This is a genomic window from Proteus sp. G2674, from assembly GCF_009915195.1.
In the GTDB taxonomy this organism is placed as follows: Bacteria; Pseudomonadota; Gammaproteobacteria; order Enterobacterales; family Enterobacteriaceae; genus Proteus; species Proteus mirabilis.
Genome location: NZ_JAABLS010000017.1, coordinates 173,014 through 230,684 on the forward strand (window position 1 = coordinate 173,014; position 57,671 = coordinate 230,684).

46 protein-coding genes and 1 riboswitch (2 of these 47 only partly in view) are annotated in these 57,671 nt (G+C 38.0%); of the genes, 24 read left to right on the forward strand and 22 right to left on the reverse strand.

The window, feature by feature from the left end:
• From GWI58_RS08215 to GWI58_RS08235, 5 genes are all read right to left on the reverse strand, one after another.
• Positions 1–227, reverse strand: the beginning of a protein-coding gene (locus GWI58_RS08215; protein WP_004244192.1) for an OmpG porin family protein. The gene continues 658 nt to the left of window position 1, outside the view; the window shows 227 of its 885 coding nt (coding positions 1–227); it begins with the start codon at positions 225–227; its stop codon lies beyond the left edge, outside the window.
• A gap of 144 nt (positions 228–371) precedes the next feature.
• Positions 372–1,931 (reverse strand): sulfatase-like hydrolase/transferase, encoded by a 1,560-nt coding sequence (locus GWI58_RS08220; RefSeq protein ID WP_004244191.1) that lies wholly within the window; start codon positions 1,929–1,931, stop codon positions 372–374.
• Positions 1,932–2,262: 331 nt separating this feature from the next.
• Positions 2,263–2,751, reverse strand: a complete 489-nt coding sequence (locus GWI58_RS08225) for a GNAT family N-acetyltransferase (protein WP_161769074.1) — start codon at positions 2,749–2,751, stop codon at positions 2,263–2,265.
• A gap of 208 nt (positions 2,752–2,959) precedes the next feature.
• On the reverse strand, positions 2,960–3,715 hold the full coding sequence (gene aipA / locus GWI58_RS08230) for a trimeric autotransporter adhesin AipA (RefSeq protein WP_110229430.1): 756 nt from the start codon (positions 3,713–3,715) through the stop codon (positions 2,960–2,962).
• Positions 3,716–3,918: 203 nt separating this feature from the next.
• Positions 3,919–4,743 (reverse strand): MurR/RpiR family transcriptional regulator, encoded by an 825-nt coding sequence (locus tag GWI58_RS08235; RefSeq protein ID WP_110229429.1) that lies wholly within the window; start codon positions 4,741–4,743, stop codon positions 3,919–3,921.
• Between the two features lie 1,076 nt (positions 4,744–5,819).
• Here GWI58_RS08235 and GWI58_RS08245 point away from each other — a divergent pair.
• The 5 genes from GWI58_RS08245 (at position 5,820) to tehB (ending at position 10,457) form a co-directional block, all read left to right on the forward strand.
• Positions 5,820–6,374, forward strand: a complete 555-nt coding sequence (locus GWI58_RS08245; RefSeq protein ID WP_004244184.1) for a cytochrome b — start codon at positions 5,820–5,822, stop codon at positions 6,372–6,374.
• Between the two features lie 51 nt (positions 6,375–6,425).
• Positions 6,426–7,004, forward strand: coding sequence for a YceI family protein (locus GWI58_RS08250; protein WP_004248606.1), 579 nt, complete (start codon positions 6,426–6,428; stop codon positions 7,002–7,004).
• 244 nt (positions 7,005–7,248) lie between these two features.
• Positions 7,249–8,334, forward strand: a complete 1,086-nt coding sequence (locus GWI58_RS08255) for a linear amide C-N hydrolase (RefSeq protein WP_049197539.1) — start codon at positions 7,249–7,251, stop codon at positions 8,332–8,334.
• Positions 8,335–8,350: 16 nt separating this feature from the next.
• Positions 8,351–9,520, forward strand: a complete 1,170-nt coding sequence (locus GWI58_RS08260; RefSeq protein WP_017627913.1) for an NAD-binding protein — start codon at positions 8,351–8,353, stop codon at positions 9,518–9,520.
• Positions 9,521–9,602: 82 nt separating this feature from the next.
• A complete protein-coding gene (gene tehB / locus GWI58_RS08265; RefSeq protein ID WP_094959654.1) occupies positions 9,603–10,457 on the forward strand; it encodes an SAM-dependent methyltransferase TehB in 855 nt (284 codons plus the stop codon).
• Positions 10,458–10,520: 63 nt separating this feature from the next.
• Here the strand turns inward: tehB and clcA are convergent, their stop codons facing one another.
• Positions 10,521–11,921, reverse strand: a complete 1,401-nt coding sequence (clcA, locus tag GWI58_RS08270) for a H(+)/Cl(-) exchange transporter ClcA (RefSeq protein WP_161769075.1) — start codon at positions 11,919–11,921, stop codon at positions 10,521–10,523.
• A 196-nt stretch (positions 11,922–12,117) separates the two neighbouring features.
• On the opposite strand from clcA, the gene GWI58_RS08275 reads away from it, so the two are divergent.
• Positions 12,118–13,518 carry an alanine/glycine:cation symporter family protein gene (locus GWI58_RS08275; RefSeq protein WP_004244176.1) on the forward strand — a complete coding sequence of 467 codons (1,401 nt, stop codon included), beginning with the start codon at positions 12,118–12,120 and terminating at the stop codon, positions 13,516–13,518.
• A 190-nt stretch (positions 13,519–13,708) separates the two neighbouring features.
• On the opposite strand, the gene GWI58_RS08280 is transcribed toward GWI58_RS08275, so the two are convergent.
• Positions 13,709–15,190, reverse strand: a complete 1,482-nt coding sequence (locus GWI58_RS08280) for an aldehyde dehydrogenase family protein (protein WP_004244174.1) — start codon at positions 15,188–15,190, stop codon at positions 13,709–13,711.
• Between the two features lie 485 nt (positions 15,191–15,675).
• On the opposite strand from GWI58_RS08280, the gene hcp reads away from it, so the two are divergent.
• From hcp to GWI58_RS08300, 4 genes are all read left to right on the forward strand, one after another.
• Positions 15,676–17,328, forward strand: a complete 1,653-nt coding sequence (gene hcp / locus GWI58_RS08285; RefSeq protein ID WP_004244173.1) for a hydroxylamine reductase — start codon at positions 15,676–15,678, stop codon at positions 17,326–17,328.
• A 57-nt stretch (positions 17,329–17,385) separates the two neighbouring features.
• Positions 17,386–18,390, forward strand: coding sequence for an NADH oxidoreductase (gene hcr / locus GWI58_RS08290; protein WP_004248592.1), 1,005 nt, complete (start codon positions 17,386–17,388; stop codon positions 18,388–18,390).
• 220 nt (positions 18,391–18,610) lie between these two features.
• A complete protein-coding gene (locus GWI58_RS08295) occupies positions 18,611–18,943 on the forward strand; it encodes a DUF6694 family lipoprotein (protein ID WP_004244170.1) in 333 nt (110 codons plus the stop codon).
• Positions 18,944–19,123: 180 nt separating this feature from the next.
• Positions 19,124–19,295: riboswitch (M-box (ykoK) riboswitch) on the forward strand.
• Positions 19,296–19,371: 76 nt separating this feature from the next.
• Complete coding sequence (locus tag GWI58_RS08300) at positions 19,372–20,445, forward strand: magnesium transporter (protein WP_110229428.1); 1,074 nt, start codon at positions 19,372–19,374, stop codon at positions 20,443–20,445.
• A gap of 164 nt (positions 20,446–20,609) precedes the next feature.
• Here the strand turns inward: GWI58_RS08300 and GWI58_RS08305 are convergent, their stop codons facing one another.
• From GWI58_RS08305 to GWI58_RS08315, 3 genes are all read right to left on the reverse strand, one after another.
• Positions 20,610–21,020 carry a type II toxin-antitoxin system YafO family toxin gene (locus tag GWI58_RS08305; RefSeq protein WP_004248590.1) on the reverse strand — a complete coding sequence of 137 codons (411 nt, stop codon included), beginning with the start codon at positions 21,018–21,020 and terminating at the stop codon, positions 20,610–20,612.
• The gene (locus tag GWI58_RS08310; protein WP_161769076.1) at positions 21,011–21,607 is read right to left on the reverse strand and encodes a hypothetical protein; all 597 of its coding nucleotides are present in this window, start codon (positions 21,605–21,607) and stop codon (positions 21,011–21,013) included. The genes GWI58_RS08305 and GWI58_RS08310 overlap by 10 nt, the downstream gene beginning before the upstream one ends.
• Positions 21,608–22,095: 488 nt before the next feature.
• Positions 22,096–22,602, reverse strand: coding sequence for a SprT family zinc-dependent metalloprotease (locus GWI58_RS08315; protein ID WP_139218836.1), 507 nt, complete (start codon positions 22,600–22,602; stop codon positions 22,096–22,098).
• Positions 22,603–22,706: 104 nt separating this feature from the next.
• On the opposite strand from GWI58_RS08315, the gene GWI58_RS08320 reads away from it, so the two are divergent.
• Genes GWI58_RS08320 through GWI58_RS08330 form a run of 3 tightly spaced genes read left to right on the forward strand, consistent with a single transcriptional unit; the run spans position 22,707 to position 23,886 of the window.
• Positions 22,707–23,030 (forward strand): ArsR/SmtB family transcription factor, encoded by a 324-nt coding sequence (locus tag GWI58_RS08320; RefSeq protein ID WP_004248583.1) that lies wholly within the window; start codon positions 22,707–22,709, stop codon positions 23,028–23,030.
• A gap of 3 nt (positions 23,031–23,033) precedes the next feature.
• A complete protein-coding gene (locus GWI58_RS08325) occupies positions 23,034–23,468 on the forward strand; it encodes a YeeE/YedE family protein (protein WP_004248581.1) in 435 nt (144 codons plus the stop codon).
• 4 nt (positions 23,469–23,472) lie between these two features.
• Positions 23,473–23,886, forward strand: a complete 414-nt coding sequence (locus GWI58_RS08330; protein WP_004250328.1) for a DUF6691 family protein — start codon at positions 23,473–23,475, stop codon at positions 23,884–23,886.
• A gap of 84 nt (positions 23,887–23,970) precedes the next feature.
• On the opposite strand, the gene bcsC is transcribed toward GWI58_RS08330, so the two are convergent.
• The 5 genes from bcsC to bcsR form a co-directional block, all read right to left on the reverse strand.
• A complete protein-coding gene (gene bcsC, locus GWI58_RS08335; protein WP_161769077.1) occupies positions 23,971–27,246 on the reverse strand; it encodes a cellulose synthase complex outer membrane protein BcsC in 3,276 nt (1,091 codons plus the stop codon).
• Between the two features lie 3 nt (positions 27,247–27,249).
• Complete coding sequence (gene bcsB / locus GWI58_RS08340; protein ID WP_161769078.1) at positions 27,250–29,541, reverse strand: cellulose biosynthesis cyclic di-GMP-binding regulatory protein BcsB; 2,292 nt, start codon at positions 29,539–29,541, stop codon at positions 27,250–27,252.
• 66 nt (positions 29,542–29,607) lie between these two features.
• Complete coding sequence (gene bcsA, locus GWI58_RS08345; RefSeq protein ID WP_094959662.1) at positions 29,608–32,205, reverse strand: UDP-forming cellulose synthase catalytic subunit; 2,598 nt, start codon at positions 32,203–32,205, stop codon at positions 29,608–29,610.
• Between the two features lie 5 nt (positions 32,206–32,210).
• A complete protein-coding gene (locus tag GWI58_RS08350; protein WP_094959663.1) occupies positions 32,211–32,942 on the reverse strand; it encodes a cellulose synthase operon protein YhjQ/BcsQ in 732 nt (243 codons plus the stop codon).
• Between the two features lie 8 nt (positions 32,943–32,950).
• Positions 32,951–33,142, reverse strand: a complete 192-nt coding sequence (bcsR, locus tag GWI58_RS08355; protein WP_004244150.1) for a BcsR/BcsP family cellulose biosynthesis protein — start codon at positions 33,140–33,142, stop codon at positions 32,951–32,953.
• A gap of 826 nt (positions 33,143–33,968) precedes the next feature.
• On the opposite strand from bcsR, the gene bcsG reads away from it, so the two are divergent.
• Positions 33,969–35,678 carry a cellulose biosynthesis protein BcsG gene (bcsG, locus tag GWI58_RS08360; RefSeq protein WP_094959664.1) on the forward strand — a complete coding sequence of 570 codons (1,710 nt, stop codon included), beginning with the start codon at positions 33,969–33,971 and terminating at the stop codon, positions 35,676–35,678.
• 170 nt (positions 35,679–35,848) lie between these two features.
• On the opposite strand, the gene metK is transcribed toward bcsG, so the two are convergent.
• Positions 35,849–37,003 carry a methionine adenosyltransferase gene (gene metK / locus GWI58_RS08365; protein ID WP_004244148.1) on the reverse strand — a complete coding sequence of 385 codons (1,155 nt, stop codon included), beginning with the start codon at positions 37,001–37,003 and terminating at the stop codon, positions 35,849–35,851.
• A gap of 691 nt (positions 37,004–37,694) precedes the next feature.
• On the opposite strand from metK, the gene speA reads away from it, so the two are divergent.
• The 3 genes from speA (at position 37,695) to GWI58_RS08380 (ending at position 41,731) form a co-directional block, all read left to right on the forward strand.
• The gene (gene speA / locus GWI58_RS08370) at positions 37,695–39,602 is read left to right on the forward strand and encodes a biosynthetic arginine decarboxylase (RefSeq protein WP_004244147.1); all 1,908 of its coding nucleotides are present in this window, start codon (positions 37,695–37,697) and stop codon (positions 39,600–39,602) included.
• 98 nt (positions 39,603–39,700) lie between these two features.
• Positions 39,701–40,621, forward strand: a complete 921-nt coding sequence (speB, locus tag GWI58_RS08375; RefSeq protein WP_004248574.1) for an agmatinase — start codon at positions 39,701–39,703, stop codon at positions 40,619–40,621.
• Positions 40,622–40,951: 330 nt separating this feature from the next.
• A complete protein-coding gene (locus GWI58_RS08380) occupies positions 40,952–41,731 on the forward strand; it encodes an acetoin reductase (RefSeq protein WP_004244145.1) in 780 nt (259 codons plus the stop codon).
• An 84-nt stretch (positions 41,732–41,815) separates the two neighbouring features.
• Here the strand turns inward: GWI58_RS08380 and mutH are convergent, their stop codons facing one another.
• From mutH to leuA, 6 genes are all read right to left on the reverse strand, one after another.
• Positions 41,816–42,493, reverse strand: coding sequence for a DNA mismatch repair endonuclease MutH (mutH, locus tag GWI58_RS08385; protein ID WP_004248572.1), 678 nt, complete (start codon positions 42,491–42,493; stop codon positions 41,816–41,818).
• Between the two features lie 602 nt (positions 42,494–43,095).
• Complete coding sequence (gene sgrR, locus GWI58_RS08390) at positions 43,096–44,775, reverse strand: HTH-type transcriptional regulator SgrR (RefSeq protein ID WP_094959665.1); 1,680 nt, start codon at positions 44,773–44,775, stop codon at positions 43,096–43,098.
• A gap of 282 nt (positions 44,776–45,057) precedes the next feature.
• Complete coding sequence (leuD, locus tag GWI58_RS08395; protein ID WP_004244140.1) at positions 45,058–45,660, reverse strand: 3-isopropylmalate dehydratase small subunit; 603 nt, start codon at positions 45,658–45,660, stop codon at positions 45,058–45,060.
• Positions 45,661–45,671: 11 nt separating this feature from the next.
• Positions 45,672–47,081 carry a 3-isopropylmalate dehydratase large subunit gene (gene leuC / locus GWI58_RS08400; protein WP_094959666.1) on the reverse strand — a complete coding sequence of 470 codons (1,410 nt, stop codon included), beginning with the start codon at positions 47,079–47,081 and terminating at the stop codon, positions 45,672–45,674.
• 1 nt (position 47,082) lies between these two features.
• Positions 47,083–48,174, reverse strand: a complete 1,092-nt coding sequence (gene leuB, locus GWI58_RS08405; RefSeq protein WP_110229422.1) for a 3-isopropylmalate dehydrogenase — start codon at positions 48,172–48,174, stop codon at positions 47,083–47,085.
• A 5-nt stretch (positions 48,175–48,179) separates the two neighbouring features.
• Positions 48,180–49,739, reverse strand: coding sequence for a 2-isopropylmalate synthase (leuA, locus tag GWI58_RS08410; RefSeq protein WP_004244137.1), 1,560 nt, complete (start codon positions 49,737–49,739; stop codon positions 48,180–48,182).
• An 882-nt stretch (positions 49,740–50,621) separates the two neighbouring features.
• Between leuA and leuO the strand changes: the two genes are divergently transcribed.
• The 7 genes from leuO to ftsI form a co-directional block, all read left to right on the forward strand.
• Positions 50,622–51,566: a transcriptional regulator LeuO gene (gene leuO, locus GWI58_RS08420; protein WP_004244135.1), complete on the forward strand. Its 945-nt coding sequence runs from the start codon at positions 50,622–50,624 to the stop codon at positions 51,564–51,566.
• A gap of 529 nt (positions 51,567–52,095) precedes the next feature.
• Positions 52,096–53,904, forward strand: coding sequence for an AMP-dependent synthetase/ligase (locus GWI58_RS08425; protein WP_110229421.1), 1,809 nt, complete (start codon positions 52,096–52,098; stop codon positions 53,902–53,904).
• A gap of 221 nt (positions 53,905–54,125) precedes the next feature.
• Positions 54,126–55,133 carry a catabolite repressor/activator gene (cra, locus tag GWI58_RS08430; protein WP_004244128.1) on the forward strand — a complete coding sequence of 336 codons (1,008 nt, stop codon included), beginning with the start codon at positions 54,126–54,128 and terminating at the stop codon, positions 55,131–55,133.
• A gap of 687 nt (positions 55,134–55,820) precedes the next feature.
• Positions 55,821–56,279: a division/cell wall cluster transcriptional repressor MraZ gene (mraZ, locus tag GWI58_RS08435; protein WP_004248567.1), complete on the forward strand. Its 459-nt coding sequence runs from the start codon at positions 55,821–55,823 to the stop codon at positions 56,277–56,279.
• Between the two features lie 3 nt (positions 56,280–56,282).
• Positions 56,283–57,230 (forward strand): 16S rRNA (cytosine(1402)-N(4))-methyltransferase RsmH, encoded by a 948-nt coding sequence (gene rsmH / locus GWI58_RS08440; protein ID WP_004244125.1) that lies wholly within the window; start codon positions 56,283–56,285, stop codon positions 57,228–57,230.
• Positions 57,231–57,548 (forward strand): cell division protein FtsL, encoded by a 318-nt coding sequence (gene ftsL / locus GWI58_RS08445; protein ID WP_004244124.1) that lies wholly within the window; start codon positions 57,231–57,233, stop codon positions 57,546–57,548.
• Between the two features lie 11 nt (positions 57,549–57,559).
• Positions 57,560–57,671 carry the 5' portion of a peptidoglycan glycosyltransferase FtsI gene (gene ftsI, locus GWI58_RS08450; protein ID WP_004248565.1) on the forward strand. 1,685 nt of this gene lie beyond the right edge of the window, so 112 of the gene's 1,797 nt are visible here — the first part of the coding sequence; its start codon is at positions 57,560–57,562; the stop codon falls past the right edge of the window.

Sequence of the window (57,671 nt, forward strand, 5' to 3'; positions counted from 1 at the left end):
CGATTTTTATTGTCATGTTCACGCTGACGAAAACCGACGTCAAAATACCAGTTCGATTTGTCTGGATTAATATTAAAATCAACACGATAACCAGAATAGTTATTCGATGTATCATAATCAGCAGATTCCCACGAGAACATCGCATTAACTGTTGCTGCGTGAGAATGAAAAGAAGTTAAAGCTAAGCCAAAAAGAGGTAAGAAAAGCACAATACGAAGTTTGTTCATGGTCTATATCCAATTCTTTATTCGCTTTTATTTATATCTATTTTTAGATGTAGGACGTCTTCCTTTTATTTTATTAAAAGGATTTTTATATTAGCGAATTAGGTTTATATATAGCGCCATAAGGTTATGGCGCAGATATTTTTATTATTTTTCTTCACATATTGATATTTTTTTATTTAATTTATTCGTTGTCGCTGTAATAAACTCAGTCGCTCTCCAAGAATCTCCTGTTTTTTCTAACCAAGGGGTTAATTCTTCTTTAATTAATTTATCAATTAAAGGCATATTATCTTTGGCAATATTTTTCATTTGATATGGATCGTTCACATTGTCATATAAAGTATATTTTAATGGTTGTCCATCTTGCCTATCTATCACCAAAGTATGAGTTTTGGTTCTTACACCTCGTTTACCGAATGAAGGTTCACCATAAGGAATAAAAAGATAAAGCTGAGAGTTTGCTGTGTCGCCTTTGCCTGTGATGACTCTATCCGCAAGATCTGTGCCTTCTACTGAATCAGGGATCCATTCTGATAAACCAAGTAACCCTAAAATAGTTGGGTAAATATCAGGTGCTGACATTAATGCATCATCAAAACCTGGTTTGATTTTACCCGGTAAGCGAAACATCATAGGGACACGCATCGATTCTTCATATGGATTATTTTTTGTTGCTTGTCCATTTGATCCTAAGCAACTGCCATGATCAGAGAAGAAAACGACGAGAGTATTATCTGCAAGGCCCTGTTTTTCTAATTCATCGACAATGCGACCAAATTGCTCATCAACACCGTTGACCATTGCCATATATTCTTTGAAATATTGAGGCCCATAACCTTCTTGATATTCACTGTCCCACTGTACATTAGGGCGTGTATTTAACTCTTTTGATGTCTTACCTTGATAAGCATCGAGGTATTTTTTCGGTACTTGATCATAAGGAGAGTGAGGTGGGTTCATTGAAACCACTAATGCAAATGGTTTTGAATTATCTCTAAATTGATTATTTTCATTTTTGAGGAACTTGATTGCCATATCGGCTTCATGTTCAGGCCCCCATTGATCGATATAAATCGGTTTATCACGAGGTGTATCGTTTGCCCAATACATCGGTTTCAAGTGTAAGTCATAAGTACCATAAGAGTACCAAAAATCAAAACCATGACGCCTATCTGGAGCAGCCCATTCATTCCAATAACGACCTTCCATTGGATTATTGTAACTTTCAATAAAAGGCTCATAGGGGGCATCAAGGTGCCATTTGCCAATATACCCAGTGCTATAATCTAAGGATTTAAGTACGTCAGACCAGCATTTTGCGTAAGGAGACAAGTCAATACCTACTTTTCCACCGTAATCATGGGCATTACCTGTGATACCATTACGCACAGGGTACTGACCTGTCATAAACATGCCTCGAAAAGGGGAGCATAGAGGGTAATTTGATGCCATTTGTGTCATTACTTTGGCTTGTTTGGCAAATTTATTAAGATTTGGTGTAATCGATGGATCTTCCCCCATAAACTGTAGAGCATGGGCTCGCATTTCATCAGGAAAAACAATTAATAAGTTAGGTGCATTTTCTGGTCGAGTGCGTTTGCTTGCTGTAAAGTCACCTGAAGTAGCAAGAGCAGGTGTAGAAACAGAGATTGCAGCCCCACTGGCGGCAAGACCTTTGATAAAAGTTCTACGGGAAACAGTCATTGCTTCCTCCTATTTTACGTTTGCTTTCGAATTGGTGGTATTTATCTTATTTATACTTTTATGTAAGATCAAAAAGTAAGTTAACGAAAGATCTAGAATTGAAGGAGAGATCACAGAATGGTGTCAAATTGTAAGCAATTTGATAGAGAAAAGTCGGGTTCAAATATTGTTAATAATTATGAGTTAATTTATGAAATACCAATAAGCTATTGATTTTTAATTAATTTTATATATAAATTGATTTTTGTTATAAATAATACTCATTATCACTGTTCGATATCGTAACTCATTGAAGAATACATATGCGTACTTTTTCTTTCATTTGTTTTCATTATCCACTAATTACCCACCATGCTTTTCCTTGAAATTGAAAATTTTCAACAATATTCATACCCAATTTTTGATGTGCTTTTAGCGAACGGATGTTTTCACTATTAATAAATGCAATCGGGCGACCACCTTGTAACGCACAAATATATTGGTCAAGCTCGGTTAATAGCGATTTTCCGCGGTATGATTTATCAATACATACAGGACCGTAAAACCAATTATGGTATGTAAGGCTAGGAAAACGTCGATTAATTTCTTGAGCAATAGGTGGAAGAGAAAAAGAACTGATCGGAAAGCTGAAAACAACCGCTATAATCTGTTCTTGGTCAGTTGCGACTATGGCATTGGTACTACTTTGGTACATAGCTTCAACTTTATCGTGTGGATAATCACCATATAATCCACCTTGCTGTGACTGTGAGTTTTCTTGTAGTAATGAAGTCACTGCTTTGATATCAGCGAAGGTCATTTTTCGTAATGGATAACTCATGTTGTGTCTCTTTCAGTTATGGAGAATTATGTCATTATAGGAAAAATGTCACTATCACAAAAGGGAATAAAAACAGAAGATAATCTTATCTTTTTAATAAGTGTTATGCATTTATTTTATTTAGAAAAATATTGTTAAGCAGCAATAAGAATACTACTGCTTAAATAATAAAAACTTTCTTATTAAGTGGTGAGGCTAATTAATAAGATCACCAGCCATAAGCTAATCCGCCGCCAAAAATAAGCTCTTGTTCACTATTAATTGATGAGTTAAATCGAAATGCTATATCATTATTTGGCTGATATTGGATACCTCCAGCAAGTGCTATGCCAGTACGATAATTACTAATACCGAGGCCACCACTAAAAGTATGATGAGTAAGATAAGGAATATTGGTCATAGCAATTGAGGAAGCAATACCTGCATAGACTTTTTTTTCTAATGAAATAACTTTTTTATCCAGTGCTTCAATTGCATCGGTAATTGATGCTTGGCGTCTTCGATAATAATCATCAAATTCATGGATGGTTTTTTTGATGGTGTTTAAGTTATTATTAGTTTGATTTCTAAAAACATTTATTTGGCTATCAGTTAACCTTTTATTTTTACTAAGTAGTGCTTTTGTTTGTGCCAGATTGACTGCATCAGTATTATTTTTACCTTCACTGACATTGGTGAGTCGTGCTGTTTGTTTCTCTTCACTATTACCAAATGAAACCGTATTTTCCTCATTGGCTAATGCACCATAACCAATAGCAACCGAACGAGTATTGGTGGCTTGGCTATTGATACCTATAGCAGTGGCACCGCTGCCGGATGCTTGACTATTGTCACCGAGTGAAAAACGGGCAAGATTATCATGGTTGGGAGTTAGTGAATTATCTATATTTGATGTTGGTAAGGTATTAGCGTAAGAGAGAGTAGGGAATAAAAAAGACACTAAAAATATTTTTTTTAATAGCATGTTATTCGTCCTGTAATGGATAACAGAGTTGCCAATAAATGCTAAATGATTCTTTTTCTCATCACAATCTAGAATAAATGAAATCACTCTTAAAATTAATTTTGTTTAATATAGCATGCTATTTAATTTATTTTTATTAATTATTATTTATTCTATTTTTAATAAAACCGCACCTTATATAAGATGCAGTTTTAAATAATATGTTAATGGCTCTTTTTTCTAAAAGCGAATGCAACTGAAAGTGCTTGTAGTAAACATAATGTTGAGGTTTGAGAACGAAACATTTTTATTTGTGCTTCTTTTACAGTTAAACAAACATCACTTAGACTTGCTAATGGGCTTATGGGGCTATCTGTTACAATAATTTGTTTAGCCTCTTTATAAGCTGCAATCTCACACATTTTTTGCATTTCTTCTGAGTAAGGGTGGAAATGGATGCCAAACAGCACATCTCTATGTGTAATATTCCTAAGTTGTTCTTTATACATTCCCCCTAGGCAATTAACAAAGACGGTTTCACAAGAGATATGAGAAAGCGCGTGAAAAAAATAGCTCGCAGCACTAAAAGAATGGTGAAAACCACCTATATAGATAGTTTCTGCATACTCAAGTAGTTGTATAGTTTTATTTAACATATCCTTATGGGTTTGATGAGCTAACTGTTGCAAAGCGTGGCTATTGGCTTGTGCAAACTCTTGCAGAATATAATCTGGCTCATTTAAGTTTGGTGGTTCCTTTTTGTATTGCTGCTTATAGGTTAATTTTTCATTGTCCATTTCACCCATTAAATGACGTTGAAATAAAAGTTTCATTTCATTAAATCCTTTGAAATGAAATGCATTGGCAAAACGGATTAATGTTGATGGAGGAACATTTGCTTTATCTGCAAGGATCGCGATTGTATCAAATGCTACACTGTTTTTATTATCCAAAAGATAATGTGCAACCTGCTGTAGCCTTTTACTTAATCCATTATAGCGGGAGCGAACTTGTTCCTGTAGTTCATTCAGATTTGTTGCAGTAGACATAGTGCCCTCAATAAAAATACGGCTACAATTGTAGTGTTTTTTCAAGTCAAATTGAATGTTTTTAGTTAATAACTATTAAAATGAAATCATGAGTTAATTTTAATTAAATAAATAACCTAAAGGTAATTATTCAATGTTAAAATCTCTATTCGTGTTAAAAGTAAGATGGTTTATTATCATAATGTGAAACTATTTTTTTGAGTTTAACTTTGGGTGAAATAATTATTTCAAGTCTAAAGTAAAACCCATTATATTATTTTAAGTCTTATGGTGGGCTATTTTTTATTTGTGATTGTGTTTTTTAATTTATTTTAAATTTAATTTATTGCCATATTTTAAGTCGTTTTGTTGGTGTTTATTACTAATTTAAAATAGATTAGTGTTTTTGTGCGCAATAGCTAATATTTATAATAGGTTACTTGCCTTATTAGATAATAATAGTAATTTATTGCTATCTTTATTTTAAATTATCTTGAAGGCTTAGATTGTTGTATGGATAGTGAGGATGTTTGGTTTTATTTCTTGATGTGTTATTTTCATGAACACTATTCTGAACTTATTTCAGTTATTTTTATTATTAGCTTTATTGGAATTATTTGGGGTATTATTCATGAAATGCGCTGGCTATCTGTTTTTTTTACGCTACCACTGTTAATTTTTGTGGTTGGCCTCATTTTTTCTAATTCTTGAGTTTAGGCGATGTTAAGTAAATCATATATAGCTTTATAAATTTTTTCGATATTAAAATTAACTGACTCGCCTATTTATTCTCATTTCATTTCGCTACTTTTCTTTTATCGTAACAATATTAATACAGTAATAATATTAAGTTAATTTTTTGTTACACCTTCGACTTTACTGTTACATAAATCGCCTATATACTGTTTTTTGTATATATTATAATCAATAATTATATTGATAAATTAATCAATAAGGCAACTAATAAGCGATAATGACTCATTGATTATTATTGAAAAAGATAAACAAATAATTTGTTGAATTTTAGACTAACATTTTATATTTAATCTACTAATATAGTTAACAGCTTGTTAATAAAATATCGATTGAGGATCATTATGCAGTGGCGGAATACATCTACTCGCTATGGGCACTTGTCGCTTCTTTTACATTGGGGGACAGCATTAACCGTCTATGGCATGTTTGCCCTAGGATTGTGGATGGTAAATTTAGGCTATTACGATAGCTGGTATCATTCAGCCCCTGAAATACATAAAAGTATAGGGATAATTCTATTTATTGTTCTTCTTTTTCGAGCAATTTGGCGTTGGATTTCTCCTCCACCAACAGCATTATCCAGCTATAGCCGACTTACTCGCATTAGTGCCCATGTGGCTCATATGCTGTTATATCTAATTTTATTTGCCATCATTATAAGTGGCTATTTAATTTCTACTGCTGATGGGCAGCCAATATCTGTATTCGATTGGTTCTCAGTACCTGCTGTTTTCACAGGGGAAGGGGAGCAAGCTGATTTAGCCGGTGATGTACATCTTTATTTAGCCTGGGCGGTTGTTGTGTTATCGCTACTACATGCCGCGGGTGCATTAAAACATCACTTTATAGATAAAGATATTACATTGAAACGTATGCTTGGCATAAAAACACAATAATTAAATTTATATTACCCTGTTAATAACAATATTATGATTATGGAGAGAACAATGTTTAAGAAGGCGTTATTGAGTTTAACTGCAGGTGCATTATTATTTAATGCTAGTTCAGCATTAGCGGCTGATTATCAAATTGATAAACAAGGGCAGCATGCTTTTGTGCAATTTCGTATCCAACACTTAGGTTATAGCTGGTTATACGGCACATTTAAAGATTTTGATGGAAGCTTTACTTACGATAAAGAAGATCCTTCAAAAGATAAAGTCGATGTTGTGATTAAAACGGGTAGTTTAGATACTAATCACGCTGAACGTGACAAACACTTACGTAGTGCTGATTTCTTTAACGTCAGTAAATATCCTGAAGCTAAGTTTGTCTCAACCAAAGTGACTCGTGATGGTGAAAATTATACGGTGACGGGTGATTTAACACTTAATGGCGTTACAAAACCAATTTCACTAAATGCAAAATTAATTGGTGAAGGTACTGATCCGTGGAAAGGGTATCGCGCTGGTTTTGAAGCAACAGGTAAAGTTAATCTGAAAGAGTTTAACTTTAAATCAGATTTAGGACCAAAATCGCAAGAAGCAGAATTAATCATTTCTGTTGAAGGTGTGAAAAAAAATTAAACGTAGCGAATATTGATAAGCAATAATTTGCGATATCACCTAATAGATTAAAAACTGATGCTTTTAGCATCAGTTTTTTTTACTTAAGATACGTAACTTGTCTTATACTTACTTAAGAAAATTTCTGTAAGATAGATAAATCGTTATTAATTATTAGAGAGTTTATTTTTTATAAGTGATAAAAAAGTGGTCAAAATGAGGAAAATAAGATTAAGCTTATCTAATAATTTAAAGGTGAAAAATTATGCTAAAAAAATTACGACATACTTTATTAAGTACATTAATTATTTCAGGTACCTTTTTAAGTAGTATAACTACGGCGCAAGCTTGTACCCGAGTTGTTTATTTAGGTGAAAATAACCAAATAATTACTGCTCGTTCTATGGACTGGAAATACGAAATTGGTACTAATTTATGGATATTCCCTCAAGGAATGCAACGTTCTGGTGAGGCTGGTGATAATTCAATTCAATGGCAATCAAAATATGGTAGTGTGATTGCATCAGGTTATGATATTTCTACTACTGATGGTATTAATGAAAAAGGATTAGTGGCTAATTTATTATGGCTTGCTGAATCAGATTACCCAAGTTATTCCAAAGATAAGCCTGCAATGGCTATTTCTGCATGGGCACAATATGTATTAGATAATTTTGCTACTGTTGAAGAGGCGGTAACTGCTTTAAAAGATGAGCCTTTTATTGTCTTAACAGACAAAGTACCCGGACAGGATAGAGTCGCAACGTTACATTTATCATTGTCTGACAGTTCTGGTGATAGCGCAATTATTGAATATATTGATGGTAAACAGGTGATCCACCATAGCCGAAAATATCAAGTGATGACTAACTCCCCTATATTTTCTGAACAGTTAGCATTAAATAGCTATTGGCAGCAGATTGGTGGTACGGTAATGTTACCGGGTACTAATAGAGCATCGGATCGTTTTGCAAGAGCCTCTTTTTATATTAATGCTATTCCTAAATCGCAATCGAGCAAAAAATCACTTGCCAGTGTATTTGGGGTGATCCGCAATGTTTCGGTGCCTTATGGATTAAGTACCGTAGAATCTCCAGAAATATCATCGACTCGTTGGAGAACTGTCGCTGATCATAAAAATCAGCTCTACTTTTTTGAATCTGCATTATCACCAAATACTTTTTGGGTTGATTTGAAACAAATTGATTTTTCAAAAGAAACAGGAAAAGTGATGATGTTAGCGTTAGGCCAAGAGCAGTCAACGATTTATTCAGGAGATGCAAGCTCTCAGTTTAAGCCAGCGAAACCTTTTAAATTTAAAGGGTTAGAAAATATACCAATACAAAATTAATAGAAATTAGATAAAAATGAAGTTATCGGCAGTCGTTAATTTTATGGAGACATCGTCTTTTAGCAGAAAGATGATGTCTTTCTTATTGATCTTGAATAGTCTTTTTATTATTTACTCGATATTACTTTCTCGTGGTGTTTATCTTGATTGGGAAATACACGGTTTTGCTGACTGGCTAAAATCGTTAGGTATATTGAAATTACTTGATATTCCTAAAGTGATGTTAGCGAGTGCACTTATTTTGCTCTCTTTCTTTATGTATATGGGGGCGCGGATTGCGTGGTGCGTTTCATTAATATTATTAGTGACGATCGTTTTTTTAGATGTCGCGGTTTATCACCAAGCTGGTACTCAAGCCTATACTTCATTAGCATTAGCCATTGTATTGGTTATCAGCCGGCGTGCTTTTCCTCATCATAGCTTAACCAGTGCCGGTTTTGTTGCTTTTATCTGTACGATTTCGCTACTGTGTTTCTCTATGTTAGGCAGCCTCTATATTGGTGATGAATTTAAACCACATATCACAACGTTAATGGATGCTTTCTACTTTTCCATTGTCTGTATGACAACACTTGGTTTTGGCGATATCGTTCCTATCTCAAGTAATGCGAGAATGTTTACCCTAACAGTGGTTATTTTGGGGATCACTGTTTTTACGACTTCTATTGTTTATGTGATGGGATTTTTGGCTCGTGGTACTCGCGATATTGTGAAGAAAAGGATCGCTAAAATGCATGATCATTTTATTATTATTGGCTCTTCAATGCTGGCAGCACAATTAGAGAAAGGGCTTAGAGAGCAAGGTAAACCGGTTATTGCGATTTGTTCGGATAAAAAGCAAGCCATGTATGATAAAGAAGCCAATATTATTGAAGGTGATCCAACCAATGTAAAAACATTACAAACGGCAAATATTCGCCAAGCGAGTTGGGTGGCGACGTTATCTGAAAGTGATGCGGAAAATACCTTTATTTTATTAACTATTCAAGAGTGTCCAGACCTTCAAGCAAAATTAATCACTATCATTAATAAAGATGAGAATAGAGAAAAAATAAGTCGATTACGTCCAGATATGCTGTTGTCTTTAGCTTCGTTAGGCAAAGAAATTATGATGAAAGTCCTTTGTGGTGAATCTATTAATTCGTCTGATGTTACTGATTTATTAATCAATAAATATTTAAAATAAGCTATGTCAAAAAATCACCCTTTACCTAAGAGAGTGATTACAATAAGATGTATTTAAAATGCATCTTAAGAGAGGTTGAATTATGGAACTTGTTACGTATAAAACGCTACCTGAATGGCACTTAACAGCGATCCCTTTAGCATTATTAGAGCGTCATAACACAAAAGAAGGCACTTATGCGCAAATGCGGATATTACAAGGGAGTATGACATTTGTGCTATTTAAGGATGATGGAGAACAAGTGTTCTTAGAGTGTGATAGCGAAAATCAGCCTCCGCTTATTCAACCTCAGCAATGGCATAAAATCGATAAAGCGAGTGATGATGTACTTTGCCAGCTCTCTTTTTTATGCACTCCCGAAGATAAATTTTTTAAAGAAAATGATTTGTCATTACCTCATTCAGAAGTGCGTTATATGGCAACGTTGACTACCCCATGTAAAGTGCTTGATTTAGGCGCAGGACGTGGTCGTAATAGCTTCTATTTAGCATTACAAGGTTATGATGTGACCGCATTAGATATTAATGCCGCTCATATTGATGCGATTGAAGCCGTCAAAGCTAAAACCGGTTTAGCGATCAAAAGCGGCTTATATGATATTAATGAAGCAGCCTTAAATGAGAAATACGATATTATTATTTCTACTGTGGTTTTGATGTTTTGCCAGCGTCAACGTATCGCAGATATTATTAAAAATATGCAGGAGTGTACAAATCCAGAGGGGATTAATGTCATTGTTTGCCCTGTTGAAGCAGCAAATAGTGGATCTGCTGAAGTTCCTTTCAAAACCTTCTTGCGCCAAGGTGAGTTAGCGGATTATTACCAAGGCTGGGATATTATTAAATATAATGAAAATCCAGGGCATCTACATAAAACTGATGCTAATGGTAATCGTATTCAACTTAATTTTGCGACATTAATTGCGCGTAAAAAATAATAAATAGATGGTGAGAAAAATACCCTCGTTAGATCACAGCGAGGGTATTTTAGTATTTGAAAACTATAGGGGCTCTTTGGGAGCCTCTGTTTTTTCTTTGGCTTCTGAGCGTTGTAGTATTCTTTCGAGTAGAACCGTATAAATAGGTCGCCCGCCTAATAATTGCGCCAGCATTGTTGCGCCAAGACAGGTAATTATCATCGGCAAAATAAGTTGATAGTTATCGGTCATTTCTAAAACGAGTACAATCCCAGTTAGTGGTGCTCTTACCGTTGCGGCAAATAAAGCACCCATTCCAGCAATAGCAAAAGTGCCAATTTGAATTTGATAATCGGGGAAAAGATAGGTTGCCATTAATCCAAAAGCGCTACCAAAGAGTGTGCCTAAGGCTAATGTGGGGGCAAAAATTCCTCCTGGTGCACCGGAGGAGAAGCTGATAATGGTGGTGATGGTGCGTAACACAAAAAATAGTAGCAGTGCAGTTAACGAATATCCTCCGGTACTTAATGCAGGAATAATACTAAAACCGCCTCCGGTTATTTCAGGAATAATCAACGCAAGTAAACCACATGCACCACCAATCACGCCACCGGCTAAAACAAAACGTGAGGTTTTATCTTGATAAAAATGTTGGAATTGTGTTTGAACATAAAACAGTAATTTACTAAAAATAACCCCAACAACACCAAATAACATTCCTAACACTAAATAGAGCCACAGTGTATTCATCGGCGCTGAAGAAAATTTACCTATCTGTATGACGCCTCCTTCACCATTAATTAGGCGAAATACAATACAAGACATGATCACGCCAATGAAGACGGATTTAATAGAGATAAGATTATATTTAAATTGTGGTCTCATCTCTTCAATAATAAATAGAATGCCTGCCAAGGGAGCATTAAAGGCAGCCGTTAAACCGGCAGCAGCCCCTGTGGCTAATAGTGTTTGGCGCGTTCCTTTATCTTTAACGCGAGAGACATCATTAACGAGTTGACCAATATTAGCCCCTAGTTGCACTGTGGGGCCTTCACGACCAAGTACCATACCTGAGCCTAAGGTACCGATACTGGCTATAAATTTTACTGGTAATACCCGCCACCAACGAACTGGCCGAATATCTATCATTGCCCCTTCGATTTCCGGTATACCTGAACCACCAGATTCCGGTGAAAACTTTTTCACTAAGTAGTAGCCACTCATGGCTAAAAGAGAGGAAACAAGTAACGTGCCAATAGCCAAAAGATAAGGGTTGGTTAATACCTCGGCTAATTTATCTTGTCTTAAATGAATGACCCAGCCAACGGCTTTTTCAAATAGTACCCCAATTAATCCGGCTAACGTACCGATAATGGCGGAAAGAATAAGCGTTTTCACCGGGGCAAGGTTAGTTTCTTTCGCTTTTCTAAACCAATTAAAGCGTTGTTGATTTTGCGATTTTTTGATCGTGTTTCGCTGATACATAATTTATGTTTTATATATAAATAACAATGTATCTAATAATAGCGTAATTTAATCATCAAGTGATATTTCTCACATAATGTAATCAATTTCATAATTAGTCGGTTTTTTTTCTAGCATATTTCCTTTTTTTCATCTTTAGTGTATCTGATAACAAAAAATATATATTTACATAACATTTGGATAAAAAGGGTAACGTATGGATTTCATCACAAATATATTAAGCGCTATTAATGGCGTGGTGTGGGGAGTACCGATGTTAGTCGGTATTCTAGGCATCGGTCTATTTATGCAGTTTAGACTCTCTTTTCTGCCAATTAGAAAATTAGGTACAGGATTTAAACTTTTATTTGAGAAAAATGATAAAAGAGGTGAGGGGCAAATCTCACCTTTTAATGCATTAATGACGGCGCTTTCTGCCACTATCGGTACGGGCAATATTGCTGGAGTCGCTACAGCGGTTGTATTAGGTGGACCGGGAGCGCTATTTTGGATGTGGATGACTGCTTTAGTAGGTATGGCGACTAAATATTCAGAAGCTGTGTTAGCGGTACGTTTTCGTGAGGTTGATAAATACGGCAACTACGTTGGCGGACCGATGTATTATATTAAAAACGGTTTAGGTAAAAAATGGCTTTGGTTAGGAACGCTATTTGCTATTTTTGGTAGTTTTGCCGGCTTCGGTATAGGTAATACGGTACAGGCAAACTCAGTGGCGGATGTTTTGCAAAGTAATTTTGGTATTTCTACCACAGTGACAGCAATTGCATTAGTTATTTTAGTCGGTGCTGTATTAATTGGTGGAATTAAGCGTATTGCTGATGTTGCCGGTAAATTAGTGCCCATTATGACAGTAGGGTATTTTGGGGCAGGGATTGTCGTACTCGCACTGAATATTACTGCTATTCCTGATGCATTTATGTTGATTGTAAAATCTGCTTTCACACCGGTTGCTGCGCAAGGTGGGTTTGCAGGTGCGGCTGTTTGGGCGGCAATACGTTTTGGTGTTGCACGAGGCGTATTCTCCAATGAAGCAGGATTAGGTAGTGCACCCATTGCTCATGCGACAGCCAAAACACAAAACCCGATCCGTCAAGGCTTAATTGCTATGTTGGGGACTTTCATTGATACCATTATTGTCTGTTCTGTCACCGGATTAACAATTGTGATCACTGGACAGTGGCTGACAGGGCAAAGTGGGGCAACACTTACTGCAAGTTCGTTCTCTATGGCTATCCCTGGAGGTAACTATATTGTTGCGATCGCACTGGCTGTTTTTGCTTTTACCACTATTTTAGGTTGGAGCTATTACGGTGAGAAATGTGTGCAATATCTATTTGGACCGAAAGCCATTATGCCTTTTCGTATTGCATGGTTAATTGCCTTGCCAATTGGCGCGACTCAATCCTTAGAATTTGTTTGGTTACTTGCTGATACATTAAATGCGATGATGGCTATTCCTAACTTAATTGCATTAGCACTGCTGAGTCCCATCGTTTATCGTCTAACAAAAGACTATATAAAAGATGTTAATGCGGTTGATATTGATCTAAATGAACAAGTGAATTCTGTAAGCAAAAAAGAAGCAGAAGCGGAATAAACGCGTTTGTTTATCTAAGGCTAAATGACCATCTAAACGAATAACCGTATGTGAGCAGTTAATATTAGATATTAAGAAAAGCGCATACGGTTTTTTGTTGCTTACAGCAAATAAAAAGCCTTCTGGGGAGAAGGCTAAGAGATGAGTATAGATAATTATATTTATAAGAATATGCTTAACTAGAGGTTAATTATTCTTTGGTACTAATGAAGATGTTTTTCACTTGGCTATAGGCATCTAACATCATTTTATGCGTTTCACGACCTAAGCCTGATTTTTTATAACCGCCAAATGGTGCATGGGCAGGAAGTTCATGATAAGTATTTACCCACATACGGCCAGTTCTAACGGCTTTTGCAACTCGTAGTGCGCGGTTAATATCTTGAGTCCAGACACCACCACCAAGGCCATATTCAGAGTCATTAGCCATTTCAATAACATCTTCTTCATTATCAAATGGGATCACACATAATACAGGGCCAAAAATTTCTTCACGTGCGACACGCATTTGGTTTGTGGCATTGATAATAATGGTTGGGCGAACAAAAAAGCCATCATCAAACCCTTCACCCGTAATACGCTCACCTCCTGTGAGTATGGTTGCACCTTCTTTTTTGGCCAGCTCAACATAACCTAAAATGGTATCCATTTGCGCTTGGCTGACTTGGGTACCCATTTGTGTATTAGGATCAAGTGGATCACCAACACGGATACGCTCAAATTCTGCTTTTAACTCTTTTAAGAATGCGTCATGAATATCTCTATGTAAGAATAAACGGGAGCCAGATTCACAGGCCTGTCCTTGGTTCATTAATATCGCTAATGCGGAATATTTAACGGCTTTTTTCATATTCGCATCAGGGAAGACGATATTGGCTGACTTACCCCCCAATTCTAAAGTGGCTGGTACCATTTTTTTCGCCGCCGCAGCTGCAACGGTATAACCTACATTGGTTGAACCGGTAAATGCTAGTTTATCAATGTCTTGGTGTTCTAGAATAGCTTGTCCAGCAACAGATCCACGACCAGTAACAATATTTATAACACCGGCTGGTAATATTTCATTTAAAATACGACCTAGCTCTAATAATGAAAGTGAGGTGAGTGTGGCTGGATTAATAACAACGGTATCTCCAGCGGCGATGGCAGGGGCTAATTTCCAAGCAGCCATTAATAATGGAAAATTCCATGGAATAATTTGTCCAACGACACCAATGGGCTCACGAATAACAAGACTCAGGGTATTTTCGTCTAAGACAGCACTTTCATCGGTATGAGAGCGTATCACGCCTGCAAAATATCGAAAATGGTCAATAGAGGCGGGTAAATCGATGTTTTTCGATTCATTGAGTGGTTTACCGTTATCAAGAGACTCAATCCAAGCAAAACGTTCTTGCTCTTGTTCTAAACGATCAGCAATTTTTAATAATAGCGCTTGGCGTTGAGCAGGAGAGGTTTTACGCCAATGATCAAAAGCTTTACGAGCCGCTTTTACAGCGAGATCAACGTCTTCAGCTGTACCTGATGGATATTCACTTAATAATTCACCGGTTGCGGGACTATAGGTTTTGGTCGTTTGTTGCGATGTACTGGATACCCATTCGCCGCCGATTAACATTTTGTAGCTTTCTAAGGGACGAAATTCGGATGGAACATTATTTAATTTAATCATTTTTAATCTCCAGTGTAGGGGGAGTATCGTCAAATTCTATAGTTTCATTTCGTAATACTCGTACTATTAAAATATATCAATTGTAGTAATTTTATTAGCTATTGATGCAATAGGTAATATTAACTATCAAAAATAATAAATAGATATTATATATACAATGAGAACTAATTAATTTAATCGATTCATCTCACTCTTTTTTAGCTGAGATATAACAAGATCATCCCGTGCGACACTGCAACATTTCTTCTCAATTTCCCTGATAAGAAAAGCCCTTTACTTTGTTTACTTACCCTCTTACGAGGTGTGAAGCCAAATCAACAGAAAAAAAAGCAAGCTCTTAAGCACAGCAATAAATTGCGTTAGATCAAACATGGCGCAGATTATTTCATCTGACACTTTTCCTACTATAAAAATGGCGTATTCTTATGTTGCATATTTAATGCAACTTATAAAAATAAAGCGTCATCTTATAGAAGGAATTCGATATGTATTGTGTGCAATGTGAACAAACAATGAGAACACCTGTTGGTAATGGTTGTGCCTATGCACAAGGTATGTGTGGTAAAACAGCAGAAACCTCTGATCTACAAGACTTATTGGTGGCAGTATTAGAAGGGCTGTCAGCATGGGCATTAGCTGCGCGTAGTGTTGATATTATTGATCACGATATAGACAGCTTTGCGCCACGGGCTTTCTTCTCGACGTTAACCAATGTTAATTTTGATTCTGAACGTATTGTTGGATATGCCAAAGAGGCTATTTATTTACGTGAAAGCTTAAAATCACGTACGTTAGCCAAAAATGCAGCCATCCAAGTCGCTCATCCTAAAGCCGAAATTCAATTAGAAGGCAACGACTTAGCCAGTCTACAGAAACAAGCCCAACGCTTTGCATTAAATAATGATAAAGCGCAAGTGGGGGATGATTTACATGGTTTACGTATGCTTTGCTTGTATGGCTTAAAAGGTGCTGCTGCTTATATGGAGCATGCTCATGTTTTAGGCCAGTACGATGATGAAATTTATGCTGAATATCATCGTTACATGGCATGGTTAGGTACCGATCCTGCGGATATGAATGAGTTGCTAGACAATGCAATGGGCATTGGTCAAATGAACTTTCGTATTATGGCGTTATTGGATAAAGGTGAAACTCAAGCTTATGGTGATCCAACTCCTGTTTCCGTTAATGTACGCCCAGTAGCAGGTAAAGCTATTTTAATTTCAGGCCATGATCTGAAAGATTTACAGATGCTACTTGAACAGACCGAAGGTAAAGGCATTAATGTTTATACGCACGGTGAAATGTTACCCGCCCATGGTTATCCAGAGCTGAAAAAATATAAACACTTAGTCGGTAACTACGGAAGTGGTTGGCAGAATCAACAAAGTGAATTTGCAAAATTTCCTGGCCCTGTGTTAATGACATCTAACTGTATTATTGATCCTAATGTGGGGAACTATGGCGATCGTATTTGGACGCGTAGTATTGTTGGTTGGCCGGGTGTGAAACACATTAAAGGTGATGATTTCTCTGAAATGATTGAGCAAGCGCTCTCTTTAGAGGGATTTCCGTACAGTGAAATTGAACACTTAATTACCGTTGGATTTGGTCGTCAAACACTATTAAATGCGGCTGATACAGTGATTGATTTAGTTTCACAGAAAAAACTTCGTCATGTCTTCTTAGTTGGGGGGTGTGATGGTAGTCGTGGTGAACGTAGCTACTATACCGATCTTGCTCGTGCCATTCCCCAAGATTGCTTAATTATGACATTAGCTTGTGGTAAATATCGCTTTAATAAACTTGATTTTGGCACATTAGAGGGCTTACCGCGCTTACTTGATGTGGGTCAGTGTAACGATGCCTACTCTGCGATTATGCTAGCGGTTAATCTTGCAGAAAAATTAGGTTGTGGTGTAAATGATTTACCCCTGTCCTTGATTTTGTCGTGGTTTGAACAAAAAGCGATTGTTATTTTATTAACCCTACTCTCATTAGGGGTAAAAAATATTTATACTGGGCCGACTGCGCCTGCATTTTTAACCGATAATTTGCTCGCAATACTTAATGAAAAATTTGGTATGCGTGCGATCACCACGCCAGAACAAGATCTTCAAGAAATTCTTTCTGCTTAATTTATTTATTCATCATCATTGCCGAAGCCTAAAGGCTTCGGTAAGGAAGCAATATCCATGACGATGCCAACAGCTCTTTGTCCTAATCGTATGCAAGTTCACTCTATCCATCAGGAAACCCCGGAAGTGTGGACACTGAATTTAATTAACCATGATTTTTATCGTTATAAACCCGGCCAATTTGCACTAGTCAGTATTAATAATAGCGATGAAACAATGCGAGCTTATACGCTCTCGTCTTCTCCGGGATTAAGTCCTTTTGTCTCTTTAACGGTTCGTCGTATCGACAATGGGGTGGGGTCAACGTGGTTAACATCTCAAGTTAAGCCGGGTGATTATCTCTGGTTATCAGATGCACAAGGGGAGTTCACCTGTGCAGATAGAGAAGGAACGCGTTATTTAATGCTCGCTGCGGGGTGCGGTGTGACTCCCATTATGTCGATGACGCGTTGGTTGTTAAATAATCAACCTAAAGCGGATATCACGGTCATCTTTAATATTCGCGAACAGAGCCAATTTATTTTTGAAAAAGAGTGGTTAGAGTTAGCTAATGCTTATCCCTATAATCTCAATTTTATTATGATGCCTAAGTTGCCGGATGATAAGGGAATTTTTAGTGGACGTATTTCTCAAGAAAAACTAGCCGCTTTAGTGCCGGATATTGCCAGTCGTACTGTTATGTGTTGTGGGCCTAATAGTTATATGGAAGATACTGCGCGTTTTGCCAAAAATCTTGGTGTTTGTGCAGAGAATATTTTTATGGAACGTTTTGGTGATGAGCCAATGTGTGTTGATGAAGCACAACAACTTACTATGACTATTCGTCATCCGTTAAAGCAAATTAACGTACCGGTGGGGATGACATTATTAACAGCGATGGAAGAAAACAGTGTTCCTGTTTTGGCTGCTTGTCGTGCTGGAGTGTGTGGTAGCTGTAAAACACGCATTGTGAAAGGTGATTATGAGGTCACCAGCACCAGTACTTTAACTGCTGATGAGATAGCACAAGGTTATGTTTTAGCCTGTAGTTGTCGATTAACAGGTGATGTTGAACTAGCCTAATCATTCATTTTATTATCTATTCTTTATCTATCCTTCTATTTTACCCTGCTAATTTATTAGCGGGGTTTTTTGTTATTATTTTTAAAAAGAGAGTTTATTTATTCAATATAATATATAACACGTAACGCTATAATGAATTAAATATTTATTTTACTTAATTAGCAGTTTACTGATACACATTCTGCTATTATTTAATTTATGATAGGGGAAGGGGGGATATATGAGAAAATTGTTATTTATTTGTTTATTTACTGTCATACTTTCTGGTTGCGAAAAAAATCAAACCCTAGATGGCTCTAATGTTGAGTCATTACGAATATCGATTGTAGAAATGCGCAATTCATTACCGCTTGAAGAGCAGCAACGCTTTGATGAAGCAATAGAATTAGCCATGCTAAATGATATTAATTTTAATGATTTAGTCATTGCTGGGCGCAATAAAAATGCTGATATGATCACGCGAAAAATGTGTCAATCGTTAGATGGTAAAACAGTCAATGAGATCTTCTCACAAGCTGAAGAAATAAAAGTACAAAAATTAGCATTAAAATAATCAATTAATAACCAATTTATTTAAAACTATTTTATTCATCTCTATTTGAGGTGAGTATTTAATTAATGATGTAAAAAATAAGCGATTTAAGATTTATCAATAGAACTTAAACAAAACTACGATGAGACTTTTCATTATAATGTGAGTGGTTATAATGCGCGCCGCATTCGCAAGAAAAGTGCAGTATCTCGTTAGGCGAGGCTCCTATACAAACACAGGTTACTGATCTGACGACGTCGAGAGACGCCCAAGATTAGGACAAGATATATCGACCGAAGGTATATCTCCATGTAACTTCCAGTATTCATCGGATACGTTGTATAGTGCTAAAACCGAGACGTGTAGATAGCTTTTGCATTCTCGCATCTGGTTTCGCCCCTATTGAGAACTGATTTGCTAAACACAAACAGTCATAGGGAACCAAAAAAATGAAATTTACTCCTCAACATAAAATGGATGCTGCATTAATGGCAAGCGCATCCTTAAACACACCCAATAATCATTCAATACAAGAGCAACATCATCGTTTAAAAGATGATGCTACCGTTAGTGCTTATATGAGCCAGAATTATATTTCTGTTTCTGTCGCAGATTCGGTTGAACATGTAAAAGCACAGCTGGTTAATGATTTAAAAGATGAATTAATTCCGACTTATCTGTATGTCGTAGATAAAGATAATTATCTTAACGGTATTTTGCCGGTTAAATCATTACTACTTGCTGATAATGGGCTTTTTGTTTCGGATATTATGCGCCAAACATTTTTCTCAGTTTCACCGGAGCAAAGCCGACATGATGTTTATCAGTTAATTAGCCAAAGTGGTTTAGACAGTGTACCTGTGATGCATTTTGGTAAGTTAGTTGGTGTATTACGGCCTCAAGATATTGCTGATTTAATTGAAGATGAAAATACGCTAGATGCACAAATGCAGGGGGCAACGTCGCCATTAGAACAACCTTATTTAGAGACAAGTCCGGTCACTTTGTGGCGTAAACGTGTTGTCTGGCTATTAATGCTGTTTATTGCTGAAGCTTATACCAGTACGGTGTTACATGCTTTTGAAGACAGACTTGAAGCTGCTATCTCTTTAGCTTTCTTTATTCCATTATTAATTGGTACTGGTGGCAATAGCGGTACACAAATTACCTCAACATTAGTACGTGCCATGGCATTAGGTGAGGTGAGCTTGCGTAATGTATGGTCAGTATTAAGAAAAGAGATCACGACCTCGATAATGGTGGCTTTAACCATGGGAATAGCAGGATTTATTCGTGCTTGGACCTTAGGGGTTGGCATGGAAGTGATGATAGTGGTGGGATTAACGCTAATTTCAATTACGGTTTGGAGTGCTATTGTCTCTTCTATTATTCCAATGGTATTAAAGCGTATTGGTGTTGATCCTGCGGTGGTGTCTGCACCTTTTATTGCAACATTTATTGATGGTACTGGGCTTATTATCTACTTTGAAATAGCATCTCATACCATGAGTGTGTTTGCTTAATATATCAATCCTCCCTTATTTATACCGAATAAAGCCGATAAACTAACAAGTTATCGGCTTTATTTTTTGTTATGGGCTTTAGCCTGTTTAAGTCGCGTCAGCGTCTTAAATATAAAACCACCCGCTATGTGATCTCAAGCAAGTCGTCCTTGAGCTATGTGTGGCTAGAACTGATCTAATCCAGCTAACTCTTTAAGCGATAAAGAATGAAAATAAGTTTCTGCCATATCTGCCAATATTGGAAGCAACGCATCTGAACGAGCATGTGCATCAGGAGTTATGATTGCCAGAATTTGGTAATAATCATCGTACATACAGTGCTTACAAAACACTAAAAAGTTATCGCTCACTCTAACAGCCTGTCGAGTTTCGCCATCCCAAGGTTTTTCATTTGGCGTTCTTATATGAACCTTTTCAATGAATGACTGACGCGCTATGGCGCTATTCCTAAAATCAGCAAATTTACCTACATACCCAGAGAGGGATGAGCCATTAAGAGCTGCTGATAGCTTAGCCGCATACTTCCGATAAACACCGTTATCTTTATATCTGGGCGTGATTGTGACTATCGGCATTGCAAGTTACCTGCAAGCAGATCTTGATTAAATTCAGCTATTGAGGAATTAAACAATGCTATATCCTCTTCACCGAATTCATCTTCAACCTCCATTGCGCGTAACGGGTTAATATGCTGATTAAATTGTCTATAAAGTGCTTGTGTATGGTTTCTTAGTGCAGCCATTTTAAGAATAACTTCTTTGAAGTAACCATCAGCTATGCTTTCAAATGGATGAAAAGCCTTGGTAGTTTTAGCAATGCTATACATTGCCTCAATCATCATAATTACATTATTACCATGGTTAATCACTCGTTCCAATTCACGCATAACCTCATCAGGGTTATTACCTGCATATTTTTTTATGTCATCTTTTGTTGGGTCATCAAGTAAAGCCACTATTTCATCGATTGATGTAACAAGGGTCGTTAGCACGGTCTTACCACCAACAATTAAATCCATAATTTCATCTGGTGATACATCACCTTTTGCCTTTTTATCAACAATGGTAGCTATCGACATGGCTAAATTAGCCAAGCCTGAATCCACATCTTTTTTATCCATTGGATTTGATAGCATTGCCATCATAATAGCCTCAGAAATCATAGTTTATTACCTTCGCTGAAATAGATACGCATACAAAGTATACATCATTTAAAGCTAAAGGATATATACCATCACCCATCCCAAGGATGGGCTAGATGATTTGATCTTGGCTATATGACTCAGTGAGAAATTACTCTTGATCTTTTTTAGGAGGAATATTTTTCTTTGGCTCTTCAGGCTTTACTTGAATTACATGCGATATTGCATTTGCCTTTCTATTTTCATCATAAACTTCCTTACTTGCAATGATGCAACGCTTGATAAATTCACTGTAATTTTGTGAAGTATTTGAATATAGTTTGCATAAAATTCAATAAGTTTCTCTATCTTTTTGCCTGATATACTTTTACTTAATTGATCATTTGAATTCATCAAAATTTGAAATGACTTCCCGCAGTTTTATTGCCAGTGTTTATACTAACATCCCTGATCAGTGTCACTCAGAACCTCGGCTGACGTTTAGTCTTAAAGACCAAGCTTACTTTTTTTTACTCTTTAATTAATTGTAAAATCGCCTGACAATGACGACAACGATACTGGGTTTCTCCTCGTTGTACTTTATTGTGTCGGCGAAGAGTTAACTGGTGTATTTCTTGGCAGCGACAAGCATAGCTAAACGTTTTTGCTGTTACATTGCTGATATCAAAATGATGGGTCCGTTTCGCATTAACCTGTAACACAGTTTCCATCATCCATTTCCACTCCTTGCCATGAGGTGCCACACGACCAAAATGGCGACTAACTAGCAGATGTGCTAATTCATGAGGAATAACTTCTTCAATAAAATTCTGTTTATTTTCAATCAATAATGTAGGATTAAGACGGATTTCCCAATTTGCATAATAGGCACTGCCTGCAATAGTTCCTCTCTGGTTATATTGTAGAGTGGGTTCTGGGTAATCTGTATTAAGATATTTATTGGCCTGTTGCAGTTTTTCACGCAGTGTACGCATAACACTTTGCACTAAGGCGATAGGGACTCTTACTGTTTTCATATTACAGAGCATATAGCGCCTTATTAAAACACGCAATAAAAGAAAACTTGCACAATATATAAATTAACATATTATTAAAAAGTATATTGATTATGGAGTTTACCATGACACAACGAGTTCAACCTGATTTATTGGAAGCCATGAAATTAGCGGCTAATGAAGCCTCTAGTATGCTGAAAACGCTAGGTAATGGTGATCGACTACTCTTATTGTGCCAATTAAGTCAGGGCGAAAAAAGTGTCAGTGAATTGGAAGAAAGTTTAGGGATCCGCCAGCCTACGCTTTCTCAACAACTTACTGTGTTAAGAAATGAAGGGCTTGTGAATACTCGTCGTGATGGAAAACGTATTTTTTATTCTATTGCTGATGAAAAAGTATTGGTGCTATTAAATACACTTTATCAGCTATATTGTCCTATAGCAGGTTAACTTATGAATATAGATTGGGTTCACTTTACGCCTTGGAGCTCGGCATTGGGTGGGCTATTAATAGGTTTAGCAGCGGCTATTTTGTTACTGTTTAATGGTCGTATTGCGGGTATTAGTGGGATTTTAGGAGGGGTATTAACCACTAACCAACAAGGTAATGGGTGGCGATGGGCATTTTTACTCGGTATGTTGATTACACCGACACTGTTTTATCTATTTGATAAACCGTTAACACCTATTATCGACGTTTCATCTTGGCAGTTGATCATTGCCGGTGTACTGGTGGGAGCAGGTACACGTCTGGGGAATGGCTGTACCAGTGGGCATGGAATTTGCGGATTAGCACGATTATCGCGTCGTTCTATTGTTGCAGTTCTTGTCTTTATGGTGACGGCATTTGTGACTGTGTATATTCAACGCCATGTCATCGGAGGCTAAGATAATGACCAAATTAATTGCTTTTATTAGTGGCCTATTATTTAGTGCTGGATTGATCATCGGTGGTATGAGCAACCCACAAAAGATCTTGGCATTTTTAGATATTCGTGGGGATTGGGATCCGTCATTGTTATTTATTATGGGGGCGGGTCTTATCGTCAGTGCTATTAGTTATCAAATTGCACGTCATCGTCAACAAAGTTTATTAGCCTGTCCTCTGGCCATTCCAACTAAAACTGTGATTGATAAGCCTCTCGTCTTTGGCAGTATCTTATTTGGTTTAGGATGGGGGCTTGCGGGTATTTGCCCTGGACCGGGTTTGGTATTAGCGGGTGGTGGTTTTACCCAAGGTGTATTATTTGTGTCAGCTATGATTGTTGGGTGGCTATTTATTGGGTTAATTCGCAAACCACAATAATCATCACTATTTTAATCACGCGCGATAAAAAACAACAAACGGACCGCATTAGCTGTCTGTTTGTTGTTTAATCTTGTTACGGGATTATTTAAAATCTGCGTAAGGAATAAGCGGGTTAGGCGGAAGATCTAAATCACCATTCCATCCATCAAATGAATAGCGTAAATACATTAGTGCATGGCTTGGCGTATAGTTTTTCGCTTGCTGAATATCGATAGCGGCACCTATAAACCAATGTGGTGTTATTCGATGTTCAATTAATGCTCTTGCTGTATAACCAAAACCATGACCCGAATCCCCCTTATCAATGATATTTCTCTCATGCTTAAATATTTCTTCTATGGGATCAGAATTAAATTTATCGCTTGAAACGAGGTTTTGTAATGGATAACGTCTGCTATCATCGGTTTTTGAATAAGACCAAGAGAGAGAGCCAGATACTTCCCATGACCAATTTTCAGTACGTTGACGGTAATTAACGGGCAGTGAGAATGAGAGATATTGTTGTGGGCTATAATAACCCCCTTGCCCCAAGGTATAGCCACTAAGATCTTTATTGTAATGCCAAAGCATGCTATTTAAGCCAACAGAAATGCGGCGATCATTTTCATTGATTAACTTATAGTAATAACCTCCCATGGCTTTCACACTGCTGTTATTTTTAACATTTTTTCCTGTTAATCTATCAAACGATATTTCTCCCCAATACCCATCCTTGCCTCCCAGATCATAACTGCCACTTAAACGAATCCCCGTTTTTCTTACTCCCCCCCAAACTTGATTGGTCCAACTATCACGTTGGCCAGCAAAGGCAAGTAATGAGCTATTTACCGGGCGACGGTGAAGATCTACACTCCAACCGAGATGATAAAAACTATCGTTATAAGCAATTTTACCTACCCAATCAGTCACATTAAAACCGAGTGGCGTGGTACCTAAATCCCATTGCCATTGCTCATTTTCCCAACCGATAGCAGGACTAACACCAAAGGCTTTTTGCTTTAGAGGGAAACAACCTGTGCGATAACAACTACCAAATTTAGCATCGTATGGCGCTGTACCTAATGTGCCACTATTTAAGTGCACAAAATCAGTACGCCAAAAGAAACGGCCATGATAAATAGGATGATCCAGTTGTAACATGGTGGTATGAGCGCGTAATTTAGAGTATCCCTCACTGCCATTTGATCCCCAATAATCATGCTCTAGGGTAAAACGCCACTCTTGTTGACGATAAAGGGTACTTGCATCATCACGTACACTACGTGATAGCCAATTATCATTTGGGTTGTTACGCATAAGTGTGGTGTATTCAATATTGTTTTTTGGCAGTGTATGCGTGATACCCTCTTTTAGCATCGCTTGTTGATAATAGTGATGAGCGGATTGAACTTGTTGGCTATCACGATAAAAACGACCAATATCACGTAAAATTAATCCATCAGCACTATCTGGCTCCTTGTCAATTTGGCGAGCTAAATAGACAAAATAGTGTTTGGCTTTATCAATATTTCCCGCCGTTTTTTCAGCGTTTGCTAAACGTCTTAGTGAATAGTGATTAAATTTTTCAGGGGACAATTGTTCTATCTGAGCTAAGTAATAACGAGCTTGCTCTATTTGATGTTGTGCTAAAGATATCTCTGTTGCACCTAATAGTGCTGTTTCATTATTAGGCGCTAAATTTAATACTGTATGATAATAATTTAATGCTTGATTGAGTTGGTCATCTTCTTCGGCCCATTGTGCTAATAACAGATAGCTTTCTATTTTTTGCTCAGGAGGAATATGGGTGAAAAGATATTCGACAGCTTGCTGTTGTTGGTTATGTTCTCTTAGTGATTGCGCATGTGCCATAATTTGACCAAAACGTAATTGGCTATCTAAGGCGTTCATACTTTCACTGCGCTGCGATAAAGGGATCGTCTTTAAGGTGTTAAGTGCTTGTTGTTCTCGCCCTGTTTTATTGAGATATAACGCATAGGCATATCGTCGAGAGGGATCATTAGGTCGTCGTTGATTAAGTTGATTAAAGTAATCCTCAGCAAGTTGGGGTTGTTGAGTGATAAGTAAATCATCCGCCAGACGATAAATATTCCAGACTTCATCGGGATACGCTTTAGCGATAGCCTTACGTTTCTCAATCGCACTGAGATAGTGTTGTTGCTGTTCATCATCAGCAGCTAAGTCTTGTTGTATACCTGAAATGATATACCCATAGTCTTGGGCTAAATTTTTGTATTGCTGTGATGTTAAGTTAGCCATAAATTGGGCGGCTTTTTGATGCGATTGTTGACGATAGAGCTTGGTCAGGCTATGCAAAGTCGCCGCGTCATTAGGCTGATATTGTAGCGCTTGTTGATAATAACGTTCAGCTTGCTCTAATTGATGTTGCGCTAACTCGGTATCCCCTAAACCAATATAAGCTTCACTTTTATAGGGGCTGAGTTGACGTACTTGGGTAAAATAGCGCTTAGCGGCAGGGTACTCTTGATTTAATAACGCTTCATCAGCCTTGGCAAGTAAATGCCAATATTGATTTGATTGCAACAGCGTACGCCACAAATCACTATCGTTGTGTTTGGGAGCCAATGTGAGTGCTTGAGAAAGATAATAAATCGCGAGTGCCCGTTGATTTGCGCGCGAATAGCGCACGCCTAATGTTCCTATTATGTCTGCATTATCAGGCTGCTGGCGTAACTGCTGTTTTAATGCGCGAATAGATAGTGTGTTATTGGGAGCAGAGGCTGCTGAGGGAGTAGATAATGCAGGGGTAAGATGATATTGCTGATAGATATTAGCTATCTGTTGGTTATTGGGATAAGTGTGATAAATCTGCTTAATACGTGCCATTTTGTTGGCATGGTTTGCAGCAATTAATACATTGAGATACTCAAGGGCTAACCCTTCATCGGGGGGCGTGCCTTGGTAAATATCATCATATAATTGCAAGGCTTCATCATAACGACCCGCAGTCTGATAAAGGTAGGCTTTTTGTAGGATTTGGCGGTTATCTTCATTAGTTAATGATAGTAGCTTAATCGCACGTTGATATTGTTCAGTATTTTCGCCATGTATACGTAATTGCTCAACCAGTTGTTGTGCTTTTGCTGTTTCTTTTTGTTTTACAGCAAATTGGATACGCATTAACAACACACTAGGATCGTTCGGTTTTATAAGTGATAAACGATACAGTGATTGAGAAACTAAAACATCGTTACTTTTCGAGTTGCCTAGTCTAACTTGCTCATATAAAAAAGTTTCAGTCGGATCATCTGCGGCTTGCGTGACAGGCAATATGCCTGCCAGCAAACCAAGAGCAAGGAGATATTGGCGATATTGATAACAAATGCGCCACATCATAACTTACTCCTTATCCGCAAGACGACGTTGGCTTCTTATTTTCATTGCTCGCCAAATAAGAAGAGAAATAAGCACAATACCGACAATGGCAGCTAACCCTAGCCAAATAGGATGCGAAGCAAAAACATACCAAACTTCTTCCCACCAAGGTAAATAACCGACGAAATAGGTATCACCAACACGTAAACTATGGACACCAGACTCTCTGACTAATACTACAGAGCCATGCATTGCATCACGTTTACCACTATCACTTATCGCTTCATTTAATAATCGATAACCTTGGGGACTATCGGCTAATAGCGCCACGACACTACGCTGTGAAAAGAACGGAGATTGAAAACCAATAATAGTGCCGAGTGATCCGGTTGATGTTAAAGATGTTCTGCTATCTGGGCGCTTATCTAGATCTTGATAATTGGTATGACTAAAAATGGTGATTTCACGTGATGGCAGTGTAATTTCGCTACGTGCTTTATCAATCAAGACATTCATCTGTTTATCATTATTGAGTGCTGGGGGAATTGTCCCGATTAATAATAAATCAGCTTCTTGTTTTGATAATTCCTCTAATGATGCAGTTAAAGAGACATTTAACGCGGGATAGCCAGTTTGTGCACCAATGTTACCTAATGATATCAATAACGTTGTTAATTGCTCAGGTGAAGGGGATTGGTTGACATAAATAAGAGTTTCTGACAAATCTGCATAACGGCTAAATGGGAACCCAGCATGACTATAAACACGCAAATCAGGTAGAGCAATATAGTGGCGATAGTTACCAGTAAAATTAAAGCTTGATAATTCATCTAATGCTACCGTGTTAGGGACTGGGTGATAAGTAATACATTGATCAACGGAGCCTCCGGGGATCGGATTTGTATAGTCAAAAGAGAAACGGATCTGATTACGTTCACCTAATTTTACCGCGGGGATATTGAGGAGATTTTTGTTTTCGATCCAACCTTGAATTAACGGTAGATAAGCCACAATAAAGTTCTCTTTTTTATCTCTCTCTAAAGGGTAGGCTTTGATAAAGTGATCGTTGACTGAAATCGACATACGAGAATCATCTTGAAATGCCGGAGCGGTATAACGATAACGCAATTGCATCTGTAGTCCTGTATTATTAAACATAAATAAATCAGGAGGTAAGGTCATATTGAGTGTGATGGGAGCAGGCTCTAGTCCACGAGATTGCAACTGACCTTGATAATCTTGCAAGGTATTAAAGTAGATTGGTTTATTTAATTGTACCCACTTAGGTGCATCATAAGGCTCACGTGGTGCCAATAGATTGACATCATTAATGGTGACGGTATCCCCTCTAAAAATAACTTGTCCCCGGGCAATACCATTGACGGCGGTAATTAAGTCATTGTCATCGCGACCCATTACTAACAGCAGTTTTACATAAGGATCCGTTGGGTGTGAGACTAATTCAATGGTGGGAGCATTGACATTGGCATGTGTATTAAGAAAGTCGGGGCGCTGTTTATTAGTGGCAAATACAATGCTGTGTTGATTGGGCAACTGATTGTAATACACAGGATAGTGTTGCTGGCGCCAATCGACTTGTGTACCAAACCAAGAAGCGAGTATTCCCGCCGCTTTTTGTTGGGTAAGATTAGGGGATTGGCTAAACACCATAGGTAAGGTAAAAGTACCAAAATCGCGACTATCAAAGAAAGGCTCGGGGAAATTGGCTAATTCGTTACTCAATTTCAATGATTGATAGGTGAGATGCAGTTGGCTATTTTTGCTGATATCAAGCCATAAGGTGGTATTGGCTTGGTTTTCACAAATTTCTCGGTAATGGCCGATAAAAGTAAATTTTAAATGATTAAAATCTTGAATAAACCGTGGATCGAGCGGTAATGTAATGTGGTTTTTATGGCCGAGATCTTCTTTTTTCAGGGGGATCACGCCCATGATTTCATCATTTAAATAGATATTAAGATGTGATTCTATAGGCAGTAATGAAGGCGAGGGGGTAAACTCTAGATCTAATATTGCCTGTGAAACATATTCATCACTACGAACACCAAATTCTAGATAACCATCAGGGCTAGAGCCTTGCAATTTCAGCGCGCCATAAGAGGGCGCTGTTGTTGCAAATAGTAGCGTTTCTTGGCGAGATGGGACTATAGGATCTGGTGATGCTAAAGTGACATCCTCTTGTTCAACTGTTACCGAGGGTTGTTCTGTTACAACCGTGGGCGTTTCTTTTTCGTCATCACTATAAGCTAAACCGGAAAGCATAAGTAAGGCGAATAGTAGAAAATATTTTTTCATTATTATTACCCATAGATCTTATTGTTCATTAATAAATTCCCAAAAAGCTGAGTTTTACCGTTAAGATTAATGAAATATTTGTGAAACATTGACACGTCGTGGAAGTAGCGATAATAGCCACAATAAACACTGCCCTAATAAACGAAATAAGAGGTAAACAAGATACGGGGCGCGTTTAAGTAAGGTGTTATAGCCCCGCATACTGATATAAATGATATTTCTTAAACTATTCAGTGGATTATCGGCAGGGAGAGCGTGTTGCCAATTAGCCCAAGTGTCGGCTCGTTCAAAAGTACAGGCGGTAAAATCAATGGATTTTTGTGTATCCATATTAAGCAGTTGTAAGCCAATAATGCGATTATCAATCCGTAAAATACGTGCTTCAAAAGCATATTCACGCTGATTTTGTTTGAGAATAACGGTGATCTCTTGGTGACAAGATAAGGGAACTGTAAAATTATCTGGTAATACAATGGCACAGCCATTATCAGAGAAGTCATTGAGCTGACAAGAATAAAGCGAACCGTCTTGGAGTAATAGCATTGCGGGTACTCTTAGACGTACCCGTGGGAACTGTCGCTCTTGCTTTGCTTCTACAGAAACAGCAATGGCAACACCTAGTAATACTAAGTTATAGCATACCCAAACTAAGCACATGAGTACGGCTAACCTTTCATCGGGATCGCCTGTTGCGATACGCCAGAAAGCAAATAGAATTCCTAACAAATTAAGATTAAGAAACAGAATATAGGGGCGATTAATTTGCCAATCGACAAAACTTTTCTTCATAATTGCCCCTTTCTCTGTGACATTAAATTTACCTTTATAAGGTGAGAATAGGGTGCTTAATACGGGGCGAGTGGTGTACCAAGCTAAAATCGTTTCATAAATCTCTCCCCAAAATGAGTGGCGATAAGGACCTTGTAATTTGGTCGCGGCTAACCAAATGTGTAATAAATAAGGCACGACATACAAAGCGATAGCGATGGCGGGGGCGTAAATAATATAGGCATGAAAGATAAGGAACGTTAGTGGTGCTAATAAGAAGATCATCCTTGGTATGCCTGATAAAAAGTGCAACATGGCATTGAGGTAACAAAAGCGCTGTGGCAGTGTCAGCCCTTTGCCAAAGAGCGGGTTATCTAAACGAAATATTTGTATCATTCCTTTTGCCCAACGTATGCGTTGGCCAATATGTGCTGAAAGTGATCCTGTTGCTAATCCTGCGGCAAGAGGTATACGAATATAAGCAGAAGTCCAACCATGACGATGTAAGCGTAATGAGGTATGTGCGTCTTCGGTCACAGTTTCAACTGCCAGCCCGCCAATTTCATCCAAAGCACAACGACGTAATACAGCACAAGAGCCACAGAAAAAAGCCGCATTCCAAGTATCATTACCATCTTGCACTAATCCATAAAAAAGCGTGCCTTCATTCGGTGTTTCGCGGAAATTGCCTAAATTACGTTCAAAGGGATCAGGAGAGAAAAAGTGGTGTGGTGTTTGTACCAATGCCATTTTTTCGTCTTTTAGGAACCAGCCCATAGTAAATTGTAAGAATGAACGTGTCGGAATATGGTCACAGTCAAAAATAGCCACATATTCTCCGCAGGCTTTGCTCAATGCATGGTTGATATTACCGGCTTTGGCAAAATCATGTTTTTCACGAGTGATATATTGAATACCAATTTCTTTAGCAAAAGCCGCAAACTCAGGGCGAGAGCCATCATCTAATAAATAGATAGTTAATTTATCTTTAGGCCAATCAATGTTTAAACAGGCATAAAGTGTTGGTTTTACAACTTGTAGCGCTTCGTTATATGTGGGAATAAAAATATCGACAGTAGGCCATTGTGTTGTATCTTGAGGCATTGAAATAGGTTGTCGATGGAGTGGCCAAATACATTGCATAAAACTAAGAAATAACACAATCCATGCATAGGTTTCAGCCAGTAATAGTAAGATCCCAAAGAAAAGGCTCAGATTATCCACCCAGTAGAGTGTGTATTGATAGCGCCACCAAATATATCGGCAAGCAATAGTCAGCGATAAAATAATAATGGTAATAGAAGACAGTCGTCCAGGGATATCGCGGATAGCTAAGGCTATCAGCCAAATCACGAGAACAAAAACAAATTGTAGTTTTAAATCAAAAGGTTGAGTAATACTTAATAAGATAATAAAAATGGCAAAAACAGCAACGAGCGATAATAGAGCGTATTGCCATAGTGGCGTGTTTGTTTTCTTATGATGGATCATATCTCGCGCAACAGGAGATAAGCGAGCAAAGAGATTTTGATAATACTGTCTAATATAGACAATAAATTGAATTGGTTTTTTCACCAAGGTGAGCATCAAATAATGGCAAATAAGCCAAATACTTTGTAATAAGTATCGGATCGGATCACATAATTTAGGGCGACGCGGATTAATATGAGGAAATAACTGTTGCTGTTTTCGTGCTATTTTTTGCCAAAAAGGGGATTCCATACGCAAAAAGAGCCACATTAATACCCAGAAAAACTCATTCACGATAGCCGCACTGAATGATGCCCCATTATGACGGTAAAATTTATAATAACGGGTTAATATATGCGACTGCGCAGTAGGTTGTTGCCTTATCGTGCGGGGTGCTTTTTTCTCTGGATAATCGATGGCTGACATTGTGGCTATCCTTTTTTGTTTAACAATAAAGGCAAACACCATTGCAGAAGTTGATTTATTTCTTCAACTAACATGCAATTAGCGCGGTAATCATATAAAGGTAAGCGTGAAGCACAGGCTTCTAATAATGCTTCATCGCGATGAAGTTTTATTGGACAGAAAGGAAACTGGCTGTCTTGCCAAAATTGATAAAAATCTTGATGAATTTTGCTGGTAGCACAAAATTGATTCACCAGAATATACTCATTGGCAGCAAAGGCATGTTGGTTAAGCCGAATATGGCAGTTACTTTCAGGTGTGGTAACAGTTAACACGATATTGGCTTTCGCAACCCATGATTTAAAAAGGGTATCGTGCTCTGGTTGTAAATCGAGAAAAATTAAAGTGTCTGGGTATTGTTGAGTAAAAGCGGTAAAAAAATGCTGTAGATGTTGGTTGGCAGTGGCAGATGCTTGCAAGTGCAATTTATCTTCTGAATTAACGACTCCAAAAGGTAAAATTTGATAACCGTTTTGATAATCACAAATCGCTTGTTCTATTGGGGTATGCGCGAGTAGTGCTTGTCCTAATGTGGTGCCTTGTGGTTTTTCTGGAAAATAAAAATGTAAGATATTATTCACACAGTTATCGATAACAATGACATTGTATTTATGGTGATGAAATTGGCGAGCCAGTGCAACGGTTATTGAGGTGGTTCCTACTCCACCTCTGAGCCCTTTTAATACAATTAGTGGCATAGTTTTTCTCATTTAGTTATTGAATTAAATGTGTTGAGTAATGGCCAACGATAAATAAGGCTATGTTGATTTTCTTCGTTATTAATATCTCTATAGTGATAGTTGTTTATTGAAAATAATTTCTTTAATTTATTTATATCTTGGTTTGTACTCTCTTTTTCTCTTTTTATCTCCGAGCGAATAAATTTTTTATTTTCCATTTTTTAACCCTCATGTAAAAATAAGTTCTTAACCTATAATTTTATTTTTCTTAGCTAGAGAAGGGGTAAGTGTTAAATAAAATATTAATATTCTTTATTTAAGGATATGCCTTAAAAATAGTTATTTCAATTACGTATAAATACATAAATTAAATATGCGAATTTAAATTCCATTGGGAATAAATAATAACCCTCTTTGACAATGATAATATTCTCAATAAATTCATTTAAATAATAAATAAACCATTATTAGTCAAAAAAACGAAATATAAGATAATTGTAAATTACCTATTTATAACAAATTCTAAGATAGTCTTTTTTAGATGATCAAAAAAGATTTGATTTTTATCAAGTAAAATACCGTTAAATTAGTTAAATCATCTGTTTGTTGTTGTTTTTATTTTGTTTTTTAGCTTTATGTTCTTATGGTGTTTGTTTTGTAATGCACGTGTTAATTTAACCGATCTATTTGTGATTATTTTGTTTGGTTTTGGATATAAGAAAATAAGATAACTCTGTGTTGCTATTTATTTTTTAAAATAACAACACAACTATAAAATTTATGTCTATTATATAAATATAAAGTGGCGTTTTGTTTATTAATCAACTTAATTATTTTTAAGTTGATCGCTTATATTTATTTGTCAGTAATTTATTTTATGTACTTTTTCTTTTACATATAAGTAGTTTTACTAATTGATGGGGGAATATTCTATTAAGAGTTAACTTTATAGTTATTTATAAAAATAAGAAGTATAAAAAGGCAAATATGAATATTCATATCAATGTCGGATATTATATAGATACGAATAAGTAGGTAATTAAAATGAACAAGACTAAAACAACTCGGTTCAGTTTTTTACATTACTGGCATGGGTTGGGCGCCTGGAATTTCTATTTTTTACTCAAGTTTGTTTTACTTTGGTATGGTTATTTAAAATTTGATGCATTTAGCAATTTGTTGTTTCTGGCATTTCTATTATTCCCATTACCAAAAACGTTTTGGTATAGATTACGTAATTGGATAGCAATCCCTATTGGTATTATGCTGTTCTACCATGATACTTGGTTACCCAGCTTTGCTACGGTACTAGAGCAAGGAGGGCAGTTAAAAAATTTCTCATTTGAGTACCTTGTTGAATTAGCTGTCAACTTTATTAACTTAAAGATGATCGGGGTGGCCTTTATCTTACTCGTAGGGTATCTCTTTATTGAACAGTGGGTAAGGGTGTCGGTGTTTATTATCGCGGGTGTATTGTGGCTTAATATTAACGGATTTACTCACTTTTCAGGTGCAATGGTTTCTTCCGTCTCTGCGAATAGTTTTACTGAGCAAAGCAGTACATCGATAGATAAGTTGCAGCCACAAAACACAGAGAGAGTATCGTCTGAACAGGTGATAGCGCAAAATAATAACGTACTGAGCTCACCTTATCCGCCACAAAAACAGCCAGCTAATAATAAAGTGCTAGATGAATGGCTCGCTCAGTTTTATCGTTATGAAAATAAACGGGTCACACCGGCTCCAGCCCAACTTTCTTCTAATGCACAACCCTTTGATATTTTAATTATTAATATTTGTTCACTCTCTACTGCTGATGCAGCAGCCGTCGGATTGCAGCAACATCCTATTTGGGGCAACTTTGATGTGTTATTTAATCGCTTTAATAGTGTCGCTTCTTATAGTGGTCCCGCGTCATTACGTTTATTAAGAGCCAGTTGTGGTCAAACGCAACACGCTGATTTGTATGATCCTGCCGATATGCAATGCCTATTGATGGATAATCTGGCTGCTTTAGGTTTTGAGAAGAAATTGGTGCTCGATCATAATGGCGAGTTTGGTCATTATCTTCAAGAAATTAGAGAGTTAGGTAATCTTAATGTGCCGTTGCAAGATCAACGCGGGCTCTCTCATCAAATTACCGCTTTTGATGGCTCTAAAATCTATAACGACAAAGAGACCTTAGAGCGTTGGTTAAAGGCGCGTGAAAAATCAGATGAAAAACGGACGGTGAGTTTTGTCAATTTAGTATCGCTTCATGATGGTAATAGGTTCGTTGGTGAAAATACAACAGCCGATTATGGTAAAAGAGCCTCAGCGCTACTCGATAACTTAAATGCTTTTATTAATACCCTTGATAAACGTGGCAGAAGAGTGATGGTAGTGATTGTTCCTGAACATGGAGCTGCACTACAAGGTGATAAGACCCAGATGTCCGGGCTGCGGGATATTCCAAGCCAAAGTATTACTACAGTTCCTGTCGGTATTCGTTTTACTGGACTTAAAAATCAAAGTTTATCTCATACGCCTATGATGATCGATAAACCAAGTAGTTATTTAGCGTTATCCGATTTTATTCTCCGTAATGTGAATGGCGATATCTTTAATCAATCTACCATTGATTGGAATGACTTAACCCGTGAATTACCACAAACCGCGACGGTATCAGAAAATCAAAATACTATTGTGGTTGATTACCAAGGAAAATCTTATATCAAACTGAATGGAGGAGAGTGGATACACTATCCTGATTGAGATTGATTTACTTGTTTCATCATAACTCCCTGTTCTCGCTTACTCACTTTGAGTTCCCCGTTATTATAGCGGGGTTTTTTTTATGGTTAACAAAGAGATAAATTTCAGGAATAAAAAAAACCACACCTAAAAGATGTGGTTTAATGAGTTTGCTATGAAACAAGGGAAATTTATTTTAAACCCGCAGCTTCACGTAAAATCTCAGCTTTATCTGTTGCTTCCCAAGGGAATTCAGCACGACCAAAATGACCGTATGCTGCTGTTTTTTGGTAGATCGGATGCAGTAAATCCAGCATTTGAATTAAGCCATAAGGGCGTAAATCAAAGAACTCACGTACTAATAAGATCAGTTGTGAGGTAGGGATTTTTTCAGTACCAAATGTTTCGACCATAATAGATGTTGGCTCTGCAACACCGATAGCGTAAGACACTTGAATTTCACAGCGATCAGCTAAGCCCGCAGCAACAATATTTTTTGCAACATAACGTGCAGCATAAGCCGCAGAACGGTCAACTTTGGAAGGATCTTTACCAGAGAATGCCCCACCGCCGTGGCGTGCCATACCACCATAAGTATCAACAATGATCTTACGACCTGTTAATCCACAGTCGCCCATTGGGCCACCGATAACAAAACGACCTGTTGGGTTAATGAAATATTTGGTTTGTTCATTTAACCATTCTGTTGGCAGAATAGGTTTAATGATCTCTTCCATTACCGCTTCATGTAAGTCTTTTTGTGAAATATCTTCAGCATGCTGAGTTGATAAAACCACGGCATCAATACCAACAATGTTGTTATTGTCGTATTGGAAAGTGATCTGACTTTTGGCATCTGGACGTAACCATGGTAGTGTGCCATTTTTACGTACTTGAGCTTGGCGCTGGACTAAGCGGTGAGCATAAGTAATAGGCGCTGGCATCAGAACGTCAGTTTCATTAGTGGCATAACCAAACATTAAGCCTTGGTCGCCGGCACCTTGTTCAAGGGGATCTGCGCGGTCAACACCTTGGTTGATATCTGGGGATTGTTTACCAATCGCACTGATAACGGCGCAGGAATTAGCATCAAAGCCCATATCTGAACTGGTATAACCGATCTCACGTACTGTTTTACGTGTGATTTCTTCGATATCAACCCAAGCTTTGGTGGTAATTTCTCCGCCTACCATCACCATGCCTGTTTTAACGTAAGTTTCACAGGCAACACGTGCTTTTGGATCTTGTTCTAAAATTGCATCCAATACGGCATCAGAAATTTGATCCGCAATTTTGTCTGGATGACCTTCTGATACTGATTCAGAAGTAAAAAGGTGTGTAGTCATTATATCTCGTTACCTTAATACAGATGGTCTAAGGATGGATGTTTTAACATCTAGACGTCCATTTTAGGACTGTTTTCTCTTTAATTCCAGCTTTTTTTAATCAAATATAGGGATAAACTCGCATCCAATAGTTGATATCATTTTTTGTGTGACACAATTTTTCAAGTGAGCAAAAAGAAAAATAATAAAAAAAAGCGATTTATCTATTTTGTTTTTGCATTTTGATTCAACTACAGGTATAACCTCGCCGTTACTGTGAAAACTGAATCACAGTGTAAACCGCAGGATTGCTGATCCTGTTTCTCTGTTAGGGAAATGGCTTATAAGGTTAAGCCATGTGTGGAGTGAATGGGTAATGATCCATTGTCTACTGGTTATTCTTTTCAAAAACCAAAACAGTACTCGCCAATACTATACCCGTAGTATGTCTAGAGTGATTTCCTCTTTGAGCTCTTTTTCTTTAGAGCGAAGTTGTCTGTTACTTGCCAATAGGTGATTGTGTTAACTATTAGTCGGTTAACTTCATCGCTTTCTACTACTATATCCTGCGTTAGGCTGGATAATCATACAAAAATATATAGTGAGTCATTACTTCTAACTGTTATTTATCGGTCATTTCAGCTAGCCATGAAATTATTGACTACTATAGTGACAGGCAAGGTATAAACTCATACTCCCTAAGGAGAATGTCATGAATGATAACATCGCTCGTAAGATGCAACAGACTTATAACATCACATATTGGGGGGGAGGATACTACTGCGCGAATAATCGCGGCAATATTAGTGTTTGCCCAAATCCTGATGTGCCTGAAGCAACGCTGGATTTAACAGAATTAGTTAAGCAAGTACAAGAAGAGCATTCACATTTACGCCTTCCTGCGCTGTTTTGTTTTCCACAAATTTTACAGCACCGTTTGCGCTCAATTAATGCTGCTTTTCATCGTGCACGTGAGTCTTATGGCTACAAAGGGGATTACTTTTTAGTTTATCCAATTAAAGTCAATCAACAGCGTCGTGTGATTGAATCGCTAATTAATGCTGGAGAGCCATTAGGATTAGAAGCTGGCTCTAAAGCTGAATTAATGGCAGTGCTTGCTCATGCCAACATGACCAGTTCGGTGATTGTTTGTAATGGTTACAAAGATCGCGAATATATTCGTTTAGCCCTTACAGGGGAAAAGCTCGGTCATAAAGTGTTCTTGGTCATTGAAAAAATGTCTGAGATAAAAATGGTACTTGAAGAAGCCGAACGTTTAGAAGTGATCCCCCGCTTAGGGGTTCGTGCTCGCCTTGCTTCTCAAGGCTCAGGTAAATGGCAAGCCAGTGGGGGGGAAAAATCTAAATTTGGCCTTGCTGCAACACAAGTACTACAACTTATTGATACGCTACGCCAAGCTGGTCGTTTAGATAGTTTGCAGTTATTGCATTTTCACCTTGGATCACAGATGGCTAATATCCGTGATATTGCGACAGGTGTGCGTGAATCAGCCCGTTTTTATGTTGAGTTACATAAATTAGGGGTCAATATTCAGTATTTTGATGTTGGTGGTGGCTTGGGCGTTGATTATGAAGGTACGCGCTCACAATCTGATTGCTCGGTTAACTATGGCCTTAATGAATACGCTAATAACGTGATTTGGGCAATTGGTGATGCTTGTGATGAAAATGAATTACCTCATCCAACCGTTATTACAGAATCAGGTCGAGCATTAACTGCGCATCATACGGTGCTTATTTCCAATGTTATTGGTGTTGAACGTAACGAATTTACTGCAATCACACCACCGGCCGAAGATGCACCAAGACCTATCGCAAGCCTTTGGGAAACATGGGAAGAGATGCAAACCAAAGGGAATAGCCGTTCATTGCGTGAATGGCTGCATGATAGTCAACTAGATTTACATGATGTCCATACTCAATATGTACACGGTATGTTAAGTCTGACAGAGCGTGCATGGGCGGAAGAGTTATATCTGAATATCTGTCGTCATATTCAATATGATTTAGATCCAAGTAATCGAGCCCATCGCCCGATTATTGATGAACTGCAAGAGCGTATGTCAGATAAGTTCTATGTCAACTTTTCACTGTTCCAGTCATTGCCTGATGCTTGGGGAATTGATCAATTATTCCCTGTATTGCCAATTGAAGGTTTAGATAAACCGCTCGATCGCCGTGCTGTATTGCTAGATATCACTTGTGATTCAGATGGTATTATCGATCATTATGTCGATGGTGATGGGGTCGAAACCACGATGCCAATGCCAGCTTATGATCCTGAATATCCACCAATGATTGGCTTCTTTATGGTGGGGGCGTATCAGGAAATTCTTGGTAATATGCATAACTTATTTGGTGATACAGCAGCCGTTGATGTTTATCTTGATGAGAAAGGTAATCTTACTTATCAGTTGAGTGAAGAGGGTGATACCGTTGCGGATATGCTTCAATATGTAAAACTTAATCCTGCGGTATTGTTGGAGCGCTTCCGTACTCAAGTGAAAAATGCACAGTTAGATAAAGCACTCCAAGAGCAGTTCCTAACTGAATTTGAAAGTGGCTTATACGGTTATACCTATCTGGAAGAAGAGGAGTAATGCTTACTTCCTAATGCAGAGTGGTGTTGATACATCACTCTTTATCTATCATATTGATTTATATGTTGCTTGTTAAAATAAGTAACAGAGGTAATGGCATGAAAAATTGTACGTTAGGTAATGAGACTGATAATTCTTTGATCTCAAATGCATTTGGTTTTTTACGTTTTCCACTGAATTTTCAACCTTATAGCAGTGATGCTGATTGGGTGATCACTGGGGTGCCTTTTGATATGGCAACTTCAGGTCGTGCAGGTACTCGCCATGGACCCGGCGCTATTCGCCAGATTTCGACTAACTTAGCGTGGGAAGGACATCGCTGGCCTTGGCACTTCGATATGCGTGAACGCCTCAAAGTTGTTGATTGTGGTGATTTAGTATTTAACTTCGGTGATGCACAAGATATGAGTGATAAGCTACAAGCTCATACGGAAAAATTGCTAGCAGCAGGTAAAAGATGTTTAACCTTTGGTGGTGATCACTTTGTGACATTACCGCTATTACGTGCTCACGCTAAACACTTTGGCAAAATGGCCTTGGTGCATTTTGATGCTCATACCGATACTTATGCTAATGGCAGTAAGTTTGATCACGGTACGATGTTCTATCATGCTCCTAATGAAGGTTTGATTGATCCACAGCATTCAGTGCAAATTGGTATTCGTACCGAGCATGACACTAATAACGGCTTTACTGTCTTGGATGCTGCACAAGTTAATGATCGTGGCGTTGATGATTTAGTCGCGCAAATTAAAGAGATTGTGGGTTCACTTCCTGTTTATTTGACTTTTGATATTGATTGCCTTGATCCTGCATTTGCACCGGGTACAGGAACACCGGTTGTGGGTGGATTAACCACGGATAAGGCGCTGAAAATGCTACGTGCTCTACAGCCGTTAAATATTGTAGGCATGGACTTAGTTGAAGTATCGCCAGCGTATGATCAATCAGATATTACCGCCCTTGCCGGAGCAACCATTGCACTTGATATGCTATATCTGCAAGCGGCTAAAAAATAATTACTTTTTTTGTCATAAATAACGTCAAGGCAATATCTATTTAGATATTGCCTTATTTTTATCCATTAAATGAATGAGTTAAGCATTTTTTGCTAACTATAAAGCTAATGAGTAAAAAAGATCATCTGCTCTTTTGCAACAGATGATGGCCTTTTGGTAACTTGTTATTCTAAATGATAATTATTTTCACTATATTCTATTCTACTTATTGTGTTTATTAGTGAATAATCATTTCTTTGTCACATCGCACTTTAATTGCTACTGTTAAATTATTAATGAAGTTCTTTTTTGGAAGAGCTTTTTCATCTGTAAATATTCAGGAGAAAGACAATGGCTTTGAATGGTAAAGTAATTTTAGTTACAGGTGCTGCTCAGGGAATTGGTCGTGGTATCGCATTACGTCTTGCTAAAGAGGGTGCCGATATTGCTCTGGTTGACTTAAAAGCAGATAAATTATCCGATGTAGCAAAAGAAATTGAAGCTTTAGGGCGTAAAGTAACGACCTTTGCTGCAGATATTAGCAACCGTGATGAAGTCTTTGCGGCAGTTGAACATGCTGAAAAAACCTTAGGCGGTTTTGATGTTATGATCAATAACGCAGGTATTGCACAGGTGAAACCTCTTGCAGATGTGACCCCGGAAGATATGGATCGGATCTTCAAAATTAACGTTAATGGTGTGATGTGGGGTATTCAGGCCGCTTCTGAGAAATTTAAAGCATTAGGCCATAAAGGGAAGATTATTAATGCATCTTCTATTGCTGGGCACGATGGTTTTGCCATGTTAGGGGTTTATTCTGCCACTAAATTTGCAGTACGTGCATTAACACAAGCGGCAGCTAAAGAGTATGCAAGCGCAGGCATCACTGTTAATGCTTATTGCCCGGGCATTGTTGGCACTGATATGTGGGTTGAGATTGACGAGCGTTTTGCTGAAATTACTGGAGCACCAAAAGGTGAGACCTATAAAAAATATGTGGACGGTATTGCTCTAGGTCGTGCTCAAACTCCTGATGACGTAGCTGCGTTAGTTTCCTTCTTGGCAAGTGATGATTCCGACTATATTACGGGCCAAGCTATCTTAACCGATGGCGGTATTGTCTATCGTTAATTATTGATTAATTAATCATAATTGTTATTTGTGCCCCGAGTTATTCACTAAGATAACTCGGGGCATTTTGTTTACTGTAACGCATTAAAGTTGGAAATAACGAGCAATCAGTGGCGCTGTAAAGTTCTTTTTTAAATAAAAACCACGGGGAAGTGTCATGATGCGTTGTCCATTTTCACCAATGGCTTCGGTTAATGCCTTACTGTTAGCAGCCTTAGGGCGAATTTGTAATACTTGTCCGTGACGCGCAGTAATGCTTTCTACTTTTCCTAAGACAATCATATCCATTAACTCTTCCCAATCGTGACGCAGTAGCTCTTCTTCAAGATGATTGGGGCTCCAAAGTAGCGGGGAAGCGACTCTACGCTGTGCTAATGGGATCTCCCGTTCTCCCTCTACAGGTACCCATAATACTTTTGACAGCTTGCGTTTTACATGGCTATTCTCCCATGTGATCCCACTGTTTCCTGTAAGTGCGGCTACACAAACAAAGGTGGTTTCTAATGGCATACCAAAACGGTCGATAGGGATGGTTTTTAGCTCAACACCGATATGAGAAAAATCTTGTTCAGGTTTACTGCCGGCACTGGCACCTAAATAGTATTCCAATAGCATACCAACCCAACCTTTATCACGCTTTAAATTTTCAGGAATAGGAAGCTGTGCAAAAGCAGCGAGTTCACCGAAGGTATAACCAGCCAGCGCTTGTGCTCGTGCGAGTAAAACGGATTCATTTTCAGGTGCTGCTGGTGGCGTAAACATAAATAACTGTCTTCCTGTACAATAAATAAACAGAAAAAAAGGATGATGGAAAATGTTTTTTCACTGATTTAAGTTAAAACATAATAGCATGATATATCATCATTTTTTTATGTGAATCGAGGTTTTAATAATAAATGATATAAGTTGTTCAGGGTTATCCTTAGATCATAAACAGGCTTTTGCACTAGGTTATCCACAGCTTTGTGGGATAACTCCGCAAAAGTGAGATCACTGTTCTGATTTACAGCCTTGACTTTTGCCGATATTCCCCAAAATCTGCCTATTTCGATTAACTAATCGGCACAACCTGTGGATAAAACCGACTATGGTTGTTTTTCGTACAATTTAACCATTGGACTTTATTCATTGGTTTATCCAATCGTTGAAATAGGGATAAAAACTTATCTACTAATTTGAATTATAAGTGATATTTTAAAAAATGCTTCAACAGCCTGTACGCTAATATAAAAACTATACCCTGATTATCTCACTCTTTTTCACATAGATATCCACAGAAAAAGTGAATAAATCCCCTAGACCTTACTGTTGGTGTTTATAACTTTGCGTGTTTCTGTGAATTAACATAATTATAAGTGAAAACGCTATTTTAATGGGGGCGTTTCTAAATCAGGTATAAACCATGCCGATTTAAAATCAAACCAACCAAAGGTATTCATTTTTACACCGCGTATCGTACGTTGCCCTTGTAATTCAAGTAAATGGTGAAATAACGGGAAAAGCCAATTATTTTGTGTTAATTGGCGACACCACTCTTCAAGCGGTAATACTTTTTGACGCCATAAGGCTAGGGCATCTTCATAACGTTTACCCATGCACTGGTGAAATAGAGGCAGTTCATAAAGTGCTGCAAAAATAGAAAACTCGAGCGGTTTATAGAAATTGACGGTAGCTAACCAGATATCACTCTTTGCATCACCATAATACCACTGTTCATAATCAAGCAATTGAATAGATAATTCGATATTATAGTCAGATAAGATTTTTTTGATCAGTTCAGCAATAGTGCTGTATTCGTGGTGCTCTTTATACAGTGTAATGGTCAGTTTTGTGAGTGAAGCGGGTTTAGCATGCGGTGGGATCAGTTTGCTATGGTGCCAGTGTAACAATAAACCATAAGCAGGTGACCAATGGCGTTGATAAGAGGGCGCACAATGGGCCAACATATTCACCGGTGTTAATACACTACTAAGCCATTCGCGGATCTCAGGTTGTTGGCATTGTGTTGAGCGACTATCGTAAAGTAAAAAATAACAGCCTTCCTCTTTGCGGCTTTCCAGTGAGTTGTTATGAGTATCATCATCGGTTAAATGAAGGGTAGAGCAAACCATTTTGTCTTTTAATTCAGGAACCACCCAAATATCGATGTTATCTAATAGTGCGCGTAAACCAAAATAGCGATCAAACGCTTTGATTTGCAGTTTATGTTGATCATTGCTTATCACTTGGTATGCCCCTGTGCCAATGGGGTGCTGAGAAAAATTAGCGAGAGTTCGCCATTCTTGGGGCAAGATCGCTGCTTGTGGGCTACCTAATAGGGTGGCAAATTGTTTATCCGGTACGGTTAAATAAATATCAATAACGTAAGGTTGCGGTGAGGTTATTTTCTCAATATGTGCATAAAGTGGATTGCAGACTTTCATTCTCATTAAAGAGGTGCTGATATCCTCTATGGTTAATTCTCGTCCATGGTGAAAATAGATAGCAGGGCGTAAATAAAAGCGCCAATGTTGCTCGCTGAGCATCTGCCAGTGATGGGCTAATTCCGCTTCGACTTCCCCATTTTCCTCTTTTAAGTGAAGTAATGAGTTAAATATTTGGCTCATTAAATGTAATTCAGAGCGTCGAAGCGGAGTACCGGGTAATAAATTACGAAAAGGGCGATAGTAAATTATTCGTAGACGTTGTTGGCTAGGGTGAAAGCTTTTTTCAATCTGTGAAAGCACCATTTGCCGTAATGAGCCTTTATCGCCCATCAGTGCAACGAGCTTTTCTATATCATTTTCTTCCAGTAATCGCTCTGCTCGGCTTTGTTGGATGTCAAAGGCGTTAGAGTGAAAAGTCAGAGTGGATTTTTTTCCTCTTCCTACTTCTGCATGCCAATCTATCCAACCAGTTTGATGCATTTTGTTTAATAACGAACGCACATGGCGACGAGTGCAATGTAATGTTTCAGCAAGCTCTTGTAATGTGGTTTCAGTCTCTTTTCCCTCAAAAGCTTGCCATAAGCGAATAAATTGCAACTCTAAGCGGGGTGATGTCATAAAAGAGGAAATCCCTTATTAAAGTGATCAATTTTAATTTCCTTATATTAGACCGATAATGTTTGTGTTTAAAGTTAGCTCTTATGTTAGTTATCACAAATTATGAATACTAACAGACTCCCCCTTTGAGCATGCGGTGATTACCGGCCAGTGATAATAGGTCACTGGCTTTTTTTGTTCGTTTTACTGAAAAAAAATGCCGCGAGGTAAATAGCGGCGAGAATGACAAAGTTTAAATTTTTACAGATAACAAACAGTGAAATAAGGTAATTGAGTCAGTGATTAACGCATAAAAGCAGGTTGTTTAGCTTCATAAGCACTTATCTCTGCTTGGTGTTGTAACGTTAATCCGATACTGTCTAATCCTTCAATCATGCAATGACGGCGAAATGCATCGATTTCAAATGAGAAGCATAATTCACCGGCGATCACTTGTTGGGCAACTAAATCAACGGTAATAGGCATACCAGCATGCTCTGTTACCCAATTAAATAACTGGGTAACTTGCTCATCGCTTAATTTGATTGGCAATAACTGGTTATTAAAGGAATTGCCGTAAAAAATATCAGCAAAACTCGGCGCGATCACCGCATGAAAGCCATAATCTGTGAGCGCCCAAGGCGCATGTTCGCGAGAAGATCCACAACCAAAATTCTCGCGCGCCAATAAAATAGAAGCACCTTGATAGATGGACTGATTTAAAATAAATGATGGGTTAGGCTGGGTGCCTTCATCATCTAAAAATCGCCAATCATGAAATAAGTGTTTACCAAACCCAGTGCGAGTGACTTTTTGTAAAAATTGTTTGGGAATAATCGCATCAGTATCCACATTGGCAGCATCTAAAGGTACCGGAATTCCAGTGTGTTGTGTGAATTTATTCATTAGGTTCTCCTTTATGATACTGTTGCAAAAGTGCGAATATCAGCGAAATGCCCATGAATGGCGGCAGCAGCGGCCATTGCCGGACTGACTAAATGAGTTCTGCCACCACGACCTTGGCGACCTTCAAAATTACGATTGCTGGTCGATGCGCAACGCTCTCCGGGATTTAATCGGTCATTGTTCATTGCCAAGCACATTGAGCAGCCGGGTAAACGCCATTCAAAACCTGCTTCAATAAAAATTTTATCTAAACCTTCTGCTTCCGCTTGGGCTTTAACAGGACCTGAGCCGGGAACAACAATTGCCTGTACATGGGAGGCGACTTTATGCCCTTTAGCTATCTTTGCTGCTGCGCGTAAATCTTCAATACGAGAGTTAGTGCAAGAGCCTATAAAAACTTTATCTATTTTAATATCAGTTAAGTTAACACCTTCAGTTAATCCCATATAAGCTAAGGCTTTTTCGGCGCTAGCTCGTTCAACAGGATCGTTAAAACTGTTCAATCGCGGAACAATTTGGTCAATAGCAATCACTTGTCCCGGATTCGTCCCCCAAGTCACTTGTGGTGCAATCTCTGCAGCATTAATCGTCACGGTGGCATCAAAAATAGCATCTTCGTCCGACTTTAACGTTTTCCAATAGGCGACAGCTTCATCCCACAATGGGGCTTGAGGGGCAAATTGACGTCCTTTTAAGTAAGCAAATGTAGTCTCATCAGGGGCAACTAAGCCTGCTTTTGCCCCCATCTCTATCGCCATATTGCATAACGTCATTCGCCCTTCCATACTCAAAGCTTCAATAGCTTCTCCCGTAAATTCAATGATATACCCCGTACCTCCCGCACTACCCAATTTTCCGATAATCGCCAATACGATATCTTTTGCCGTGATGCCATTGGCTGTTTTGCCTTGTACTTCGATTTTTAAGGTTTTAGCACGTGATTGTTTTAAGGTTTGTGTCGCTAATACGTGCTCAACCTCAGAAGTGCCAATACCGAAAGCTAATGCGCCAAAGGCACCATGTGTTGCTGTATGTGAGTCGCCACAAACAATTGTCATGCCTGGTAAAGTTAAGCCTTGTTCAGGCCCCATAACATGAACAATTCCTTGATATGGGTGATTTAAGTCATACAAGGTCACACCAAATTCTTGACAGTTTTTCATTAACTCTTGCATTTGAATACGCGCCATATCACCACAGGCGTTGATATCTTTGGTTTGAGTTGAAACGTTGTGATCCATTGTGGCAAAGGTTTTGTTGGGTTGACGAACAGCACGACCTTTGGTTCTTAAACCATCAAAAGCTTGAGGTGAAGTCACTTCATGCACTAAATGTCTATCGATATATATAATAGGTGTTTCATTCGCTACTTCTCTGACAACATGTGCATCGTAAATTTTTTGATATAATGTTTTACCCATGTTATGCCCCTTCTTGAATAAACTGAGCGATATGATCACCCATTTCTGCGGTTGTTATTGCGTTTCCTTCTCCCGCTAAATCTGCGGTGCGATAGCCTGTTGCTAGTACTTTTGTAATTGCGTCTTCAATGGCTTGGGCTGCTTTATCTTCATTAAAGCTATAACGCAGTAATAGGGCGGTTGATAAAATTTGTGCTATTGGATTGGCGATATTTTTACCGGCAATATCTGGTGCAGAGCCACCTGCGGGTTCATATAAACCAAAATGTGCTTCATTTACGCTTGCAGAGGGCAACATGCCCATTGAGCCGGTGATCATGGCGCATTCGTCTGATAAAATATCGCCAAAGATATTGGAGCACAGCAATACATCAAATTGCGCTGGATCTTTAATTAATTGCATTGTCGCATTATCGATATACATATGTTGCAAGGTCACATCAGGGTATTGCTTAGCGACCTCAGTGACGACTTCACGCCATAAAATAGAGCTTTGTAAAACGTTGGCTTTATCAATCGACGTGACTTTATAACGACGTTTTTGCGCTGATTTGAAAGCAAAATGAGCAATACGTTCGATTTCATAGCGATGGTAAACCTCGGTATCAAAAGCACGCTCTTCGCGACCTTCACCATCACGGCCTTTAGGTTGACCGAAATAGATCCCCCCAGTTAATTCACGGACACATAAAATATCAAAACCGCGTTGCGCAATATCAGCACGCAATGGACAATAAGCTTCTAAACCTTTATATAAACGAGCTGGGCGCAGATTGCAGAATAATTTAAAGTGTTTACGTAAAGGTAATAATGCGCCACGTTCCGGTTGTTGATCTGCCGGTAAATGCTCCCATTTAGGCCCCCCCACAGAGCCGAATAAAATCGCATCAGCTTGCTCACATCCAGCCAAGGTGGTTGCCGGTAATGGTGTGCCATGATTATCGATAGCAATACCACCAATATCGTACTCTTTGGTCGTGATATTCAGTGAAAATCGTTTATTTACCGCATCGATCACTTTTTGTGCTTGCGCCATAACTTCAGGGCCAATGCCATCTCCGGGCAATACTGCAATATGATAATATTTAGACATAATGATTAAACCGCTTCTTGTGTTGTATGGTGTTTGCGTTTTTCTATTTCGACTTGCTCTGAACGCCAAATACTGTTGATAACATGCATCATGGCGTTGGCGGATGAACCGACGATATCAGTTTCTAATCCCATGCCATGAAATTTACGTCCTTGGTATTCAACTACGATATCAACTTGTCCTAATGCATCTCGTCCTTCACCTTTGGCTGTTAATTGATAAGTCACCAGTTTTAAGGGATAACCTGTAGCACGAGAAATAGCTTGATAGACAGCATCAACGGGACCATTTCCTGTTGCTGCTTCAGTGATTTCTTCATTTTTACGACTAATGCTGACACTGGCCGTGGCAACTGTTGAGGAGCCGGATTGAGTATTAAAATAGTTCATTACAAACTCATCAGGCTCTTGTTGTTGTTGCCCCATAAAAGCCAATGCTTCTAAGTCATAGTCAAAAACTTGACCTTTTTTATCAGCTAAACGTAAGAAAGCGGCATATAAAGAATCTAAGTTATAATCTGTTTCGCGATAGCCCATCTCTTCCATACGGTGTTTTACCGCAGCTCGACCAGAGCGAGACGTTAAGTTCAATTGCACCTCTTTTAAACCAATTGATTCAGGTGTCATAATTTCGTAAGTTTCACGATTTTTCAGTACGCCATCTTGGTGAATACCAGAGGAGTGGGCAAAGGCATTTGAGCCAACGATGGATTTATTGGCATGAATAGGGGTATTACATAATTGACTGACTAACTGGCTGGTACGGTAGATCTCTTTGTGATTAATACGCGTTTGTACATTCATCATTTGTTCACGTACTTTTATCGCCATAATCACTTCTTCTAAAGCGCAGTTACCGGCTCGTTCACCTAAGCCGTTGATAGTCCCTTCAACTTGTCTTGCACCTGCTTGTACTGCGGTAATAGAGTTTGCAACAGCCATACCTAAATCATCATGGCAATGAACGGAGATCACCGCTTTATCAATATTAGGTACACGTTCAAATAAATTAGTGATAATGCCACCGAATTGATAAGGCGTGGTATAACCTACGGTGTCTGGAATATTAATGGTTGTTGCGCCCGCGTTGATGGCACTTTCCACAATGCGACATAAATTATCAATATGGGTACGCCCCGCATCTTCGCAAGAAAATTCAACATCATCAGTATAGCGTCGGGCGCGTTTAATTGAGCGTGTTCCCATTTCAATAATGTCATCAAAGGATTTTTTTAACTTATGTTCAGCATGCAAAGCGGAGGTGGCTAAAAAAACATGAATACGAAATGCCTCGGCAATGTTTAATGACTCTGCGGCAACGTCAATATCATTATCAACACAGCGAGCTAACGCACAAATGCGACTATTTTTAATTTCTCGAGCGATGGTTTGTACAGATTCAAAATCCCCAGGGGAAGAGACAGGAAAACCCGCTTCAATGATATCTACACCTAAACGTTCTAAGGCATAAGCAATTTGTAACTTCTCTTTTACGCTTAAGCTAGCTTGCAATGCTTGTTCGCCATCTCTTAATGTGGTGTCAAAAATAATCACATTGTTGCTCATAATCTGTTCCTTATACTTTTTTATTTCGTTTTTTGCGCTCTCCCAGGTATAAAAAAACCCGCGATTAGCGCGGGTTTTTCTCTAAGGGTAGGTATGTTTCATTTTTTACCCATCAGCCGACCGCGCATCAATGTTGCGAATAGTAGTAGGCTTGATAGTAAAATTGCGTTTAACATGAAACATCCTTACATTTGTTCTTAATAACGTTTATTTATTGATACCGGATACTAATCATCATGTCAAGCATTGGAATTTTTTAATTTGTTTTGATGTGTGAATTATATTTTATTCTTAGTAATTCTGACTAATATCTAAATTTTTAGTAATGATTATATCTATCAAACAATCATTGATTAGGTTAATGTTTCACATAATCGCTCTTGGGGAGTGAAATAAAAAATTAAACAATTGTTTGCTTTTTTTTTGAACAACTAACTATCAGGGGGATGAGCGGTTGTAGTTAACAACAATATCAATAAATTTGAGCAACATTTTGAATATAAGAATAAAAATTATTACCGTGGTGACTGTAATAGTTCTGAAAGTGTCCTGTAAGGTGATAGATTTTATTATTTTATTATGATTTTTATCATATTTTGTTTTATTATTTGCAAGGCATAAGGTAAAACAGGTTGTAATATATATCGGTATAATCATTTCATTAATATGTAATTTAAATGTCAATTTATTCTCTTTAATATAAAGATGAATTATTTTTTGGTGTTTGTGTTATACATTTTGTGATGTACATGGATGATGAATAATAAGTAGTAATATTTTTATAAAAGTTACAGTCATGGTTAGATATATAATTTATTAATATGCTTTTATATTATTAATAAGTTTTAATTCGCCAATTATAATAACATAGTGGAGTAAAAAATGACGGATTACACATCAGCAACAACGACCAATAAAGAGTCAGCAGATATGCATTTACGTAATGTTGATCTTAATTTATTAACGGTGTTTGATGCTGTTATGCAAATGCAAAATGTCACACGAGCAGCACAGGTGTTAGGTATGTCTCAACCGGCAGTCAGTAATGCAGTTTCTCGTCTTAAGATCATGTTTAATGACGAGTTATTTGTTCGGTATGGCCGAGGTATTCAACCAACATTAAGAGCCAAACAGTTATTTGGCCCTGTTCGACAAGCATTACAATTAGTCCATAATGAATTGCCAGGGGCGGGATTTGAACCGGAACAAAGTGATCGTGTGTTTAGCTTATCTATTTGCAGTCCATTAGATATCAAGTTAGCGCCAAAAATTGTAGAGAGAATAAAAAATAAAACCCCTAATATTAATGTAAATATTAAGTCTTATTTGAATAGTAATATTGAACACCAATTAAAATATCAGGAAGTTGAGTTCTTTATTAATTATAAACAATTTGATAAACCAGAGTTTCATTCACACCCTTTATTCAATGATGAAGTGGTTTTGGCTGTCTCTAACCAACACCCACGAATTAAAGAAAGCGTTACTGAAGAGATGTTATTAAATGAGCATCATTCTATTGTTTCTTTAGAAGATGTGGGGTCTTTTAGTGCTGCTTATTATAAGAATACAGAGTTAGAAGATTTAATTACTTATGAAGGTACTGATTTAAATAGTGTATTAAATCTAGTCTCAAAAACTTATTCGGTCGCTATTGCGCCTAGATGGTTAGTTGAAAGCTATTCAGAACAATTGAACATTAAGGCGATATCATTACCTTGGGAGAAGGTAGAACGTCCATGCTATTTAATTTGGCATGAGTCAACGGCGCGAGATAAAGGCCATTTATGGATGAAAAATTTACTTAGTGAGGTTTGTCAAAACTAAGAGTGATTCACTCATAATTAGCACTCTATGCTAATTATGCAGAAATAGTGGCAGATAACGTTAGCTTACTGCTAATAACCAATAAAAGATATTCTTTAATAGTAAATAGTAAAGATAAGTCTCTTGGGTAGCTGTCACTATTTTTGCCCTAATTGTTATCCTATCCCTATCAGTTGCAACTATTGTCATCTAATCGATTTTTTTCTTTATTTTCTCTGTTATTAATCTTGTAAATGAATAAATTTTTATAATTAGCTTTTGATTTTATTATATTTTTCTTGTTAATACTTTGTTTGTTCACAAAGTGTTCAGGCTCATTTTTACATTTTCATTAGTATGATGAAATTGACAAAACTTTTCATGAATCACAATTTTACAAATTTATGTAAAATTAGATTCCTTTATTTTTGCGGATCACTTAGACTTTCAGATAAGTCAGCGAACAGGTGTAAGCTGAAATTAGAAGATGACATTATTCTTTATTTCAACTTAATTATTCCTACGCTTTTCCATAAATAACAGGAAAATCATGATAAATAATAATAATCTATATGATTATCATATAATTAGAAGATTGCAGATGCAATTTTCATCTTCTGGGGAAAAAACGGCTTATCGTCAGTGGGATGCTAAGTCTGAAATCGCCATGTCATGGGCGTCAGTAGCAAAGAAAACACGTGCACTCTCAAATGCATTACTCAATATGGGCGTGGCTGTTCAAGAAAATGTGGGGATTTTTTCCCAAAACAGCATTGATTGGTCTATTGCCGATATTGCTACTTTGCAGTTGCGTGCTGTCACAGTTCCTCTTTATGCAACAAGTAGTGTGGAACAAGCCGCTTATATCATCAATGATGCGGATATTCGTATTCTTTTTGTTGGTGACCAAAAGGAATATGACGTTGTTTCTGAGTTAGCGCTATTATGCCCGCAACTTAAACATATTATTGTGTTTAATTCTCAGGTCGTTTTAAATCCAACAATACCTTCTTATCATCTGACAAACTTAATCAGTGACTGTCAATCTCGATATGACTCTCTGCTACAACAACGTATTGATGAATGTTGTTTAGATGATTTGTTTACGCTGATTTATACCTCGGGTACAACAGGTGAGCCTAAAGGTGTTATGCTTGATTACACCAATCTGGCTTCTCAACTTTATCTGCATGATCAGCGCCTTTCATTATCGGATAAAGATGTTTCATTATGCTTTTTACCGTTATCACATGTATTTGAACGGGCATGGAGCTTCTATGTTATGCATACTGGGGCTATTAATGTTTATCTCACAGATACCCATGCCGTAAGGGAAGCAATGGCTGCAGTAAAACCAACGGTTATGTGTGCAGTGCCACGCTTTTACGAAAAAGTATATAGCGCCATTCAAGAGAAAGTTTCTCAAGCACCTCGACTACGCCAATGGATGTTTAAATGGGCTCTTAAACAGGGTGAAAAACAACGTCAGGCACACTTAGCTGGACGTTCATTAGGCGTGCTATCTCAATGGTGTTATCGCTTTGCGGATAAAAAAGTTCTTCAACCACTACGTCAAATTTTAGGTGGGCGAGTTCGTTTTTTACCTGCCGCAGGCGCTCGTTTAGATGATGCGGTGATCGGCTTTTTCTTAGCCGCGGGTATTAATATTAAATATGGTTATGGCATGACAGAGACTTGTGCCACGGTATCTTGTTGGGAAGAAAACCATTATAAACTAGGCTCTATTGGTACTCCGTTACCGGGGGTTGAGGTACGTATAGGCGAAGAAAACGAGATCCAAGTGCGTGGTAGTATCGTGATGAAAGGTTATTTTAATAAGCCTGAAGAGACGGTTGCCGCGTTTACTGAAGATGGTTGGTTACGTACCGGTGATGCGGGTGCATTAGATGAAGATGGGATGTTATATATTACCGAACGTTTGAAAGATCTTATGAAAACCTCAAATGGAAAATATATTGCACCGCAAATGATTGAAGGTACATTAGGGCAAGATCGCTTTATTGAGCATATCGCTGTGATTGCAGATACCCGTAAATTTGTTTCTGCACTGATCGTACCTTGCTTTGATGCATTAGAAGAACATGCTCGAGCATTAAATTTAAAATATCACGATCGGATAGAGTTATTACGCCATACTAAGATCAAAGAATTATTTGATGAACGCTTGCGTGAAATGCAACGTAATTTTGCTAGTTTCCATCAAGTTAAACGATTTACTCTATTAGCGGAAGGGTTTACGATGGAGTCTGGAGAATTGACACCTACCTTAAAATTAAGACGTAAAATAATTTCTGAACGCTATCGAAATGAAATTGAGCAGATGTATCAAGAGTCGTGATCACCAGACAAAAAAGCACCGTAAGGGTGCTTTTTTATTGCACTTTAGGTAAGTCATAGGCAGTAACAATGCAAGTAATTGGTAAAAGGTATAAACGGAAACGTTGACGCATACGGTTTTATCAGTAAATTGTGTTAAAATGCAGATTCAGATCAGCATGATGACTGAAAACCATAGCAATAATGTAATAAATACCCTATTAATAATTAGAAGAGGCTAAAGTGAAACTGGATGAAATCGCCCGCTTGGCTGGTGTTTCACGAACAACAGCGAGTTATGTCATTAATGGTAAAGCTAAACAGTACCGTGTAAGTGACAAGACTGTTGAAAAAGTGATGGCGGTGGTCAGAGAGCACAATTACCACCCGAACGCTGTTGCCGCGGGATTACGTGCTGGTCGTACGCGTTCTATAGGTTTGGTTATTCCTGATTTGGAAAATACCAGTTATACCAGAATTGCCAATTATCTTGAACGACAAGCGCGTCAACGTGGTTATCAATTGCTGATTGCCTGCTCAGAAGATCAACCTGACAACGAAATTCGTTGTGTAGAACATCTACTACAACGCCAAGTTGATGCCATTATTGTATCAACGGCATTACCCCCAGAGCACCCATTTTATCAGCGTTGGGCTAATCGTTCGTTGCCTATCATTGCCTTAGATAGGGCGTTAGAGAGTGAACATTTTATTAGCGTCGTCGGTGATGATTTAGAAGACGCAAAAATGTTAGCGAGTGAGCTTAAAGCTTTTCCTTCTCAATCGGTTCTCTATCTAGGCGCATTGCCCGAACTGTCAGTCAGTTTTTTACGTGAACAGGGCTTTCGTAGTGTGTGGCAAGATGATCCACGACAAGTGACTTATCTTTATGCGAATAGTTATGAACGAGAAGCGGCGGCAGAGGTATTTTCGGAATGGTTAAATAATAACCCGATGCCTGATGCACTCTTTACGACCTCTTTTGCGCTATTACAAGGTGTGATGGATGTAACGTTGCAAAGAAGTGGACGCTTACCTACGCAGTTAGTGATTGCTACATTTGGTGATCATGAATTATTAGATTTCCTCGAATGTCCAGTATTATCGGTGGCTCAGCGACATCGTGATATTGCACAACGTGTATTAGAGCTGGTTTTAGCAAGTCTTGAAGAAGAGCAAAAACCACAAGCGGGTATTACACGTATTCGACGTGATTTATGTCGCCGAGGTAGTTTAGGACGTACTCGTTAATTAGCGTTCACTTTCTGACTCAGCATTTTTTATAATGACTATCCCTGCTTTATTAAATTAAAGCAGGGATAGTTTATTTGGTTAAATAATGTCGGGTGACTTAAATAAAATAAAATTTGAGATTAATCTTAAACGTTTTTTTACAATTTATCCTGTTTTGTTTAATTCGCGGGTGAAATTTTGATATTTCTATAAGTAATATTACTTAAATAAAATAATTTATTTATTAACTTTGCAGAAAGAAAACTCGACAGTAAAAAATTATCTACATGATATCACATTATTTTTTCAGTAGATTAAGCCGGTTTTTTAATTTAAAGAGGGCTTTGTATTGTTATGTTGGTTAAAGGTAAATGAACGACAATAAATAGGCATTATCTCATTAAATAGGTCATTTTCTTTTTATGACTTCTTTATCTTATTTTTCCCTTTTTCATCTCTATAAATAATCACTATTTGAGAACAAATAAGAAAAATAAAAAATAACCGATAGGAATCATAGTGTTAATATTCTGCTTTTTTAGCCTGCTGATAATTTGTTCATTTCGATGAGATTATAAAATTACTGTAAATATCAATAAAGCGTCCTACAACTGGCTTGACAACGTTTTCATACCATCCGTAAACTCTATTTGTGGGGATTTGTGGGATAATGTGGTGTAAATTATAACGCTGAGGGAAATGAGGATGTTTCGTGGTGCAACACTCGTTAATCTCGACAGCAAAGGGCGAATAACAGTTCCTTCCCGTTATCGAACAACGCTGAACGAGGCTTCTGAAGGTCAAATGGTCTGTACCATTGATCTCAATCAGCCATGTTTATTGCTGTATACCCTTCCTGAATGGGAAAAAATTGAGTTAAAACTGGCGGCGCTTTCTTCCATGAATCCCGCCGAACGAAGAGTGCAGCGTTTATTACTTGGGCATGCTAGTGAATGCCAAATGGATAGCGCAGGACGTCTTTTGTTAGCTAGCACGCTAAGGCAGCACGCGGGGCTAACCAAAGAGGTCATGTTAGTCGGTCAATTCAATAAATTTGAATTGTGGGATGAACAGGTCTGGTATCAACAGATCAAAGAAGACATTTTGGCAGAGCAAACCTCACAGGAACCGTTATCGACACGACTATTGGATTTATCACTTTAAATAATGACAACGAATAATTTTAGCCATACCAGTGTATTACTGGATGAAGCAGTAAACGGCCTGAATATTAAACCTTCAGGTATTTATATTGACGGTACTTTTGGCCGTGGCGGGCACTCTCGTCTGATTTTATCGCAACTAGGTGAACAAGGCCGTCTCATTGCGATTGATAGAGATCCACAAGCTATCGCAGTGGCAAATGAAATTGATGATCCACGATTCTCTATTATTCATGGGCCTTTTTCAAATATTGAACACTATATCAATGAGTTAGGTTTAAGTGGCAAAGTTGATGGCGTATTATTAGATTTAGGCGTTTCTTCACCGCAATTAGATGATCCTGAACGAGGATTCTCTTTTATGCGTGATGGGCCACTCGATATGCGTATGGACCCAACCACAGGACAATCAGCTGCACAGTGGTTAATGAATGCCGAAGAAGATGATATTACTTGGGTGCTAAAAACCTTCGGTGAAGAGCGTTTCGCGAAACGCATTGCCCGTGCCATTGTGGCGCGTAATAAAACTGAAGAGCCATTAACACGTACTAAACAGTTAGCGGATTTGATTAGTGAAGCAAGTCCAGTAAAAGAGCGACATAAGCACCCTGCAACACGTAGCTTTCAAGCGATCCGTATCTATATCAATAGTGAGTTAGATGAGATTGAAAAAGCATTAAAAGGCGCCGTGTCTATTTTAGCGCCAGCAGGGCGTTTATCGGTGATTAGTTTCCACTCTTTAGAAGACCGATTAGTTAAACGCTTTATAAGAGATGAAAGTAAAGGGCCTGTTGTTCCAGCGGGGATCCCATTAACAGAAGAACAAATTAAAGCACTAGGAAGTGCTCGCCTGAGTAGTATTCATAAAATGAAACCTACCGGTGTTGAAGTTGAGGAGAATCCACGAGCGCGAAGTTCTGTTTTACGCGTCGCACAGCGTATTGAGGAATAAATGTCTACTGAACGCCATTCATTACCGGGAGTAATAGGACAAGATTTACTGCGTCACGGCAAATTGCCACTTATTCTTTTTTTCGCCGTTATTATCTCCGCGATCTATGTGGTAACGACAGCACATAAAACACGCTTACTGACAGCAGAAAAAGAGCGCTTAGTGTTAGAAAAAAATGTATTGGATATTGAATGGCGCAACTTGATCCTTGAGGAAAATGCATTGGCGGACCATAGCCGAGTTGAACGTTTTGCAAGTGAACAGTTAGGCATGGTTCATGTTGATCCAACTAAAGAGAATATTGTGGTTACTAAATAATTAAGGCAAGTATGAAATTTTCACGTTCGGCAAAAGCGAAGACAAAGACAAAGTCAAATGCCAAACTCCGTAAACCTGAAGAAAAAACAGGATTTGTGAGTTGGCGTTTTGCGTTGCTTTGCG

Coding starts and splice junctions, on each gene's coding strand:
- GWI58_RS08220 (WP_004244191.1), bottom strand. CDS start 1,931: ATGACTGTTTCCCGTAGAACTTTTATCAAAGGTCTTGCCGCCAGTGGG.
- GWI58_RS08225 (WP_161769074.1), bottom strand. CDS start 2,751: ATGAGTTATCCATTACGAAAAATGACCTTCGCTGATATCAAAGCAGTG.
- aipA (WP_110229430.1), bottom strand. CDS start 3,715: ATGCTATTAAAAAAAATATTTTTAGTGTCTTTTTTATTCCCTACTCTC.
- GWI58_RS08235 (WP_110229429.1), bottom strand. CDS start 4,743: ATGTCTACTGCAACAAATCTGAATGAACTACAGGAACAAGTTCGCTCC.
- GWI58_RS08245 (WP_004244184.1), top strand. CDS start 5,820: ATGCAGTGGCGGAATACATCTACTCGCTATGGGCACTTGTCGCTTCTT.
- GWI58_RS08250 (WP_004248606.1), top strand. CDS start 6,426: ATGTTTAAGAAGGCGTTATTGAGTTTAACTGCAGGTGCATTATTATTT.
- GWI58_RS08255 (WP_049197539.1), top strand. CDS start 7,249: ATGCTAAAAAAATTACGACATACTTTATTAAGTACATTAATTATTTCA.
- GWI58_RS08260 (WP_017627913.1), top strand. CDS start 8,351: ATGAAGTTATCGGCAGTCGTTAATTTTATGGAGACATCGTCTTTTAGC.
- tehB (WP_094959654.1), top strand. CDS start 9,603: ATGGAACTTGTTACGTATAAAACGCTACCTGAATGGCACTTAACAGCG.
- clcA (WP_161769075.1), bottom strand. CDS start 11,921: ATGTATCAGCGAAACACGATCAAAAAATCGCAAAATCAACAACGCTTT.
- GWI58_RS08275 (WP_004244176.1), top strand. CDS start 12,118: ATGGATTTCATCACAAATATATTAAGCGCTATTAATGGCGTGGTGTGG.
- GWI58_RS08280 (WP_004244174.1), bottom strand. CDS start 15,190: ATGATTAAATTAAATAATGTTCCATCCGAATTTCGTCCCTTAGAAAGC.
- hcp (WP_004244173.1), top strand. CDS start 15,676: ATGTATTGTGTGCAATGTGAACAAACAATGAGAACACCTGTTGGTAAT.
- hcr (WP_004248592.1), top strand. CDS start 17,386: ATGACGATGCCAACAGCTCTTTGTCCTAATCGTATGCAAGTTCACTCT.
- GWI58_RS08295 (WP_004244170.1), top strand. CDS start 18,611: ATGAGAAAATTGTTATTTATTTGTTTATTTACTGTCATACTTTCTGGT.
- GWI58_RS08300 (WP_110229428.1), top strand. CDS start 19,372: ATGAAATTTACTCCTCAACATAAAATGGATGCTGCATTAATGGCAAGC.
- GWI58_RS08305 (WP_004248590.1), bottom strand. CDS start 21,020: ATGCCGATAGTCACAATCACGCCCAGATATAAAGATAACGGTGTTTAT.
- GWI58_RS08310 (WP_161769076.1), bottom strand. CDS start 21,607: ATGATTTCTGAGGCTATTATGATGGCAATGCTATCAAATCCAATGGAT.
- GWI58_RS08315 (WP_139218836.1), bottom strand. CDS start 22,602: ATGAAAACAGTAAGAGTCCCTATCGCCTTAGTGCAAAGTGTTATGCGT.
- GWI58_RS08320 (WP_004248583.1), top strand. CDS start 22,707: ATGACACAACGAGTTCAACCTGATTTATTGGAAGCCATGAAATTAGCG.
- GWI58_RS08325 (WP_004248581.1), top strand. CDS start 23,034: ATGAATATAGATTGGGTTCACTTTACGCCTTGGAGCTCGGCATTGGGT.
- GWI58_RS08330 (WP_004250328.1), top strand. CDS start 23,473: ATGACCAAATTAATTGCTTTTATTAGTGGCCTATTATTTAGTGCTGGA.
- bcsC (WP_161769077.1), bottom strand. CDS start 27,246: ATGATGTGGCGCATTTGTTATCAATATCGCCAATATCTCCTTGCTCTT.
- bcsB (WP_161769078.1), bottom strand. CDS start 29,541: ATGAAAAAATATTTTCTACTATTCGCCTTACTTATGCTTTCCGGTTTA.
- bcsA (WP_094959662.1), bottom strand. CDS start 32,205: ATGTCAGCCATCGATTATCCAGAGAAAAAAGCACCCCGCACGATAAGG.
- GWI58_RS08350 (WP_094959663.1), bottom strand. CDS start 32,942: ATGCCACTAATTGTATTAAAAGGGCTCAGAGGTGGAGTAGGAACCACC.
- bcsR (WP_004244150.1), bottom strand. CDS start 33,142: ATGGAAAATAAAAAATTTATTCGCTCGGAGATAAAAAGAGAAAAAGAG.
- bcsG (WP_094959664.1), top strand. CDS start 33,969: ATGAACAAGACTAAAACAACTCGGTTCAGTTTTTTACATTACTGGCAT.
- metK (WP_004244148.1), bottom strand. CDS start 37,003: ATGACTACACACCTTTTTACTTCTGAATCAGTATCAGAAGGTCATCCA.
- speA (WP_004244147.1), top strand. CDS start 37,695: ATGAATGATAACATCGCTCGTAAGATGCAACAGACTTATAACATCACA.
- speB (WP_004248574.1), top strand. CDS start 39,701: ATGAAAAATTGTACGTTAGGTAATGAGACTGATAATTCTTTGATCTCA.
- GWI58_RS08380 (WP_004244145.1), top strand. CDS start 40,952: ATGGCTTTGAATGGTAAAGTAATTTTAGTTACAGGTGCTGCTCAGGGA.
- mutH (WP_004248572.1), bottom strand. CDS start 42,493: ATGTTTACGCCACCAGCAGCACCTGAAAATGAATCCGTTTTACTCGCA.
- sgrR (WP_094959665.1), bottom strand. CDS start 44,775: ATGACATCACCCCGCTTAGAGTTGCAATTTATTCGCTTATGGCAAGCT.
- leuD (WP_004244140.1), bottom strand. CDS start 45,660: ATGAATAAATTCACACAACACACTGGAATTCCGGTACCTTTAGATGCT.
- leuC (WP_094959666.1), bottom strand. CDS start 47,081: ATGGGTAAAACATTATATCAAAAAATTTACGATGCACATGTTGTCAGA.
- leuB (WP_110229422.1), bottom strand. CDS start 48,174: ATGTCTAAATATTATCATATTGCAGTATTGCCCGGAGATGGCATTGGC.
- leuA (WP_004244137.1), bottom strand. CDS start 49,739: ATGAGCAACAATGTGATTATTTTTGACACCACATTAAGAGATGGCGAA.
- leuO (WP_004244135.1), top strand. CDS start 50,622: ATGACGGATTACACATCAGCAACAACGACCAATAAAGAGTCAGCAGAT.
- GWI58_RS08425 (WP_110229421.1), top strand. CDS start 52,096: ATGATAAATAATAATAATCTATATGATTATCATATAATTAGAAGATTG.
- mraZ (WP_004248567.1), top strand. CDS start 55,821: ATGTTTCGTGGTGCAACACTCGTTAATCTCGACAGCAAAGGGCGAATA.
- rsmH (WP_004244125.1), top strand. CDS start 56,283: ATGACAACGAATAATTTTAGCCATACCAGTGTATTACTGGATGAAGCA.
- ftsL (WP_004244124.1), top strand. CDS start 57,231: ATGTCTACTGAACGCCATTCATTACCGGGAGTAATAGGACAAGATTTA.